The organism is Bradyrhizobium sp. WYCCWR 13022 (assembly GCF_030435535.1).
GTDB lineage: Bacteria > Pseudomonadota > Alphaproteobacteria > Rhizobiales > Xanthobacteraceae > Bradyrhizobium.
The window spans coordinates 287,960-343,634 of the sequence record NZ_JAUIZJ010000025.1; the positions used below are offsets into that span (position 1 = coordinate 287,960).

54 protein-coding genes and 1 tRNA gene (2 of these 55 cut by a window edge) are annotated in these 55,675 nt (G+C 64.9%); 30 read left to right on the forward strand and 25 right to left on the reverse strand.

Annotated elements, in window-relative coordinates; genetic code table 11:
• The 9 genes from ugpB to QY049_RS31250 all read left to right on the forward strand — a co-directional run.
• Positions 1–1,312, forward strand: partial view of a sn-glycerol-3-phosphate ABC transporter substrate-binding protein UgpB gene (gene ugpB / locus QY049_RS31210; RefSeq protein ID WP_194478701.1) — the 3' portion only. Its footprint begins 5 nt before the window's first position; only the last 1,312 of its 1,317 coding nucleotides appear in the window; its start codon lies beyond the left edge, outside the window; the stop codon is at positions 1,310–1,312.
• 66 nt (positions 1,313–1,378) lie between these two features.
• On the forward strand, positions 1,379–2,260 hold the full coding sequence (gene ugpA, locus QY049_RS31215) for a sn-glycerol-3-phosphate ABC transporter permease UgpA (protein ID WP_194478702.1): 882 nt from the start codon (positions 1,379–1,381) through the stop codon (positions 2,258–2,260).
• A gap of 2 nt (positions 2,261–2,262) precedes the next feature.
• The gene (gene ugpE, locus QY049_RS31220) at positions 2,263–3,111 is read left to right on the forward strand and encodes a sn-glycerol-3-phosphate ABC transporter permease UgpE (protein WP_194478703.1); all 849 of its coding nucleotides are present in this window, start codon (positions 2,263–2,265) and stop codon (positions 3,109–3,111) included.
• A 4-nt stretch (positions 3,112–3,115) separates the two neighbouring features.
• Positions 3,116–4,198 carry a sn-glycerol-3-phosphate import ATP-binding protein UgpC gene (locus QY049_RS31225; RefSeq protein ID WP_258764390.1) on the forward strand — a complete coding sequence of 361 codons (1,083 nt, stop codon included), beginning with the start codon at positions 3,116–3,118 and terminating at the stop codon, positions 4,196–4,198.
• A 248-nt stretch (positions 4,199–4,446) separates the two neighbouring features.
• A complete protein-coding gene (locus QY049_RS31230; RefSeq protein WP_008141238.1) occupies positions 4,447–4,872 on the forward strand; it encodes an Hsp20 family protein in 426 nt (141 codons plus the stop codon).
• Positions 4,873–4,923: 51 nt separating this feature from the next.
• Positions 4,924–5,196: a DUF1150 domain-containing protein gene (locus QY049_RS31235; RefSeq protein WP_194465218.1), complete on the forward strand. Its 273-nt coding sequence runs from the start codon at positions 4,924–4,926 to the stop codon at positions 5,194–5,196.
• Between the two features lie 221 nt (positions 5,197–5,417).
• Entirely contained in the window at positions 5,418–6,059 is a 642-nt protein-coding gene (locus QY049_RS31240; RefSeq protein WP_258764391.1) for a TetR/AcrR family transcriptional regulator, read from the forward strand.
• Positions 6,056–8,743, forward strand: a complete 2,688-nt coding sequence (locus QY049_RS31245; protein WP_258764392.1) for a molybdopterin-dependent oxidoreductase — start codon at positions 6,056–6,058, stop codon at positions 8,741–8,743. Before QY049_RS31240 ends, QY049_RS31245 begins: the two co-directional genes overlap by 4 nt.
• A complete protein-coding gene (locus QY049_RS31250) occupies positions 8,740–9,669 on the forward strand; it encodes a xanthine dehydrogenase family protein subunit M (RefSeq protein WP_258764393.1) in 930 nt (309 codons plus the stop codon). Before QY049_RS31245 ends, QY049_RS31250 begins: the two co-directional genes overlap by 4 nt.
• Positions 9,670–9,704: 35 nt before the next feature.
• On the opposite strand, the gene QY049_RS31255 is transcribed toward QY049_RS31250, so the two are convergent.
• The 3 genes from QY049_RS31255 to QY049_RS31265 all read right to left on the reverse strand — a co-directional run bounded on the left by QY049_RS31255 (position 9,705) and on the right by QY049_RS31265 (position 13,410).
• Positions 9,705–11,243 (reverse strand): AMP-binding protein, encoded by a 1,539-nt coding sequence (locus QY049_RS31255; protein WP_258764394.1) that lies wholly within the window; start codon positions 11,241–11,243, stop codon positions 9,705–9,707.
• Positions 11,244–11,438: 195 nt separating this feature from the next.
• Positions 11,439–12,569, reverse strand: coding sequence for a DUF5938 domain-containing protein (locus tag QY049_RS31260; protein ID WP_258764395.1), 1,131 nt, complete (start codon positions 12,567–12,569; stop codon positions 11,439–11,441).
• Positions 12,570–12,606: 37 nt separating this feature from the next.
• Positions 12,607–13,410 (reverse strand): SDR family NAD(P)-dependent oxidoreductase, encoded by an 804-nt coding sequence (locus QY049_RS31265; protein WP_258764396.1) that lies wholly within the window; start codon positions 13,408–13,410, stop codon positions 12,607–12,609.
• Positions 13,411–13,674: 264 nt separating this feature from the next.
• On the opposite strand from QY049_RS31265, the gene QY049_RS31270 reads away from it, so the two are divergent.
• Positions 13,675–14,352, forward strand: coding sequence for a TetR/AcrR family transcriptional regulator (locus tag QY049_RS31270; RefSeq protein ID WP_246755666.1), 678 nt, complete (start codon positions 13,675–13,677; stop codon positions 14,350–14,352).
• Between the two features lie 73 nt (positions 14,353–14,425).
• Here QY049_RS31270 and ptsN read toward each other — a convergent pair whose 3' ends face one another.
• From ptsN to QY049_RS31310, 8 genes are all read right to left on the reverse strand, one after another.
• Complete coding sequence (ptsN, locus tag QY049_RS31275) at positions 14,426–14,887, reverse strand: PTS IIA-like nitrogen regulatory protein PtsN (RefSeq protein WP_063681444.1); 462 nt, start codon at positions 14,885–14,887, stop codon at positions 14,426–14,428.
• Positions 14,888–15,110: 223 nt separating this feature from the next.
• Entirely contained in the window at positions 15,111–15,710 is a 600-nt protein-coding gene (gene raiA / locus QY049_RS31280; protein WP_194478711.1) for a ribosome-associated translation inhibitor RaiA, read from the reverse strand.
• An 83-nt stretch (positions 15,711–15,793) separates the two neighbouring features.
• Positions 15,794–17,434 (reverse strand): RNA polymerase factor sigma-54, encoded by a 1,641-nt coding sequence (gene rpoN, locus QY049_RS31285; protein WP_258764397.1) that lies wholly within the window; start codon positions 17,432–17,434, stop codon positions 15,794–15,796.
• A 90-nt stretch (positions 17,435–17,524) separates the two neighbouring features.
• Entirely contained in the window at positions 17,525–18,538 is a 1,014-nt protein-coding gene (gene lptB / locus QY049_RS31290; protein ID WP_258767095.1) for an LPS export ABC transporter ATP-binding protein, read from the reverse strand.
• A 223-nt stretch (positions 18,539–18,761) separates the two neighbouring features.
• Positions 18,762–19,481, reverse strand: a complete 720-nt coding sequence (locus tag QY049_RS31295) for an LptA/OstA family protein (protein WP_301270381.1) — start codon at positions 19,479–19,481, stop codon at positions 18,762–18,764.
• A gap of 5 nt (positions 19,482–19,486) precedes the next feature.
• Positions 19,487–20,209: an LPS export ABC transporter periplasmic protein LptC gene (gene lptC / locus QY049_RS31300; RefSeq protein WP_194478714.1), complete on the reverse strand. Its 723-nt coding sequence runs from the start codon at positions 20,207–20,209 to the stop codon at positions 19,487–19,489.
• Positions 20,210–20,362: 153 nt separating this feature from the next.
• Positions 20,363–20,977 (reverse strand): ribonuclease D, encoded by a 615-nt coding sequence (locus tag QY049_RS31305; RefSeq protein ID WP_194478715.1) that lies wholly within the window; start codon positions 20,975–20,977, stop codon positions 20,363–20,365.
• A gap of 110 nt (positions 20,978–21,087) precedes the next feature.
• On the reverse strand, positions 21,088–22,413 hold the full coding sequence (locus QY049_RS31310) for a UbiA family prenyltransferase (protein WP_258764398.1): 1,326 nt from the start codon (positions 22,411–22,413) through the stop codon (positions 21,088–21,090).
• Positions 22,414–22,668: 255 nt separating this feature from the next.
• Between QY049_RS31310 and QY049_RS31315 the strand changes: the two genes are divergently transcribed.
• Entirely contained in the window at positions 22,669–23,940 is a 1,272-nt protein-coding gene (locus QY049_RS31315) for an MFS transporter (RefSeq protein WP_258764399.1), read from the forward strand.
• A gap of 107 nt (positions 23,941–24,047) precedes the next feature.
• On the opposite strand, the gene QY049_RS31320 is transcribed toward QY049_RS31315, so the two are convergent.
• Positions 24,048–24,134: transfer RNA gene (locus QY049_RS31320), tRNA-Leu, on the reverse strand.
• A gap of 137 nt (positions 24,135–24,271) precedes the next feature.
• On the opposite strand from QY049_RS31320, the gene QY049_RS31325 reads away from it, so the two are divergent.
• On the forward strand, positions 24,272–25,237 hold the full coding sequence (locus QY049_RS31325; RefSeq protein WP_258764400.1) for a complex I NDUFA9 subunit family protein: 966 nt from the start codon (positions 24,272–24,274) through the stop codon (positions 25,235–25,237).
• A 76-nt stretch (positions 25,238–25,313) separates the two neighbouring features.
• On the opposite strand, the gene QY049_RS31330 is transcribed toward QY049_RS31325, so the two are convergent.
• The 3 genes from QY049_RS31330 to QY049_RS31340 all read right to left on the reverse strand — a co-directional run bounded on the left by QY049_RS31330 (position 25,314) and on the right by QY049_RS31340 (position 28,287).
• Entirely contained in the window at positions 25,314–26,054 is a 741-nt protein-coding gene (locus QY049_RS31330; RefSeq protein ID WP_258764401.1) for an SDR family oxidoreductase, read from the reverse strand.
• Between the two features lie 3 nt (positions 26,055–26,057).
• On the reverse strand, positions 26,058–27,383 hold the full coding sequence (locus QY049_RS31335) for an FAD-binding oxidoreductase (protein WP_258764402.1): 1,326 nt from the start codon (positions 27,381–27,383) through the stop codon (positions 26,058–26,060).
• A gap of 97 nt (positions 27,384–27,480) precedes the next feature.
• Positions 27,481–28,287 carry an undecaprenyl-diphosphate phosphatase gene (locus QY049_RS31340; RefSeq protein ID WP_194478721.1) on the reverse strand — a complete coding sequence of 269 codons (807 nt, stop codon included), beginning with the start codon at positions 28,285–28,287 and terminating at the stop codon, positions 27,481–27,483.
• A 169-nt stretch (positions 28,288–28,456) separates the two neighbouring features.
• On the opposite strand from QY049_RS31340, the gene QY049_RS31345 reads away from it, so the two are divergent.
• The 3 genes from QY049_RS31345 to QY049_RS31355 all read left to right on the forward strand — a co-directional run bounded on the left by QY049_RS31345 (position 28,457) and on the right by QY049_RS31355 (position 31,128).
• On the forward strand, positions 28,457–29,149 hold the full coding sequence (locus QY049_RS31345) for a glutathione S-transferase family protein (protein WP_194478722.1): 693 nt from the start codon (positions 28,457–28,459) through the stop codon (positions 29,147–29,149).
• A complete protein-coding gene (queG, locus tag QY049_RS31350; RefSeq protein WP_258764403.1) occupies positions 29,098–30,273 on the forward strand; it encodes a tRNA epoxyqueuosine(34) reductase QueG in 1,176 nt (391 codons plus the stop codon). The genes QY049_RS31345 and queG overlap by 52 nt, the downstream gene beginning before the upstream one ends.
• 66 nt (positions 30,274–30,339) lie before the next feature.
• Positions 30,340–31,128, forward strand: a complete 789-nt coding sequence (locus QY049_RS31355; RefSeq protein ID WP_258764404.1) for a thioesterase family protein — start codon at positions 30,340–30,342, stop codon at positions 31,126–31,128.
• A gap of 10 nt (positions 31,129–31,138) precedes the next feature.
• Here QY049_RS31355 and QY049_RS31360 read toward each other — a convergent pair whose 3' ends face one another.
• Together QY049_RS31360 and QY049_RS31365 are read right to left on the reverse strand one after the other, a co-directional pair.
• A complete protein-coding gene (locus QY049_RS31360) occupies positions 31,139–31,606 on the reverse strand; it encodes a nuclear transport factor 2 family protein (protein WP_258764405.1) in 468 nt (155 codons plus the stop codon).
• 34 nt (positions 31,607–31,640) lie between these two features.
• A complete protein-coding gene (locus QY049_RS31365; RefSeq protein ID WP_258764406.1) occupies positions 31,641–32,441 on the reverse strand; it encodes a carboxylesterase in 801 nt (266 codons plus the stop codon).
• A 252-nt stretch (positions 32,442–32,693) separates the two neighbouring features.
• Here QY049_RS31365 and infC point away from each other — a divergent pair, with 252 nt between their 5' ends.
• On the forward strand, positions 32,694–33,233 hold the full coding sequence (infC, locus tag QY049_RS31370) for a translation initiation factor IF-3 (RefSeq protein WP_194482547.1): 540 nt from the start codon (positions 32,694–32,696) through the stop codon (positions 33,231–33,233).
• 65 nt (positions 33,234–33,298) lie between these two features.
• Here the strand turns inward: infC and QY049_RS31375 are convergent, their stop codons facing one another.
• Positions 33,299–33,697 (reverse strand): hypothetical protein, encoded by a 399-nt coding sequence (locus QY049_RS31375; protein ID WP_258764407.1) that lies wholly within the window; start codon positions 33,695–33,697, stop codon positions 33,299–33,301.
• On the opposite strand from QY049_RS31375, the gene QY049_RS31380 reads away from it, so the two are divergent.
• The 3 genes from QY049_RS31380 (at position 33,666) to rplT (ending at position 34,623) form a co-directional block, all read left to right on the forward strand.
• Complete coding sequence (locus tag QY049_RS31380) at positions 33,666–33,923, forward strand: hypothetical protein (RefSeq protein WP_258767127.1); 258 nt, start codon at positions 33,666–33,668, stop codon at positions 33,921–33,923. The two genes, QY049_RS31375 and QY049_RS31380, sit on opposite strands and share 32 nt — an antisense overlap.
• A 50-nt stretch (positions 33,924–33,973) precedes the next feature.
• A complete protein-coding gene (gene rpmI, locus QY049_RS31385; protein ID WP_027535561.1) occupies positions 33,974–34,174 on the forward strand; it encodes a 50S ribosomal protein L35 in 201 nt (66 codons plus the stop codon).
• 89 nt (positions 34,175–34,263) lie between these two features.
• Entirely contained in the window at positions 34,264–34,623 is a 360-nt protein-coding gene (rplT, locus tag QY049_RS31390) for a 50S ribosomal protein L20 (protein ID WP_092239381.1), read from the forward strand.
• A 29-nt stretch (positions 34,624–34,652) separates the two neighbouring features.
• Here the strand turns inward: rplT and QY049_RS31395 are convergent, their stop codons facing one another.
• Positions 34,653–35,066 (reverse strand): hypothetical protein, encoded by a 414-nt coding sequence (locus QY049_RS31395; RefSeq protein ID WP_258764408.1) that lies wholly within the window; start codon positions 35,064–35,066, stop codon positions 34,653–34,655.
• A 152-nt stretch (positions 35,067–35,218) separates the two neighbouring features.
• On the opposite strand from QY049_RS31395, the gene pheS reads away from it, so the two are divergent.
• From pheS to QY049_RS31415, 4 genes are all read left to right on the forward strand, one after another.
• Positions 35,219–36,301 carry a phenylalanine--tRNA ligase subunit alpha gene (gene pheS / locus QY049_RS31400; RefSeq protein WP_258764409.1) on the forward strand — a complete coding sequence of 361 codons (1,083 nt, stop codon included), beginning with the start codon at positions 35,219–35,221 and terminating at the stop codon, positions 36,299–36,301.
• Positions 36,302–36,375: 74 nt separating this feature from the next.
• Positions 36,376–36,840: an endonuclease domain-containing protein gene (locus tag QY049_RS31405; RefSeq protein WP_258764410.1), complete on the forward strand. Its 465-nt coding sequence runs from the start codon at positions 36,376–36,378 to the stop codon at positions 36,838–36,840.
• Positions 36,837–39,245, forward strand: coding sequence for a phenylalanine--tRNA ligase subunit beta (gene pheT / locus QY049_RS31410; RefSeq protein WP_258764411.1), 2,409 nt, complete (start codon positions 36,837–36,839; stop codon positions 39,243–39,245). Before QY049_RS31405 ends, pheT begins: the two co-directional genes overlap by 4 nt.
• A gap of 55 nt (positions 39,246–39,300) precedes the next feature.
• Positions 39,301–40,071, forward strand: coding sequence for a sulfite exporter TauE/SafE family protein (locus QY049_RS31415; protein WP_258764412.1), 771 nt, complete (start codon positions 39,301–39,303; stop codon positions 40,069–40,071).
• Positions 40,072–40,077: 6 nt separating this feature from the next.
• Here QY049_RS31415 and QY049_RS31420 read toward each other — a convergent pair whose 3' ends face one another.
• Entirely contained in the window at positions 40,078–41,466 is a 1,389-nt protein-coding gene (locus QY049_RS31420) for an NAD(P)/FAD-dependent oxidoreductase (RefSeq protein ID WP_258764413.1), read from the reverse strand.
• A 186-nt stretch (positions 41,467–41,652) separates the two neighbouring features.
• Between QY049_RS31420 and QY049_RS31425 the strand changes: the two genes are divergently transcribed.
• Positions 41,653–42,600 (forward strand): YiiX/YebB-like N1pC/P60 family cysteine hydrolase, encoded by a 948-nt coding sequence (locus QY049_RS31425; RefSeq protein ID WP_258764414.1) that lies wholly within the window; start codon positions 41,653–41,655, stop codon positions 42,598–42,600.
• A gap of 138 nt (positions 42,601–42,738) precedes the next feature.
• Here the strand turns inward: QY049_RS31425 and QY049_RS31430 are convergent, their stop codons facing one another.
• Positions 42,739–43,014, reverse strand: coding sequence for a metal-sensitive transcriptional regulator (locus QY049_RS31430; protein ID WP_007598521.1), 276 nt, complete (start codon positions 43,012–43,014; stop codon positions 42,739–42,741).
• A gap of 50 nt (positions 43,015–43,064) precedes the next feature.
• Between QY049_RS31430 and QY049_RS31435 the strand changes: the two genes are divergently transcribed.
• Both QY049_RS31435 and nikR read left to right on the forward strand, forming a co-directional pair.
• A complete protein-coding gene (locus QY049_RS31435; protein ID WP_258764415.1) occupies positions 43,065–45,509 on the forward strand; it encodes a heavy metal translocating P-type ATPase in 2,445 nt (814 codons plus the stop codon).
• A gap of 57 nt (positions 45,510–45,566) precedes the next feature.
• A complete protein-coding gene (nikR, locus tag QY049_RS31440) occupies positions 45,567–46,013 on the forward strand; it encodes a nickel-responsive transcriptional regulator NikR (protein WP_194478736.1) in 447 nt (148 codons plus the stop codon).
• Between the two features lie 40 nt (positions 46,014–46,053).
• On the opposite strand, the gene QY049_RS31445 is transcribed toward nikR, so the two are convergent.
• Both QY049_RS31445 and QY049_RS31450 read right to left on the reverse strand, forming a co-directional pair.
• Positions 46,054–47,001 carry a hydroxymethylglutaryl-CoA lyase gene (locus QY049_RS31445; RefSeq protein ID WP_258764416.1) on the reverse strand — a complete coding sequence of 316 codons (948 nt, stop codon included), beginning with the start codon at positions 46,999–47,001 and terminating at the stop codon, positions 46,054–46,056.
• Positions 46,998–48,176 (reverse strand): CoA transferase, encoded by a 1,179-nt coding sequence (locus QY049_RS31450; RefSeq protein ID WP_258764417.1) that lies wholly within the window; start codon positions 48,174–48,176, stop codon positions 46,998–47,000. The genes QY049_RS31445 and QY049_RS31450 overlap by 4 nt, the downstream gene beginning before the upstream one ends.
• A 120-nt stretch (positions 48,177–48,296) precedes the next feature.
• On the opposite strand from QY049_RS31450, the gene QY049_RS31455 reads away from it, so the two are divergent.
• On the forward strand, positions 48,297–49,229 hold the full coding sequence (locus QY049_RS31455; RefSeq protein WP_258764418.1) for a LysR family transcriptional regulator: 933 nt from the start codon (positions 48,297–48,299) through the stop codon (positions 49,227–49,229).
• 170 nt (positions 49,230–49,399) lie between these two features.
• Positions 49,400–50,815: an MFS transporter gene (locus tag QY049_RS31460; protein WP_258764419.1), complete on the forward strand. Its 1,416-nt coding sequence runs from the start codon at positions 49,400–49,402 to the stop codon at positions 50,813–50,815.
• A 48-nt stretch (positions 50,816–50,863) separates the two neighbouring features.
• On the opposite strand, the gene QY049_RS31465 is transcribed toward QY049_RS31460, so the two are convergent.
• Positions 50,864–52,513 carry a protease pro-enzyme activation domain-containing protein gene (locus QY049_RS31465; RefSeq protein ID WP_301270382.1) on the reverse strand — a complete coding sequence of 550 codons (1,650 nt, stop codon included), beginning with the start codon at positions 52,511–52,513 and terminating at the stop codon, positions 50,864–50,866.
• A 289-nt stretch (positions 52,514–52,802) separates the two neighbouring features.
• Here QY049_RS31465 and QY049_RS31470 point away from each other — a divergent pair, with 289 nt between their 5' ends.
• Positions 52,803–53,972: a hypothetical protein gene (locus QY049_RS31470; RefSeq protein WP_194478742.1), complete on the forward strand. Its 1,170-nt coding sequence runs from the start codon at positions 52,803–52,805 to the stop codon at positions 53,970–53,972.
• A 142-nt stretch (positions 53,973–54,114) separates the two neighbouring features.
• On the forward strand, positions 54,115–54,855 hold the full coding sequence (locus tag QY049_RS31475; RefSeq protein WP_258764421.1) for a sulfate transporter family protein: 741 nt from the start codon (positions 54,115–54,117) through the stop codon (positions 54,853–54,855).
• A 42-nt stretch (positions 54,856–54,897) separates the two neighbouring features.
• Here QY049_RS31475 and QY049_RS31480 read toward each other — a convergent pair whose 3' ends face one another.
• Positions 54,898–55,675 carry the final stretch of an MFS transporter gene (locus tag QY049_RS31480; RefSeq protein ID WP_258764422.1) on the reverse strand. Its footprint extends 851 nt past the window's final position, so only the last 778 of its 1,629 coding nucleotides appear in the window; its start codon lies off the right edge, out of view; the stop codon is at positions 54,898–54,900.

Below are 55,675 nucleotides of genomic sequence, written 5' to 3' on the forward strand. Positions count from 1 at the left end.
TCTTCGACATTTTGGAGCGGCGACCGCGTTCGCCGTCACGGTTGGCATGACGGCTTCGCCGGCACTGGCCGCGACTGAGATCCAGTGGTGGCACGCGATGACAGGCCCGAACAACGACGTCGTGGTCAAGCTTGCCAACGATTTCAACGCGTCTCAGAGCGATTACAAGATCGTTCCGACCTTCAAGGGCAGCTATGCCGACACGCTGAACGCGGGCATCGCGGCGTTCCGCGCCGGCAACGCACCGGGCATCATGCAGGTGTTCGAGGTCGGCACCGCGACCATGATGGCCGCCAAGGGCGCCATCAAGCCGGTCTCCGACCTCATGAAGGAGCAGGGCGAGAAGTTCGACCCGCAGTCCTATCTGCCGGCCATCACGGGTTACTACTCGACCGCAAAGGGCGAGATGCTCTCGTTCCCGTTCAACTCGTCGAGCATGGTGATGTGGGCCAATCTCGACGCACTGAAGAAGGCCGGCATCGATGCGCCGCCGAAGACCTGGCCCGAGGTGTTCGCCGACGCCAAGAAGCTGCATGCGACGAGCCCGACTTGCGGCTTCTCCTCGAGCTGGATCACTTGGGGCCTGATCGAGCAGTTCTCGGCCTGGCACAACATTCCGATCGGCACCAAGGCCAACGGCCTCGACGGCTTCGACACCGTGCTGGAATTCAACAACCCGCTCGAGACCAAGTTGCTCGAAAACCTCGTCGAGCTCCAGAAAGACAAGAGCTACGACTATTCCGGCCGCACCAATACCGGCGAAGGCCGCTTCACTTCGGGCGAATGCCCGCTCTACATGACGTCGTCGGCCTTCTATCCGAACGTCAAGGCGAACGCGAAGTTCAACTACACGGCCGTTCCGATGCCGTACTTCCCGGACGCAAAGGATGCGCCCCAGAACTCCATCATCGGCGGCGCCTCGCTCTGGGTGATGGGCGGCAAGTCGAAGGAAGAGTACAAGGGCATCGCGAAGTTCTTCACCTTCCTGTCCGACACCGATCGTCAGGTCTATCTGCACGAGGTCTCCGGCTATCTGCCGATCACCAAGGCGGCCTACGACAAGACCAAGGCCTCGGGCTTCTACGAGAAGAACCCGATCCTGGAAGTGCCGTTGAAGGAGCTCACCAACAAGCCGCCGACCGAGAACTCGCGCGGCCTGCGTTTCGGCGGTATGGTGCAGATGCGCGACGTCTGGTCCGAGGAGATCGAGGCGGCGCTCGCCGGCAAGAAATCGGCCAAGGAAGCGCTCGACGCCGCGGTCTCGCGCGGCAATCAGATGCTGCGTCAGTTCGAGCGGACCGCGACCAAGTAAGATCGCATCAATCGTGGCTGCGGACGGTCCGCAGCCACGACTTTCACAGGGTGAGGCGGGGGCTTCATGGAGAACCGGGCGATATTCTCAGGCAGGCTGCTGGCCTGTCTCCTGGTGTTCCCGCAGCTTGCAATCTCCCTGATCTTCTTCTACTGGCCGGCCGCGCAGGCCCTCTGGCAATCCTTCCTGGTGCAGGATGCCTTCGGGCTCTCGACCGAGTTCGTCTGGTTCGAGAACTACGTCAACCTGCTGAAGACGCCCGAATACTATCACGCGGTCGGCACCACGTTCCTGTTCTCGCTGCTGGTCGTGTTCTTCTCGCTTGCGATCGGCCTCCTGCTCGCCGTGATGGCGAACCGCAACATTGCGGGCGTGCAGATCTATCGCACCTTTCTCATCATTCCCTACGCAGTCGCGCCTGCGGTCGCGAGCGTGCTGTTCATCTTCATGTTCCAGCCCGGGCTCGGCATGATCGCGCGCGCCCTGCAGCGTAACGGCATCGACTGGAATCCGGTGCTCAACGGCACGCATGCCATGATCCTCATCGTCATCGTCGCCGTCTGGAACCAGATCAGCTACAATTTCCTGTTCTTTCTCGCCGGCCTGCAGTCGATCCCCAAGAGCGTGATCGAGGCCGCCGCGATCGACGGCGCGCGGCCGATGCGGCGGTTCTGGACCATCGTGTTCCCGCTGCTGTCGCCGACGACGTTCTTCCTGATCGTCGTCAACATCACCTACGCCTTCTTCAACACGCTCGGCATCATCGATACCGCGACCGAAGGCGGCCCGAACGGCTCCACCTCGACGCTCGTCTACAAGGTTTTCCTGGACGGCAAGGCCGGCTCCGACCTCGGCGGCTCGGCCGCGCAATCCGTGATCCTGATGATCATCGTCATCGCGTTGACCGCGATCCAGTTCCGCTACGTCGAAAAGAAGGTCCATTACTGACAATGGTCGAGCATCGACGATTTGGAAATCTGTTGCCGCACCTGGTGCTGATCGCCGGCGTGATCGTGGTCGCGTTCCCGGTCTATCTCGCGATCATCGCCTCCACCCACGACAACACCGTCATCGCCAACGGCCAGATGCCGCTCTATCCGGGCAGCCACGGGCTGGAGACCTACTGGAACACCATCATGTCCGGCACCGGCAGGACCACGCGCGAGCCGGTCGGCAGCATGCTGGTGTCGAGCTTCATCATGGCGGTCGGTATCGCGGTCGGAAAGATCGCGATCTCGATCATCTCGGCCTATGCCATCGTGTTCTTCAACTTCCCGTTCCGGATGGCGACGTTCTGGACCATCTTCATCACGCTGATGCTGCCGGTCGAGGTTCGTATCTTCCCGACCTACAAGATCACCTCCGACCTGCACATGCTGGATTCCTATTCCGGCCTGATCCTGCCTCTGATCGCATCGGCGACCGCAACGCTGCTGTTCCGGCAGTTCTTCATGACGGTGCCGAAGGAGCTGGTCGAGGCCTCGAAGATGGACGGGGCCGGGCCGATCCGCTTCTTCTTCGATACGCTGCTGCCGCTCTCGGTGACCAACATCGCCGCGCTGTTCGTGATCCTCTTCATCTACGGCTGGAATCAATATCTCTGGCCGCTGCTGATCACGACGCGCGACGACATGCAGACCATCGTGATCGGCATCAAGAAGATCATCGATGTGAAGGACGCACTCACCGAATGGTCGGTCGCGATGGCCACCGCGGTGCTCGCGATGCTGCCGCCGGTGCTGGTCGTCGTGCTGCTGCAACGCCTGTTCGTCAAGGGCCTGATCGAAACGGAGAAATAGGCCCATGGCCAATGTGACACTGCGCGACGTCCGAAAGGCCTATCCCAACGGCTTCGAGGCCATCAAGGGCGTCGACGTCGACGTGGCCGACGGGCAGTTCTGCGTGCTGGTCGGCCCGTCGGGCTGCGGCAAGTCGACCCTGCTCCGGATGGTCGCGGGGCTCGAGACCATCACCTCCGGCGAGATCGACATCGGCGGCCGTGTCGTGAACCAGGTCGAGCCGGCCGACCGCGACATCGCGATGGTGTTCCAGAACTACGCGCTCTATCCGCATATGAGCGTGTTCAACAACATGGCTTACGGCCTGCGCAATCGCGGCATGAAGGAAGCCGAGATCAAGACCCGCGTCGAGGAGGCCGCGCGCATTCTCGAGCTCGGCACGATGCTCACCCGCAAGCCGGGACAACTCTCCGGCGGCCAGCGCCAGCGCGTCGCCATGGGCCGCGCCATCGTGCGCCAGCCGAAGGTGTTCCTGTTCGACGAGCCGCTCTCCAACCTCGACGCCAAGCTGCGCATCGCGATGCGGGTGGAGATCCGCAAATTGCAGCGCCGGCTCAACACGACGTCGATCTACGTCACCCACGACCAGCTCGAGGCAATGACGCTCGCCGACGTTCTGGTCGTGATGAATGGCGGCCAGGTCGAGCAGGTCGGCAATCCTCTCGCGATCTACGAGAAGCCCGCGACGACCTTCGTCGCCTCCTTCATCGGCGCACCGCCGATGAACCTGATGTCGACGCGCGCGGATGAGATCAGGTCGCAGCTCGGTGGCGCTGACGACGCCGGCATCCTCGGCATCCGTCCCGAAGATTTCGTCATCACCGACCAGACGCCAACAGGCGGCGTCGCACTCGCTCTTACCGTGGAAGCAATCGAGCGCGTCGGCGCAGAGACTTTCGTCTACGGCTCGCGCGCCCATGACGAGCAGCGCGTTGCGGCCACCCCGGGCGAGTTGCCGCCCGGCGAGGTCATCGTCCGCATCCCCGGAACCGAGGCGCCCGCCATCGGCCAGAGGATCCGTGTCGCCGCAGTCCGCGCCAAGCTGCATCTGTTCAGCGGTGACGGCCGCAGGCGGATCGAGGCCTGACCGGTTCTGAAAGACCGCGCCGACCCGAAACGAGAAAACAACCCCAAGCACAGTAGACGGGGCACTGTTTTCATTGGGATAAATCGCACGACAAATTCAGCATCGCTGCGCGACGCCGGAAGCAGTGAATCCACAGCCCCCGCTACGTGCTTGAACCCGCACGGGGATATGCCCATATTGCTGACCAAGGGGTGCCTTGATCGGGCCCCGAAACACCAAAGTCGCTTTCCGCGAGGACTTTGTAAACTATGTCTCGTGTTCCCACGCTTTCCAGTCCGTTCCTTCTGGGCTTCGACGAAATCGAGCGCGTGCTCGATCGCGTCGTCAAGGGCGCCGACGGCTATCCTCCCTACAATATCGAGAGATGCGGCCAAGCGGACGGCCAGCCCGAGCGCTTGCGCATCACGCTGGCGGTCGCCGGCTTCACCCGCGACCAACTCGATGTAACCATTGAGGAAAACCAGCTCGTCATTCGCGGGCGGCAGCAGGACGACAAGACCCGGCAATACATCCATCGCGGCATCGCCGCGCGCCACTTCCAGCGCACCTTCGTGCTGGCGGAGGGGATGCTGGTGCTGGGTGCGGATCTGAAGAACGGGTTGTTGTCGATCGACCTGGCCCGGCCAGAACCGGAGAGGATCGTTAAGACAATCGCTATCAATGAGCACGAATAATGGAACGAGTAGCGGACTCGACCGCTTAGTTTCTGTGAAGGAGTCGAGACCATGAGTGAAGGTCACGTTGTATTCGAACACGAAGCCAGGAACGCCTCGCCCGAGACGCTGGCGAACCTCGGCGAAGGCCACATCGCCTATGTGAAGCAGATCCGCTCCGAAGATGTGCCCGGCCTGTTCCCCGAAGCCCCGAAGATCGCGCCCGGCCTCAAGCTGTTCGCGCTCCACGCCGCCGACGGCACGCCGATCATGCTGACCGACAGCCGCGAAGCCGCAGTCGCCAACGCCTGGAGCAACGAGCTGCAAGCGGTGAGCGTGCACTGAGCGCGACGCACGTCGCACGAAGAGAGATTTGGCGGGCATGCCTTCGCAGGAAGGCGTGCCCGTTTTCATTTGTGAGGTGGTTTTTTCGCGTCGCTATCGCGGGCCAACGGGAATTCGGCGATGTCCCTGCCCGCATGCGGGGCGGCCTCGGCCCATGCGCGCACGGGACCGTCATCAATCCGTGATTTGACAGTTCCTTCATATTTGTCAAATCTGACAAAATGCAGGCCAAGGCTCCTCCCCAGGACCGTATCCTCGACGCCGCCATGCGCGTGTTCCGGCGCCACGGCTTCCGCCGCTCCTCGATCGAGCAGGCGGCGGAGGAAGCCGGGCTGACGCGGCAGGCGCTCTATCATCACTTCGCCTCCAAGGAGGCGCTGTTTCGCGCCGTGCTCGAGCGGCTCTACGAGCGGGGGCTCGCTGCCGAAATCGCGGCAGCGAAGGCGGCGGAAGAAGCGGGCCTCGAGCTTGCCGACATCCTGGTCGCCGAGATCGGCGCGCGGATGCAGTCGCTGCTCGCTTCGCTCAAGGACTCGCCCCATACCGAGGAGCTGTTTTCCGAGCACCTCGCGCAGGCGCGCGACCTCTACCAGAGCTATGCCAACCGCTTCGCCGACGAGATCGCAACCACGATCGCGCGGGTGTGCCGCAAGCGAAAGCTCACACTCCAAAGCGGCGTCAGCGTGCGCGAACTCGCGCGCTGCGTCGAGATGGCGGTCCACGGCACCAAATCCGCTTTCCCTTCCATGCAGCCGCTCGACGCGTTCCTGAAACAGCTCGAGACCATGCTGCGCATGTTGATCGCCGGCGCGATGGCGCCCCTCGCGAAGAAGTCCCCACGCAAAACGGGAGTTCGAAAATGACCACCACGACCATCAATGGAAGGCCTTTTGCGCTCCCCGACGATCCGGATGCGCTCTTGATCGACGTGATCCGCGATGGCGGCCTCACTGGCACCAAGCTCGTCTGCGGCTCCGGCGTCTGCGGCGCCTGCACCGTGCTGCTCGACGGCACGCCCGTCGTGAGCTGCCTGCTGCCGGCGCAGGCGGCCGCCGGCAAATCGCTGACGACCATCGAGGGCATAGGAAGCACCGGATTGCATCCGGTGCAGAAGGCGTTCATGGCGCACGACGCCCTGCAATGCGGCTTCTGCACGCCCGGCTTTGTCGTCGAAGCCACCGCCTTCCATGACGGCTGGCGCGCGAGCAAGGGCGCGGCGACACCCTCGCGCGAGGAGATCGCCGCCGCGCTGTCGGGGCATCTCTGCCGCTGCGGTGCCTATGAAGGCATTTTTCGCGCTGTGGCGGAGGCTTGTTCAGGCCGCTTCGACGGCAATGATCCCATCCCGCCGCGGCTGGAAGCCCGCGACAAGGTGACGGGGCTGGCCCGCTACACCGTCGACATCCACCATGACGGCCAGCTCGAAGGCGTCATCCTGCGCGCGCACGTCGCGCATGCGAGGATCACCGGGCTTGATCTGGCGCCGGCGCGCGCCGTTGCCGGTGTTGCCGCGGTGGTTCCGCTGCTCGACGATGACAACATGATCCGCTTCGTCGGCGCACCGATTGCAGCCGTCGCGGCCAAGGATCGCCGCACGGCACTCAAGGCCATCGCCGCGATCACCTTCAGGCCCGAGCCTTTACCCGCGGTGATCGGGCTCGATGCAGCGCGACGCGACGATGCGCCCGTCGTGTTCGAGAAGAAGGACCGCAAGCGTGCCGGCAACGTGTCCGAGGGCGCCGGCGGCGCTCCGGTGTCGTGGAAGGGCAATGTGCGCGGGCCTTCGGCGCCGTTCTCGCAGAAAGCCAAGCAGGCCAGGAGCTGGCTTGACGAGGCGCGGGCGCAACGCAATCCGCTGCTGGTCGAGGAAACCTTCCGCGTCTCGACGCAACAGCACGCAAGCCTCGAACCACATGCCGCCGTGGCCAGGTTCGATGGCGATCAGCTCACCGTGCACATCTCGACCCAGGCCATTCACGAGAGCATGGAGAAGATCGCCAAGCGTTACGGCCTTCCGCACGACAAGGTGCGTGTGATCGCCGATCATGTCGGCGGCGGATTCGGCTCCAAGGGCAGCGTCGGGCTGGAGACCATCGCCGCGATCGAGCTTGCGCGCGCCGCGAAGGCGCCGGTGCGTGTCGCCTTCGATCGGGAGGAGGAGCTTTCCGTCACCGGCTATCGTCCGGCCGCCGAGCTGAAGCTGTCCCTGCTGCCTTCGCCGGAGGGCCGCCTCAAGGCGCTGTCGCTCACCGCGCATGCCGACACCGGCGCCGCCGTGAATTCGCTGATCGCCGGCCTGGCGCGGCTGATCTATCCGGCCGAAGCAAAAGAGCTCGTCGACTTCGACGTGCTCAGCAATTTGCCGCCCGGCGCACCGTTCCGAGGACCCGGCGGTCCGCCGATGTCGTTTGCGCTGGAGCAGGCGGTCGACGAAGCGGCGCTGCGCATGAAGGTCGATCCGATTCAGCTGCGCAAGCTCTGGGACCCGGATCCCAACCGCCAGCGATTGTACGACTGGGCCGCCGGCCTCGACGTCTGGAAGAGCCGCAAGCCGGCCGCCTCGCAAGAAGGCCGCTACCGGCGCGGCGTCGGCGTCGCCACCGGCTACTGGCTCTATCTCTGGCAGACCGGCTCCTCGGTCGAACTCGCGGTCGAGGGCGGCCGCATCGTCGCAAGCTGCGCGGTACAGGATATCGGCACGGGCACGCGCAGCGTGATCGCGAACACCGTCGCGAAGGCGTTCGATCTCGAGCCGCAGGATGTGGAAGTTCGTATCGGCCGCTCCAACCTGCCGCCCGGACCGGGCTCCGGCGGCAGTCGCGTGACCGCCTCGGTGGTGCCGCCGACCTTGCTCGCCATCGACAAGCTGAAAGCGGAAATCAAGCGCACCGCGTCTCGCACACCTGCTCCGGGCTCGAACGCGCCGTGGCGCGAGATGATCGCGGCTTCTCCCAACATTGCCGTGTCGGCGAGACGCCAGGAGGACGGCAAGCCGCCGCCCGGCGTCAGGCCCGCGCTGCACGAGGCGGGCATCATGGGCCGGGTGTTCGGTTGGGTGCTGCGCCTGATGAACCACATGGTGGTCGGCGCCGGCGTGCCGAGCTCGGTGCAGGTGATGGAAGTCGAGGTCGATACCTGGCTCGGCCATGTACGCGTGCTCAACGCCTATACGGGCCTCGCGATCGGCAAGCTCGCCGCGCCGACGCTGGCGCGAAGCCAGGCCGCAGGCGCGGTGATCCAGGGCATCGGCTACGCACTCTATGAAGCGCGGGAGACCGATCCCTTGAGCGGCCACATCCTGAGCGGCAGCATGGAGGATTACCGCATTCCGGGGATTGCCGACATGCCGAAACTGGACGTGCATTTCGACGAGGCCGGTTTCGAGCATGTGCCGGGCGGCAGCGTCGGCATCGGCGAAGTCGCCACCGTGCCTACCTCCCCGGCGATCGCCAACGCCATCCGCGATGCGATCGGCGTGAGGCTGACCGAAATTCCGTTCCGGCCAGATCGTCTGGTGGCCGCGCTGAAAGGGAGGGATGCAGCATGAGTGTCGGCGTCATGACCGCCAACCCGACTGTCGAGCCCACGCCTGAATTCCGCGCCGGGGGCACCGACTTCAGCGAACGCCGCCGCAGCGGCGTGTCGCAGGGAACGCTGATCGACATCTCGGCCACCGGCGACAAGGCGATCACCTGGGACGCCGATGGAGCAGCCCGGATCGGCGCGCTCAACACCATCGCCACGATCGCGACGGACGCGCGCATCGCAGCTGCCTATCCCGGTATTGCGGCGAGTGCGCAAGGCCTCGCCACGCCGCAGGTGCGCCATGTTGCAACGCTCGGCGGCAATCTCGCGCAGCGTTCGCGCTGCTGGTATTTCCGCCGGGCCGACATCGATTGCCTGAAGAAGAGCGGCAGCACCTGCCCTGCCCGATCTGGCAATCACCTCTACGGCGTTGCCTTCGATCTCGGGCCTTGCGTCGCGCCGCATCCCTCGACCATGGCAGCGGCTCTGCTCGCCTATGATGCGACCATCACCACGGATCGGCGCGGATTGACGATCGCCGGCCTGCTCGGCGATGGCTCGGTCTCGCACGCCGATCATACACTCGAAGCAGGCGAGATGATCAGGAGCATTGACCTTCCTGCTCCGCTCGAAGGCGAGCGCGCTTCCTACAAGCGCGCGATCAGCCGGAGCTATGCGGAATGGCCGCTGGTGGAGCTCTGCGCCCGCGTCGTGATCGCCGACGGCAAGTTCCAGCTCGTGCGTCTCGCGGCCGGCGGCGTCGCGCCCGTGCCGCTTCGCCTCACCGCCGCGGAAGTCGCGCTTCATGGCAAGACTGCCAACACGGCATCGATCGCAGAAGCGGCGAAAGCGGCGATCTCGGGCGCCAAACCGTTGCCGATGACGGCCTACAAGCTCGATCTTCTGCAAGGGCTGGTGCGCGACGTGCTGGAGCAGCTTTTGGACTAGCTGGTCGCGCACGTGGCACCCCGTCACGCTCTAGACTAACCGCCTGAGCGGCCCGCCAGCCGCGCACGGATGTCGGGCTTCAGCACCTTGCCGACCTTGGAGCGCGGCAGATCGTCCCAGACCTCGATCTGCTTCGGTGTCTTGACGCTGCCGATCCGCTGCTTGACGAACGCCGCCAGCGCCGCCGCATCGACGCGCTGGCCGGCGCGGGGCTGCACCACGGCGACGATCCGTTCACCCCATTTCTCGTCCGGAAGGCCGATCACGGCGCAATCCTGCACCGCCTCGTGCGCCCGCAGCGCGTTCTCGACCTCGATCGAATAGACGTTGAACCCGCCGGTGATGATCATGTCCTTGGCGCGATCGACGATATAGAGGTAGCCGTCGCCGTCGATGTAGCCGATGTCACCGGTGTGGTGCCAGCCATGCGCGGAAGCCTCCGCCGTCGCCTCCGGGTTCTTGTAATAGCCCTCCATCACCAGCGAGCCGCGGACCACGATCTCGCCGCGTGCGCTTGACGGCAGCAGATTGCCCTCGCCATCCATGATGCCGGCCTGCACCAGCGGGCTGATCCGCCCGGCCGAAGCGAGGCGCTCCATGGCGATGGTGCCATCGGCATTGTAATGCTCGCCAGGTGCCATCATCGAGATCATCATCGGCGCTTCGGTCTGGCCGAACAACTGCGCCATCGGCCCGATGCGCTGGAGCGCCTCCGCAAGCCGCGTCGCCGAGATCGGCGCAGCGCCGTACCAGAAGCATTGCAGCGATTCGAGGTTGGCGGAGTCGAGCCGGGGATGATCGAGCAGCATGTAGATCACGGTCGGCGGCAGGAAAGTGTGCGTGACCTTGTAGCGTTCGATCAGGTCGAGGAACTCGCCGATATCGGGGTGATGCATGATCACGATGCGGCCGCCGAGCGCCATGATCGGGAAACACAAGACACCGGCGGCATGCGTCAGCGGCGCCAGCGCGAGATAGACCGGGCGGCCCCTGAAGGGATAGCCCATCAGCGTCAGTGCGGTCATAGCCTCGATGTTGCGGCCCGACAGCATGACGCCCTTCGGCTTGCCGGTGGTGCCGCCGGTGCCGGGAATCATCGCGAGATCGCCGACCGTCTCGCGTTGATAGGGATCCTCAGCGAGGCCGGTGAGCCAATTGTCGAACGAGGGCGCGAAGGGCAACTCGGCATCGAGGCAAACGAGGACGCGCAGCTTCGGCAGCTCCGCACGCACCGCCTCGACCATCGGCGCGAAGCTTGAATGAAACAGCAGCAGGCTGCAGTCGAACTGATCGAGGATGATGCGGTTTTCGGCCGCCTCGTTACGCGGATTGACCGGGCACCAGACCGCGCCCGCGCGGGAAATGCCGAACACGCAGGCAAACGCGACCGGATCGTTGCCGGAGAGGATCGCAACCTTCTCGCCGGGCGCGATCCCCGATCGCGCGAGCCCGCGCGCGATGCGGTAACTCAAACGCTGCACTTCGCGATAGCTGAGATCGCGCCCGTCCATGGTAAGGCACGGCGCATCGGCGCCGAGCGAGGCACCTTTGTCCAGGTAATCGATGAAGCGCATGGTCGCCCCCGAAGCATCGTGATGTTGGCTGGACACGTTCCGCGGCGAAGGTCCACCTCTCCCTTGGGAGAGGTCGGCGCCCAGCGCCGGGTGAGGGTTTACGGTCTCTCGTTGAGCCGCGGCCCCTCACCCGATTTGCTGCGCAAATCGACCTCTCCCCGATGGGGAGAGGTAAAGAACGATCGCTCGCGTCTCCTAATCGTGCACAGTGAGAATCGGCTTGCTGACCAGGCCAAAACTGCGCAATTGCCCGAGCAGTTCGTGGTGACCGAACGCCTGGCAGCCGGAGGCGAAGCCGACGCGCCTGGGCGGCTGCTGCAGCAGGTGCGCCGCGGCATAGGCCTGCAGCAAGCCGGTTTGCTTGTAGTTGCTGTTGCCGTTGATGACGCAGTGCGCGCGCCCCAACGGGCCGGAGGCGTGCACCGAATCCAGCGACTTGTTGACGCGCGGGTTCTCGCGCGGCGGCATGGTGTTCATGACGCCGGCGGCGGTCTGCGCCAGCGCGGCGTAGCGGTCGTCGGGGTTCATGTCCTTGGTCGCATCAAGCGCGGCGGCAACGATCTGCGGCACGCCCAGCATCAGCGCGCGGTTGAACACGCCGCCAAGCACCTTCACATTGGCCACGCGCGGGTCGCGCTTGAACCACACCGGATGCGAGGTGCCGCCCCAGGGCAGCGCCAGTGCCAACTCGTGCTGGCCGGGGATGGCGAGGTTGTAGAGGCCGGCATCCACCTGATGCTCGACATATTTGTTCTGCTCCAGATAGTAGGCCTTGGCCATCGCGGCGTTGACCAGGATGGTCTGCGTCGATGCGATGGTCGGGCTGCCGCCCCAGAACACGGCGATATCGAGCGTATCGAGGCCTGGAGTCTCCAGGCATAGCTGCGCGGCGATCTCGCCGGTGGTGTACATCTGCGCGATGCCGGGCGCGAGCAGCAGGCCGGCATTGGCGAACTTGGTGCCCCACTCCTGCTCGAGCGTGATCAGCCAGTCCTGCTCGCCTGTCGTGTCGGTGTAGTGGCATCGGGACGCCCAACACGCCTGCACCACCTCGCCACCGAACTTGGCGAAGGGGCCCACGGTGTTGAGCACCACCGAGGCGCCGTTGAACAACTCCGTCAGTGCGCTCACGGTGTGCGGCACTTCCACCACCTGGTAGTCGGCGGTCTCGATGCCGGGCACGTTGGCCTTCATCGCGGCGTTGAGCTTCTCGGCGCTGCGCCCCGCGGCGATGAAGGGGATGTTGTATTCGCGCAGATATTCGCAGACCAGCCGGCCGGTGTAGCCGGACGCGCCGTAGACGATGACGGGCTTCTTCGCGCTCATTGCGTTCCTCCGAAGTGTTCGTGGTTCGGTTCTTTGCTCACATGCCCATGCCGCCATCGACCGGCAGTCCGATGCCGGTGATGAAGCGTGCCTCGTTCGAGCACAGGAACACCGCGGCACTGGCGATGTCGCCGACCTCCGCGAGCTTGCCGAGTGGAGTCTGCTCCACCACCGAGCCGACCGCGGCGTTGACGTCGGGCGCAAGACCGATCTTCACGATGTCGTTGGCGAGCTGCAGGCCCATGTCGGTCGGGATCAGGCCGGGATAGATGCAGTTGACGCGCACGCCGAAACCAAGCTTGCCGGCTTCCATCGCGCCAACCCGCGTCATGCGGTCGACCGCGGATTTGGTGCCGGAATAGACCGCGATGCTCGGAAAGGCGATCGTCGCCGCGACGGAGGCGATGTTGACGACAGCGCCGCCCTTGCCGGCCGGTCCGCCCGGCCGCATCGCACGGAAGGCGTGCTTCATGCCGAGCACGGTGCCGACGATGTTGACGTCGCACATCCGCCGCGCGTCCTCGGCCCTGACCTCCGAGATCAGCGAGGTGATCTCGATGCCGGCATTGTTGATCAGGATGTCGTAGCCGCCGAGGGTGGCGATCGTCGCAGCGGCCGCTTTCTCCCACTGCGCATCGTCGGTGACGTCGAGATGCACGAAGCCGGTCTTCACGCCGAGCCTTGCGATCTGGCCGGCACTGTCCCTGCCGACATCATCGAGGATGTCGCCGATCATGACCGCCGCACCGGACCGCGCCAGTGCCTCCGCGATTGCAGCTCCTATCCCGCGGGCTCCGCCGGTGACCAGGGCTTTGCGGCCATCAAGACTCTTCTCACTCATCGCACGTCCTCCCTTTGCTTGGACTGATCTGTTGGACTGATCTCTTCGCTGATGATCGGTGCGTGCTGCGATCGGCAGCACGGTGCCGGCGCAGTGCGCAACGGCATGCGAGTCCGTTCCGGCGGCGCGGCGCCGGTGGGTGCATTTCCTCCATTGGCTGACGTCTTGACGACTGTCCAAATTCTTGACGCGCACCCTCCTCCCGGAACTTGACAGTTGTCAAGGTAAAAATTTGACAGTTGTCAAAGAGGATGGTCTGTAGAGATGACAGATCGTGGTGACCAAGAGACCGGAGACAGCGCAACGATGGCGCGGCAGGCGACAGGAGCGGCGAAGCGAGAGGCCGTGGCGGAGATCGTGCGGGACGACAAGTTCAACGCGCGACGCATCGAGCTTGCGGAGGCCGCGTTGGAGACGCTCGGAGAGCTCGGCTTCGCCCGCACCAGCCTGCGCGAGATCGCGCAGAACTCGGCGTTCACGCACGGCGTGTTCCACTATTATTTCAGCGACAAGCTCGATCTCATCTGCTGCTGCGTGCGCCACTACAAGGCGAAGTGCGTGACGCGATACGACGAGGTCGTCGCGACGGCTACGAGCCGCGACGAATTGACGGAGGGTTTTCTCGCGAAGCTCGCGGCAACGCTGCAGAACGAAGCCCGCATGCACCGGCTCTGGTACGATTTGCGCTCGCAGGCGATGTTCGAGGCGGCATTTCGCAAGGACGTGCTCGAGATCGACAAGAGCCTGGAAGCGATGATCTGGCGCATCGCCTGCCGCTATGCCGAGCTCGGCGACAGGCGGCCGGCGTCGTCGCCAGCCGCGCTCTATGCGCTGTTCGACGGTCTATTCCAGAGTGCGCTGCTCAAGCACCTCGCGGGTGACAAGACGGCTGTCCCCGAATTGCTCGACGAAGTCCGGCGTCTGCTGCCGACGGTCTGCTGACGCGCGGGAGCGGCGTCCACGAAGGCGTGGCTGAAAACTTCAGTCCGGGAATGGCCGCGGTGAATGCGAGGCTTTACGCCGCGGTCGCCGGCGGCAGGGCCAGCACCGAGTAGATCGCCTGGGCGTCGCGCGAGGCGCGCAGCTTCTTGGCGATGTCCTGGTCGCGCAAGAGACGGGCGATGCGGGCGAGCGCCTTGAGGTGATCGGCGCCGGCGCCTTCGGGGGCAAGCAGCAGGAAGACGAGATCGACCGGCTGGCCGTCCATCGCCTCGAAATCGATCGGACGATCGAGCCGGGCGAACAGGCCGAAGATCTTCTCGAGCTTGGGCAGCTTGCCGTGGGGAATGGCGACACCGTAGCCGACCGCCGTGGTGCCGAGCTTCTCGCGCTGGAGCAGCACCTCGAACACGGCGCGCTCATTCTGGCCGGTCAGCTCGGCGGCCTTGGCCGCGAGTTCCTGGAGCGCCTGCTTCTTGCTGTTGACCTTCAATGCCGGGAGAATCGCCTCGGGTGCGACCAGATCGGTAATCGGCATGGAAGTTTTCCGAGGTGAATTAAACCGTCAGGTTCCGAATTGGCCGGCTCGATCGGATCGAGCCCGGCCGGCGTCAAGAAGGTCAAGCAGAAGGGGGACTTAGCCCCGGTCTTGATGTGGGGCGCTTCTACTCCAACGCAATCCCGGTGCCAACTGCTGCGTGCGGCTTTGCCCCGGCATTGTTAAGACCTGTGGTTGATACGGGGATACCCCTTCCGCCGGCCTAACCGCCTGATTTGTCACCCGGCGGGTCGATCCAGCCGACATTGCCGTCCGCCCGGCGGTAGATGATGTTCACCCGGCCCGACGAGCCATGCTGGAATACCAGGCAGGGTGCCCCGCTGAGGTCGAGTTCCATGACGGCTTCGCTGACCGAGAGCTGCTTGAGCGACGTCGTCGCTTCCGCGATGATCACGGGGCTGTAGCCGGTCACCTCCTCCTCGTCGTCCCCCTCGCCGGGGGCCTCGAGCACGTAAGCCGTGGCGTCCAATGCGGCCAGCGCCGCGGAGGCGACATGGGCCTTGCGGGCCGAGCGATCCTTGAGCCGGCTCTTGTAGCGCTTGAGCCGCTTCTCGATCATGATCAGCGCCTGATCGGCGCTGGCATAGGCATCCTGCGCATTCGAATCGGCCTCCAGCGTGATGCCGGAATCCAGATGCAGCGCACAGTCGGTGCGGAAACCGAAGCCGTCCTTGCTGAGCGTGATGTGGCCGGAATAATTGCCGTCGAAATACTTGCGCAGGACCTCTTCGGTCCGGTCGGTGACGCGGCCGCGGAGGGCCTCGCCGACGCTAACGCTCTTGCCCGAGATCCGAAGAGTCATGTGATGCCTCGCTTGGTTTGCTCGCCCAGCTTGGATCGGTCGCGATGGGGAAGTGAGAGTAGCGCGATTTCGCGCCAGCGCAATCAGGCCGGTTCGGTGTTGCGGGGGCGATCGGACATTGCGGTGGAAAGGACGTTACCAAGAGCGCTCTGCTTGTCACGACGGCGTTGCACCGAGGACGGAATGCGCATGGCTTCGCGATACTTCGCGACCGTGCGGCGGGCAATATCAATGCCCGAGGCGCGCAAGCGTTCCACGATGGTGTCATCCGACAGGATTGCGGACGGTTCTTCCGAATCGATCAGTTGCTTGATGTGGTGCCGCACGGCTTCGGCCGAGTGCGCCTCGCCGCCGTCGGCCGAGGCGATCGACGCCGTGAAGAAATATTTCAACTCGAACGTGCCGCGATTTGTCGCCATGTATTTGTTGGCGGTGACGCGCGACACCGTGGACTCGTGCATCTGGATGGCGTCGGCAACCGCCTTCAGGTTCAGCGGCCGCAGGTGCGCGACACCATGGGTGAAGAAGCCGTCCTGCTGGCGCACGATCTCGGTCGCAACTTTCAGGATGGTGCGGGCGCGCTGGTCGAGCGCGCGCACCAGCCAAGTCGCGTTCTGCAGCGCGTCGGTGAAATAGGATTTGTCGCCGTCCTTGCCGATCTTCTTCGACAGCTCGGAATAGTAGGTCTGGTTCACCAGCACGCGCGGCAAGGTGTCGCTGTTGAGCTCGACGTGCCAGCCGCCGTCGGGACCCGGGCGGACATAGACGTCGGGCACCATGGTCTGAAGCCGCGCCGAGCCGAACTTCATGCCGGGCTTGGGATTGAGCCGGCGGATCTCGCCGATCATGTCGGCGATGTCCTCGTCGTCGACGCCGCAGAGCTTGCGCAAGCTGGCGACGTCGCGCTTGGCGAGGAGATCGAGATGCTCGACGAGGGCCTGCATCGCGGGATCGTAGCGGTCGAGCTCGCGGAGCTGGATCGCCAGGCACTCGCTCAAATTGCGCGCGCAGACGCCGGGCGGATCGAATTTTTGCAGCACGGCAAGGACGTCTTCGACATCCCGTTGCGTTGCGCCGAGACGCTCGGCCGCCTGGCCGAGATCGGGCGGCAGATAACCGGCTTCGTCGACGAGGTCGATCAGGTACTGCCCGATCATGCGCTGCGCCGCGCCGGTGAAGGCGACCGAAAGCTGCTCGGCCAGATGGTCGGAGAGCGTCATCTCCGCCGCGACGAAGGCTTCGAGATTGTAGTCCTCGTCACCGGAGGCGCCGCCGCCCCATTCCGTATAGGTGGTCGGCGCGGCGTCCTGGGCGTTGCGGGCGGCGGCCTCGGCCGGCTCCTCGGAGAAGACGTTGTCCAGGCCCGTGTCCAGGGTCTGCTCGATCTCGGCGCGGGTGCCGAGATCCTTGCTCATCCATTCTTCCTGGCCGGGCTCGAAGGCGTCACCGCTGCCGCCAAAGCCGTCATCGGCGCCATGACCGTCACCCTGGCTGCCTGAATCATCGCCATCGCCGTCGCTGAACTGGGCGGTCTCGGCTGGGGCGTCGCCGCCGGGAGCCTCGTCATTGGCCCGCTCAAGCAGAGGATTACGCTCGAGCTCCTCCTCCACAAAGGTCGTGAGATCGAGATTCGACAGCTGCAGCAGCTTGATCGCCTGCATCAGCTGCGGCGTCATGACCAGCGACTGCGATTGCCGGAACTCTAATCTCTGCGTCAGCGCCATCTAACAAGAACCGTTCCCGAAAATTGGTCCGATTCTTGCTTATCCTAGTCCTGGCGCGATGTACACGCCTTGACGCGGCGGAAAAAAGGGCTAGAGGCGAAATTCCTCGCCAAGGTAAAGGCGGCGAACATCCGGATCCGCGACGATCTCGTCCGGGCTCCCCTCCGTCAGGATCTCACCGGCATAGACGATATAGGCGCGATCGGTGAGGCCGAGCGTCTCGCGCACATTGTGGTCGGTGATCAGGACGCCGATGCCGCGATTGGTGAGGTGGCGGACGAGGTCCTGAATGTCGCCCACCGCGATCGGATCGATGCCCGCGAAGGGCTCGTCGAGCAGCATGTAGTTCGGACGCGTCGCCAGCGCGCGCGCGATCTCGACGCGGCGACGCTCACCACCCGACAGCGCGATCGAAGGCGATTTTCTAAGGCGCGTGATGTTGAATTCGTCGAGCAGCGAGTCGAGTTGCTGCTCGCGCTTCTTGCGCGACGGCTCGACCACTTCGAGCACGGCGCGGATGTTCTGCTCGACGGTGAGGCCGCGGAAGATCGAGGCTTCCTGCGGCAGATAGCCGATGCCGAGCCGCGCGCGCTGATACATCGGGAGTTTCGTGACGTCGTGGCCGTCGAGCTCGATCGCGCCGCGATCGGCCTTGATCAGGCCTGTTATCATGTAGAACACGGTGGTCTTGCCGGCGCCGTTCGGGCCGAGCAAGCCGACCGCTTCGCCCCGGCGCACATAGATGCTGACGCCCCGCACGACCTGACGGCTGCCGAAACTCTTTTCCACGCTATGCACAGCCAGGAAGCCCGGCCGCCGCAACAGCTGCGGTCCGCCCGTGCCGTTCGTCTTCGAACCGGACTTGGCGCCGGGTCTGGCTTGGGGCGGCTGGGGGGCTGCCGGCCGCGCCCGCGGCGGCGCCTCGACGCCATAGGGATCCGGGGCCTGCATGGGCTGGTCACGTGCAATCGGCGGCGCGTCCCTGACAGGACTCGCCACCAGGCCGCCGACGCTGTCACCGAGTGCGGTGATGTCCTGACGGGCAAATCCTGGCCGGCCGCGTTTGGCGGGGCGCCGACGGAACATGCTGAATAGATCGACCATCCCCGCCTTCCAGCGTTTCGCGATCGTCACGCGATCTGCCGCGCCGGCCTTTCGATTCGCCGACGCAGCATGAGTTTAGGGATGTCTCATGCCCAGTGAAACACGCCCGAAAAGCGGCGGACCCCGCTTCGAAAGCCCTGCGCGCTAGATACAGCCTCGCCGCGCAAGCTTCAACCTCGGATCGGCTTAGTGAAAGCCAAACTATTGAAGTTACACCTGGAATTTACTTTTTCTTGGTCGAGCCCGGCAATTGCAAGGGTGAACCCGCGCTCGGGGCCACGGGCGTTCCGCATTTGCCGTCCCCGCCCCCCTGGGACTGGATGAACAGGCCCTGCACCTTGCCGCTGTCGGATTCCACCCGGGAGACGCCGGTGGTCATGTCGACCATCAGGCGGTCGCCACGCAGCACGTTCTGGCACTGGGTCAGGACCACCTGGCCCCCGGCTCCGCCGAGCATGGTGATGAGGTTGGTCTTGGTGTCGAACACGGCGGTCTCGCCTGTCACCACCTGGTCCTTCTGGGTGACGACGACATTGCCGCGCGCTTCCAGCCGCTTGATCGAGGAGGCGCCGCCCGGTCCCGGCGTCGCCGACTGCATCGGCGCCGCCGCCTTCGCGCCCTTGGCAGGAGCCGCCTGCGGCGCGGCCGGCTTGTCGCTCTTGGATTCGTAGAACACCACCAGCGTCTTCGAGGTCATGGTGGTGTCGCCCTGCACGACCTTCACATTGCCCGCGAAGGTCGCTTCCTTCTTCTTGTCGCGCATCTCGAGCGAAGCGGCCTCGATCTGGATCGGCTGATCGCGGTTCTGCGAGAAGCCCTGCATCGCGTTGGGCACGCCTTGCATCGCGGTCTGCGCCACGGCAGCACCACCTGTCACGATCAACGCGGCCGCCGCGACGATGGCGCGACGCTTGACGACGTTGCGGGAAAAAAGACCGATCATGAAAATCACTTTGAGTTCGCAGACTTGTTCTTCTTCGCCGGCGGCGGCGGTGCGGGCTGCTCGACGGGCGCGGGCGTCGCCTCATCCGTGCTGATCTTGTCGAGGTGCATCACCACGTTGCCCTCGAAGCGGACGACGTCGCCGCCTTCGGTAATGCGCAGCTTGTCCGCCGTCAGCGTGCCGTTGGTCAGCTTGACGTCGACACGCTCGTCCGACGAGACGGTGCCCTTGTTCATGTCGACGAAGGCCGAGTTCAGCCGCGCCTCGTAGCCGGTCGAGGTGCGCAGGAAGATGTCCTTCGCAAGGCTGAGCTGCTGCTGCTTGTTGTCGAAGCGGCCGTAGCGGGAATCGAGGAACAGGGTGGACTGATCTTCCATCAGCACTTTCGCGCGCAAATCATTGAGGTCGACATGATCGGCGTCGGTAATGTCCTGCGTCGCGGTCTTGGCCCAGAGCTCGTAGGGGCGCTGATCCGGCGTGTAGCCCGAGAGATGCGGCGTTTCCATCGTGATCTTGGTGCCGGTCACCACGAGGTTTCCGGAGTCGAGCTTGATGGGAATCTTGAAGGGATTGAGGAAGGTCGAGACCGCGACGATCGCGGCCAGGGATGCAGCCACCGTCGCCGGCACCGCGATGCGCAGAATCCGCACTAGGCGGCTGTGGCGCGCCGCGCTGGCAAACTTCGCCGCAAGCGCGGCGTCGTAGGCGGGATTGTGGGCCGAATTCACCGCTGCTCCGGGGTGTCGCTCGCCTTATCCGGTTGAAGGCCGCGCCATTGTACCCGGCAACGCCCGAATATGCAGCCTTGGACATATCGGCCCTGGAGAGGCCGCAGGAAAGTGTCCGAAACGGGGCGTTGCCCGAGCCCAACGGTCGAGGGCTCAGGAATGCGCGAAAATGTCCTCTTCCTCCCAGCCCTGGAGGTCGAGCAAAGCGCGGGTCGGCAGGAAGTCGAAGCAGGCCTTGGCCAGCGCGGTGCGGCCCTCCCGGACCAGCATGGCGTCGAGCCGCTCGCGCAAGCCATGCAGATGCAGCACGTCGGAGGCGGCGTAGGCGAGCTGAGGCTCGGTCAGGCTGTCGGAACCCCAGTCGCTGGATTGCTGCTGCTTGGAAAGGTCGACATTGAGCACCTCGCGCACGAGGTCTTTCAGGCCGTGGCGATCGGTATAGGTGCGGGTCAGGCGCGAGGCGATCTTGGTGCAATAGATCGGCCCGGTCATGACGCCGAAGGTCTGGTACAGCACCGCGACGTCGAACCGGGCGAAATGGAAGATCTTGGTGATGGCGGGGTTGGCGAGCAGGGCCTTCAAATTCGGCGCATCGGTGTGACCCTTGGGGATCTGCACCACGTCGGCGCTGCCGTCGCCCGGCGAGAGCTGGACCACGCAGAGCCGGTCGCGGTGCGGGTTGAGCCCCATGGTCTCGGTGTCGATCGCCACCGCGCCGGTGTAGCGGGAGAGGTCAGGCAGGTCGCCGCGATGCAGGCGTACGGTCATGGCGTTTCAAACCCTTTGGTCAAATCGGTCGCGTCGTCATCATAGGCCAACCGGATGGTCCGCGATGTATCCACTGCGGAGGGGCGGCGCAAGCGCAGATACGGGCCTGATCAGATCGCCGCCAGCATGATGCAGACCATCGCCGCCACCGTGGTGCGGCTCGCACTGTCCCGGAAGGCGTAGATGATGGGGTCGTCGGGCATCTCGCGGCGATGCGCGATCATCAGCGCCCGGCCGAACCAGTAGAGCAGCAGGGGCGCGAGCAGCCAGAGCATCCAGGGGCGGCTGTAGAGCGGCGTCACCGCGGAGGACGAGACGTAGAGCGTAAACACCGTCACCGCATTCATGGCGCTCGCCGCCGCCATCGCGGCGATGATGTGCAGATCGCTGATGCGGTAATCGCGGTTGGAGGGATCGGAAAGGCCCTCGCCCTGGCGCATGCTCAGCTCGCTGAAGCGCTTGATCAGGGCGAGCGAGGTGAACACGAACAGCGAGAAGACCATCAGCCATTCCGACAGCATGACGCCGGCCGCGACCCCGCCGGCGACGATGCGCAAGGAGTAGAGACCGGCGAGCGTGACAACGTCGACCAGCATCTTGCGCTTGAGCACGAGCGAATAGGCGATCGTGGTGGCGAGATAGGCGGCGAGCACGCCGAGGAACAGCGGCGAGACGCAGAGGCTCGCGGCAAGCGCGAATCCCCACAGCGCGGGGATCGCAAGCAGCGCCGACGAGATCCTGAGGTCGCCCGAGGCAAGCGCGCGATGGCGCTTGGTCGGATGCTGGCGATCGGCGGCGAGGTCGAGCAAATCGTTCATCAGATAGGCGCCGGACGCACAGGCCGAGAACGCCAGGAACGCCAGCAGCGTGATGCCGAGTGTGGCGAGAGTCATCTGATGCGCGGTTATCGCTGGCACGAACAGCAGCGTGTTCTTGGCGTATTGATAGAGCCGCAGCGCCTTGGCCCAGGTTTTCAGACCGGCGCCACTTTCGCGAAGTGACTCGATGCGCTCGATCGACACGCGATCGAACGGCAGATTGACACCGTCCGCGAGAGCGGCTGGCGTCACGACACCGTCAAAACCGAGATGCGCGGCGATGCCCGCGGCATGACCGGCGAAGCGGCCCGCGACCAGAAAGATCTTCGCATCCCGCGCCCGCGCCGCCAGCGCCCGGTTCAGCACGTCGGCATCATAGGGCAGGTGAGCGTAGTCGAGTTCGGCACGCGCCAGGATATCCGTGAGCGCCGCCATGCCGGCGCGGCCGCCCGCCCCGAAGCGGGCCAGCATCCGTGCGGGGCTGGAGAACAGCGCTTCCATCAGCAGCTCGGAGCGCAAGAGCGCGCCTTCGAGATCGATCACCAGCGTGCGGCCGGGCACCGGGACAGATTCCGGTGCGGCTTCACTCCGATCATGCTGCCAGGCGGGCTGCTCCATCCGAAAACGCTCTGAATTGAGTGCGAAGGCCGGCCTGCGGGCCGGCCGTTTCGCGGGAAAAGGACCGCCGCGAGCCTAGGCGGCATTGGCTAAGGGCGGCTTAACCAGCTGGAAACGGATCGGGCGCCGGCCTGTTGCGGGGATCCCACAATCCGGCGCCGGCTGGATATACCAGCGGAACTTCGGCCCTCCGCCGGTGGTAATCGGCCACGCCCACCCTATCTGAGGCCAGCTTCCCACCACGCTCCAGGTGCCATGACAGACCAGACGCTCGCCGCGCCGATCGACGATCAGCAGGAACGCCAGCGCGGCTTTTCGCGCTACCAGTCACTCCTGGTGGCGCTGCTCGCGTTCGCCCAGTTCACCATCATTCTCGACTTCATCATCATGTCGCCGCTCGGCGCCATCATGATGCCCTCGCTCAACATCACGGCCGGGCAATTCGGCGTCGCGGTGTCGGCCTACGCGTTCAGTGCCGGACTATCGGGCATCCTGGCCGCCGGCTTTGCCGATCGCTTCGACCGCAAGCGGCTGCTGCTCTTCTTCTATGCGGGCTTCACGCTCGGCACCCTGCTCTGCGCGCTGGCGCAGACTTATCATGTGCTGCTGCTCGGCCGGATCGTGACCGGATTGTTCGGCGGCGTAATCGGCTCGATCGTGCTCGCCATCGTCACCGATCTGTTCGCGCTGCACTTGCGCGGCCGCGTGATGGGCTTCGTCCAGACGGCATTTGCCGCGAGCCAGGTGCTCGGCGTGCCAGCCGGCCTGTTTCTCGCCAATCACTGGGACTGGCATGTCTGCTTCTTTGCGATCGTCGGCCTGTCGATCCTGGCCATCGCCGTGATCGCCTTTGCGATGGAGCCGGTCGACGCGCATCTGAAGCTGAAGCAGGACCGGAACCCGTTCCATCACCTGGTCGCGACCATCTTCGAGCCGCGCTACACGCTGGCCTTCGGCGTCACGACGCTGCTGGCGACGGGCGGCTACATGCTGATGCCGTATTCCAGCGCCTTCACGGTGAACAATGTCGGCATCGACATCACGCATCTGCCGACGATCTACCTGGTCTCCGGCCTGTTCAGCATCGTCACCGGACCGCTGGTAGGCCGCGCCAGCGACACCTTCGGCAAATACCCGACCTTCGTGTTCGGCTGCGCGATGACCGTCTTGATGGTGCTGATCTACACCCATCTCGGCCACGTCTCGCTGGTGACCGCGATCACCGTCAACGTGCTGATGTTCGTCGGCATCTTCTCGCGCATGATCCCGTCGCAGGCGATCATCTCGGCGATCCCCGATCAGAGCCAGCGCGGCTCGTTCAGCGCGGTCAGCGCCTCGCTCCAGCAACTCTCCGGCGGCCTCGGCTCGGTGCTCGCGGCTGCGATCATCGCCCAGCAACCCGACGGCTCGCTGCTGCATTTCGAGCGGATCGGCTACGTCGTCGTCACGACGACGATCATCACGCTGGTCGCGATGTATTTCGTGCAGAAGGCGGTGGCGAAGAGGGCGGGGAGGAGCGTGGTGTGAGGGATTCTGGTCCCATCACGATCCCCGCGGCGAGCGGTGCGAAGGTCGCCGTCCGACCAGCTACGATGATCGAAAGCAGGCCTATTTGGGGACCAAATCCCGCAAAATGGTGCCCAGGAAAGGACTCGAACCTTCACGGCCGTTAAGCCACTGGCACCTGAAGCCAGCGCGTCTACCAATTCCACCACCTGGGCATGCCGTTTGGGGCACGGAGGCGGTTACTACGGTTCGGTGACGCCGTTGTCAATTCATGGTTCTGGATGCCGATTGCGCATTGCACACCGGGCCGATACAAGCCTGATATCTCGCACTTCTTCGCAGGAACGGACCTATGGCATCGAATCTGGAAACGCTCGTGACGGTTTTCGGCGGATCGGGGTTTTTGGGCCGGAACGTCGTCCGCGCGCTGTGCCGGCGGGACTACCGCGTCCGGGTCGCGGTACGGCGGCCGGAACTGGCCGGATACCTCCAGCCCTCGGGCAAGGTCGGCCAGGTCCACACCATCCAGGCCAATCTGCGCTATCCTGGATCGGTCGAGGCGGCGGTGCGCGATTCGCATGTCGTGATCAACCTGGTCGGCATCCTCGCCGAGAGCGGTGCCCAGACCTTCGACGCGGTCCAGGCCAGGGGCGCCGAGACTGTCGCCAAGGCGGCGGCGGCTGCGGGGGCCAGCCTGATCCACGTCTCGGCGATCGGCGCCGACGCTGATTCGCCCTCGCACTATGCCAGGGCCAAGGCCGCCGGCGAGGCCGCGGTGAGCGCGGCGGTGCCGTCGGCCACCATCTTCCGTCCCTCCGTGATGTTCGGCCCCGAGGACCAGTTCACCAACCGCTTCGCGGCGCTGGCGCGGATGTCGCCGGTGCTGCCGCTGATCGGCGGCGAGACCAAGATGCAGCCGGTCTATGTCGGCGACGTCGCCACCGCGATTGCGGACGCCGTCGACGGCAAGGCCAAGGCGGGCGCCACCTACGAGCTCGGCGGACCCGAGGTGCTGACGATGCGCGAGATCATCGAGGCGATCCTCGAGATCACCGACCGCGAGCGCGCGCTGGTGCCGCTGTCGTTCGGCCTCGCCCGCCTCAAGGCCGCCTTCCTGCAGTTCGCCCCGGGCGCGTTCAAGCTGACACCGGACCAGGTGACGCTGCTCCAGCGCGACAATGTCGTGTCCGATGCGGCGAAGGCCGCCGGACTGACGCTGGAAGGCCTCGGCATCACGCCCGATTCGCTGGAAGCGATCGCCCCGCAATATCTCTGGCGCTTCCGCCCGCAGGGCCAGTTCCAGCGCAAGAGCGCATAACCTACGTCAACGGCGGTCCTTCTTAACCTCTCCCGCAAGCCGGGCGAGGGAGCGCACCGTCCGCGCGGCGATAGCCTCAGAACTTCAGCTTCTTGAACACCGCCTCCGGCAGCGTCTTGATGATCAGCATCACGAGGCGCCATTTGCCGCTGACGTAGACGACATCCGTCTTCTTCTCGACCGCGTTCAGGATCGCATCGCCGACGACGGGCGCATCGACGGTGAGCGGGCCGATCAGCTTCATGCCATCAGTCATCCTGGTACGGACGAAGCCGGGCTTGACGGTGACGACATGCACGCCGCCGCGGCTGGCGCGGGCGCGCAGGCCCGAGAGGAATGCGGAGAAACCCGCTTTCGCCGAGCCGTAGACATAGTTCGAGGCGCGGCCGCGATCGCCGGCCACCGACGACACGCCGACGACAGTGCCGCTGCCGCGCGCAAGAAATTTTTCGGCGAACAGGCCGAGGATCAGCGACGGTCCCTCGTAGTTCGAGCGCATGATCGTGGTGGCATGGGCGAGATCGCTCTCCGCATTTTGCTGCACGCCCAGCAGGCCGACGATCGAAATGACGACGTCGGGCAGGGCGGGAAGGCCGGCAACGAAACCCTCGAACAAGGCGGTGTCGAGCACGTCGAATGTCCAGGTGTTCGCTTCGATGCCGTAGCGCGCGCGCAGATCGGCGGCGTCAGGCTCCAGCGCGGCCGCGTCGCGACCTGCGAGGCCGACATCGTATCCGGCCTTGGCAAAGGCGCGCGCCGCGGCGCGGCCGATATCGGAGGAGCCACCGAGCACCAGAACTGACATGCGTGACGTCACGGATTAAACCTCATCGAACAGGCGTTGTGACAATTTCGAGCGGATGTTTCCTGCGGGATCGAGCGATTTGCGGATCGCGTTGAAGCGCGACAGCGCGCCATAGCCGGCCTCGAACGTCGCGCGCGACTGCCGCGCATCCTTGGCGAGATAGAGCCGGCCGCCGGCCGCGACGACGATGCGATCGATCTCGTCGAGGAAATTCAGGATGTCGCCCCTCACCGGGAAATCCAGCGCCAGCGTGTAGCCGGGCAGCGGAAACGACAGCAGGCCGTCGCCGTGGCCGAGCTTCTTCAGCACCGCGAGGAACGAGGCATCGCCGCGCCTGGAGACACGATCGAGGATGTCAGCGAGCACGGCGCGCGCGTCGGCTTGCGGGATCACGCATTGATGCTGCAGGAAGCCGCGCCGTCCATAGATGCGATTCCAGTCTGCGATGCCGTCGAGCGGAAAGAAGTAAGGATAGAGCGAGACCACGTGGTCGCGCCCCGCGCGCCTTGCGCCCATGCGGTAATAGAGCTCGTTGAAGGCCCGGATGCTCCAGCGGTTCAGCGTCATCGACGGCAGGTCGACGGGCACAGCCAGCCCGGGAGTCTTGCCGAGGGGAAATCGATCGGCGCCGTCGGCAAGTTCATCGGCGCGTGCGTGCTCGCCGAGATAGATCAGCGAGCGGCCGAGATCGTTGCCGCGCGCCACGCAATCGATCCAGGCCACCGAGTAGGTCGCGGAATCGCCGGCCTCGAGCGCGCGCATGGCGGCACCGAGATCGGATGCGGAAATCACGTGCTCGCGGATCCAGCCGGTTTCGACGGGGCGCAGCCGCATCGTCGCTTCGAGAACGACACCGGTGAGGCCCATGCCGCCGACGGTTGCGAAGAAGGCATCGGAATTCTGCTCGCGCGAGATCTCGAGGGTCTCGCCCTGCCCGGTGCGCAGCAGGATGCTGTCGACATAGCGGCCAAAACCGCCCTCGCCATGATGGTTCTTGCCGTGGACGTCGGCGGCGATGGCACCACCGACCGAGACGAACCGCGTGCCGGGCACGACGAAGGGCAGGAAGCCGCGCGGCCCAAAGGTATCGATCAGGTCGGACAGCAGCACGCCGGCTTCCAGCCGGATGCGTCCCGTCGCCGGATCGAACGACCTGATGCGGTCGAACCCGGTCATGCCGATGGTCCTGGCAACGCCGATCGCGGCATCGCCATAGGCGCGGCCGTTACCCCGCGCCACGGAGCCGGCGACGACAGCCTCTCCCACCGCCCCGAACGAACGCGGTCGCAGCACTTCGCTATCGACGACCGGGAAGCGTCCCCAGCCGCTGACGAGGGTCATCGTTCAGCTCCGTCCGCGGGCCACCCCCGCTTTCGGACACTGCCTACCGGTCAAAAGCTGATATTGCGTTGAGGCGTATCAGCTGGTTTTCGAGAAGTTAACGGCCCAGCGCCAGCGCGATCAGGCCGAGCGTGCCGACGATGACGCGCCACCAGGCGAACACCACGAAGCCGTGGCGGGTGACATATTCCAGAAACGACTTCACCACGATGATCGCAGTGATGAACGACACGATGAAGCCGATCGCGACGATACCCATGTGGTCCATCGTCATCTCGGCGCGGCTCTTGTAGAAATCGTAGGCGAACGCGCCGATCATGGTCGGAATGGCGAGAAAGAACGAGAACTCCGCCGCCGCCCGCTTGTCCGCGCCCAGGAACATCGCGGCGACGATGCTGGCGCCGGAGCGCGACACGCCGGGAATCATCGCAATGCACTGCGCGATGCCGATATAGAGATACATCAGCAGCGGAAACTTCGTGGCGTCATGCTCGCGCGGCTTGAGGTCGAGCTTGTCGACCCAGAGCAGGATGGCACCGCCGACGATCAGCGTGAAGCAGACGACCCAGGGGTTGAACAGCAGGGTCTTGATGTACTTGCCGGCGATGAGGCCGACGACGACAGCCGGCAGGAACGCGACCAGCACGCCGATCACGAAGCGGCGGGAATAGGAATCGCCCGAGAAGAAGCCGATCACGACGTCCCACAGCTTCTTGAAGTAGAGCCCCACGATCGCGAGGATCGCGCCGAGCTGGATCAGAACCGTAAACGAATCCCAGAAGGCGCCTTCGCCGAGGCCGAAGAATCGCTCCGCAAGCAGGAGGTGGCCGGTCGAGGACACGGGAAGGAACTCGGTCACCCCCTCGATGATGCCGAGGATCACTGCCCGTATTGTATCTGACATATTTACGGTCCATTTCCGCTGGAAAAGCGGGGTTCTTCTCGCCTATTCGCCCCTCGCTCGCAATCGCAAAATGCGCTATCGCGCCCTTGCCTCGCGGTTTTGAAGGACTAGTGTGGCGCCGCACAAACATTGATGGATTCTTAAGCACCATCAAATAGTCAAAGGCTTCATGTTTACGCTGTTTCATCATCCGTTCTGTCCGCATTCGCGATTCATCCGCCTGATCGCGGGCGAATACGGGCTCGAACTGAAGCTGGTCGAGGAGCGCAGCTGGGAACGGCGCGAGGCGTTTCTGCTGCTCAACGCGGCCGGCACCACGCCCGTTCTGGTGGACGACGAACAGCCGCCGATCCCGGGCGGGGCCATCATCGCCGAATATATCGACGAGGCCTACGGCGCCGAGATGGGCCCCAAGCGGCTGATGCCGGAGACGATCGCCGAGCGCGTCGAGGTGCGCCGGCTGATGGCCTGGTTCAACGAAAAGTTCTTCGAGGAAGTCTCCCACCCGCTCGTCACCGAGCGCATCTACAAGCGCTTCATGAGCGAGGGCAATGGCGGCGGCCCGCCCTCGCCCGACGTGATGCGCGCCGCCAAGGCCAACGTGCGCTATCATCTGGCCTATATCGGCTGGCTGGCGCAGACCCGTAACTTCCTCGCCGGCGACCGGCCCACTTACGCGGATCTCGCCGCCGCGGCGCATCTCTCGGCGATCGACTATCTGGGCGACGTGCCATGGAGCGAGGACGACGCAGCAAAGGCGTGGTACGCGCGGGTGAAGTCCCGTCCGTCGTTCCGCCCGCTGCTGAGCGAATGGCTGGCGGGCGTGCCGGCGTCGCGGACCTACGTGGACCTGGATTTCTGAACTCCGATCCGACTGAACTGAAGACGGCGCTGGCGCGCGAGGCGCACGTACTCGGCTTCGACTGCATCGGCATCACGGCGCCCGGCACGATCGACTGTGCCGGACGGCACTTCCTCGAATTCATCGCCTGCGGCGGCCATGGCGACATGGACTGGCTCGCGAGCCAGCCGGAACGCCGCGTCGATCCGCGCGGGCTGTGGCCGGATGTGCGCAGCGTGATCATGCTCGGCGTCAATTACGGCCCCGACTCCGATCCGCTCGCAATCCTCAAGCAGCGCACGCGCGCGGCGATCTCGGTCTATGCGCAGGGCGACGACTATCACGACCTCATCAAGAAGCGGTTGAAGGCGCTGGCCCGCTGGCTGGTCGCGACCGCGCCGAGCGAAGTGAAGGTGTTCGTCGACACCGCGGCGGTGATGGAGAAGCCCCTGGCACAGGCCGCGCATCTCGGCTGGCAGGGCAAGCACACCAATCTGGTTTCGCGCGAGTTCGGATCGTGGCTGTTTCTCGGCGCGATCTACACCACGCTCGACTTGCCGCGCGACGATGCCGAGATCGATCATTGCGGCTCGTGCCAGGCCTGCCTCGACATCTGCCCGACCTCGGCGTTTCCCGCGCCTTACCAGCTCGATGCGCGGCGCTGCATCTCCTATCTCACCATCGAGAACAAGGGACCGATCCCGCAGGAATTTCGCAAGGCCATCGGCAACCGCATCTATGGCTGCGACGATTGCCTCGCGGCGTGCCCCTGGAACAAGTTTGCGCAGGAGGGACGTGAGGCCAAGCTCGCCGCGCGCGACGAATTACGCGCGCCTGGTCTCGCCGAACTTTCACGGCTTGACGACGCAGCGTTTCGCGCGCTGTTCACGAAGTCACCGGTGAAGCGCATCGGGCGTGACCGGTTCTTGCGGAATGTGCTGGTTGCGATTGGTAACTCGGGCGATGCGGCGCTGGCGAAGGACGCGTGCCGCTTGCTTGATGATGCGAGCCCGCTGGTGCGCGGCGCTGCGGTTTGGGCGCTAGGGCAGTTGGTGCCGCAGGACGAGTTTGCGGCGGTGAAGAACGCTGCGATGAGCAACGAGCCCGATGAGAGCGTGCGTGAGGAGTGGCGCACCGCCTCCTAGTTCTCGCTCTCACCACCCTTGATTTCCGCGCACGTTCCCGCAAAGTCGCGCACCATGACAACAAACATGCCTTTCTTCACCCGCGACGGCGATACATTCCATCCGACGGAAGTGGCCAACGGTCCGTGGGACCCGAAATCGCTGCACGGGCGCGTCATCATCGGCCTGATCGGCTTCGCCATCGAGGAGCGCCATTCCGGCCCTGAGTTCGTGCCCGCGCGGCTCACCGTCGACATGTTTCGGCTGCCGACCATCGACAAGCCGATTCACGTGACGACGCGGCTGGTGCGCGACGGAATGCGCATCCGCGTCGTCGAGGCGGAGTTCCTCTCCGGCGGCATCAGCATGGCGCGCGCCTCCTGCCAGCTGCTGCGGCGAACGCAAAACCCCGAGGGCAATGTCTGGTCGCCGCCGAACTGGGACGTGCCGAAGCCATCAGACATTCCAAAGCCGACCGACCCCAGGCTCGGCATGAACGGCAAATGGACGACGCGCCCCATCGTCGGCCACATGGGCTCGCTCGGTCCGCGCCGGCTCTGGATGAGCGAGGTGCGCGAACTCGTTGCCGGCGTGCCGATGACGCCGTTTGTCCATGTCGCCACCGGCGCCGACTTCGCAAGCCCGTTCGCCAATGCCGGCGACAAGGGACTCGGCTACATCAACAGCGACGTCACGATCTATCTGCACCGCCTGCCGGTGTCGAACTGGATCGGTTTCGACGCGGTGAACCACCAGGCCACGGACGGCGTCGCGATCGGCGAATGCTGGCTCTACGACGAGCAGGGCCCGATCGGCACCGCGACGGTGGCCGCGCTGGCGCAGCGCAAGCCGATGGCGAAGCCACCTCCGCCGTAGTTCGACGACGTCACACCAGATGCCGCTTCATCTCCGTTCGCGCCTTCAGCTCGGCGCCCTGCTTGGCGACGATCTTGGCGATCCGCTCCGGCGCGAACTTCAGATCGACGAACGCCGGCGCGGTGTTGGCGACCTCGTGATAGCTCACGATCTTGCCGCCGCGCAGCGTCATGATCGCGACACCCTCGAACATCGCGCGCGCGCCGCTCGCTTCCGGCAGGGTTGATTTGTAGCTGAACGTGTAGCGCGCATACAGCGTGGTGCCGTTGCCGACGGGGTCATGCATGTCCCAGCGGAAATCGGTCGCCGTGCGATAGAACCAGTCGTCGACCATTCCAGCGATTTTGTCGCGCCCTTCGAAAGCGCCGTAGAACACGTCGTGATAGACGCCGTCCTCGGTGAAGAGATCGGCAAAGGCACGACCGTTGCGCTGTTCGACCGCGTCGCAGAAAGCACGCAGCATGGCGGTGGTGGTCATGAATTGCCTCCCGTGTTTCTTGTTGCGGCCTACTTCACCCGATCTCCGCCACCGCGGCAAGAATGCGCGCGATGTCCTGCGGGCGGGACAGGCGGTGATCGCCGTCCTGGATCAGGGTGAGCACGACGTCGTCGGCCGGCAGGCGGTGCGTCAACGAAAACGCGTGCTGCCATGGCACATCAGGATCCTGCGCGCCTTGCAGGATGCGGACGGGACAGCCGAGATCGATGGCGCTGCCGAGCACGAGATGGTTGCGCCCCTCCTCGATCAGCTTGCGCGTGATCGGATAGGGCGTGCCGTCGCCATATTCGGATGGCCTGAGCCAAAAGCCCCTGGTCTCGATCTCCTTCTTCACCTCGGGTGAAAAATTCTTCCACATCAGCTCTTCGGTGAAGTCGGGCGCCGGTGCGATCAGCACCAGGCCCGCCAGCGAGGCTTTGCCGGAACGCTTCCTGATCTCCCGCGCGAGCAGCAGCGCCATCCAGCCGCCCATGGACGAACCGATCAGGATTTGCGGACCGGTGCAGAACCGCTCGAACACCGCGACGCTGTCCTCGAGCCAGCTGCCGATGGTTCCGTCGGCGAAATCGCCGCTGGATTCGCCATGGCCGGAATAGTCGAACCTGACGGCGGCACGGCCGCGCTCGCCGGCCCAGGCGTCGAGCGCCACCGCCTTGCCGCCCTGCATGTCCGACTTGAAGCCGCCGAGCCAGACGACGCCGGGCCCTTGACCAGATCCCTGGCCGGCGCGGTGACGCACCGCGATTTTGCGCGCTGACGGTCCCTCGCCAACATCGATGAAGTCGAGCACGGCATCGGGAATTGCTGGGGTCATGGAACGTTTACTCTTGCTGTGGGGTTTGAGGGCGTGGTCCCCGTTCCGCGAAGCAACCCTATATTGGTATTGTCCCTTTGGGACGCTTGCGGAACAGGGGCAAGGTGTCTATGTCGAGCACCGTGCCGATGGGCGTGACCAAAATGCCTCGCATTTGAGGGTTTTTCGCTTCTCGCACGAGCGACTTGCTTGCCGGCAAACGCATCTTCCTTCAAAATAGCCGCTTCCTTTCACAACTTTGGAGAACCACCCATTCGCCGTCCCAATAGAGCCCCGGCCCCTGCCGCCAAAGACGGGCCGCGCATCAATGATGATATTCGCAATGCGCAGATCCAGCTGATCGACGCTGCCGGTGACAACAAAGGCACCGTCGAGACGATGCTCGCCATCAAGATGGCCCAGGAAGCTGGCATGGATCTCGTCGAGATTTCGCCGAATACCAGCCCTCCCGTCTGCAAGATCATGGACTACGGGAAGTATAAGTATTCCGCCCAGAAGAAAGCCGCCGAAGCCCGCAAGCGGCAGAAGACCGTCGAGATCAAGGAGATCAAGCTCCGCCCGATGATCGACGACCACGATTACGACGTGAAGATGCGCGCGATGCTGCGGTTCTTCGAAGAGGGCGACAAGGTCAAGATCACCCTGCGCTATCGCGGCCGCGAAATGGCGCACCAGGAGATCGGCACCAAGCTGCTGGACAAGATCAAGACCGACGTCGCCGAGCTCGCCAAGGTCGAGCAGGACGCCCGGTTCGAGGGCCGTCAGGTCGTCATGGTACTGGCGCCGCGCTGAGTGCAGCTTCTCGGGACTGAGAATTCAACGGCCCGTCCGGATCGTCCGGCGGGCCGTTTACGTTTTCAGGACCGCGTCGCCTGCCAGGTGCCGCTGCACTGGTCGCCGGAGATGACGCCCCGCCAGGAGCCGGCTCCGGCTGCGCCGCCGAGACGACCACCGCCACTGGCATGGGAGGCGCCGACCGACACCTGGACCGCTACGGCGCCGCCGCGATTGACGGTGCCGGACACCCGGCCGCCACCGGCGGACGAGACCCGGCTGCCAGTCACGGTGAAGGGGACGCTGTAGCCCGAGCTGCAGACGCCGCGGGTGGTGGCGAAGGTGACGTTCCAGACACCGTCATAGCCGGCGATGCGGGCATCGGCAGTCGATGGGACGGCCGCCGCGGCGAGCACGGCCAACAGCGCCAGGTGGCGCGGACGCGTGACAATGGACAAAATCGATCGGGAAAAATGGGCCATTTTGGTCCTGCTCCGGACGGGACGGCGTGAACAAGGGGTGGCAACACCCAATAGTCGGCGGGCAGGTTTCGCCGGTTCATCATCGTTGCCAATTCGCCCGTTCTCTGTCATAAGCCCGACCTTCATCGCCCGGCTGATTAAGGGCTGCCGTGGCGGTGTTTCGTGCGGGTTTCGCGCTTGTTCGCAAAAACCTGAGCACAATCAACGCTCTAACGAGCATTTTTGACGGCCACGCCGCCTTCGCGGGCGGATGTCGTTGGCCATTAGGAGAGCCAAATGCCCAAGCTGAAGACCAAATCGGGCGCTAAAAAGCGCTTCAAGGTGACTGCCACCGGCAAAGTGATGTTCGCCCATCGCGGCAAGCGTCACGGCATGATCAAGCGGACGAAGAAGCAGATCCGTCAGCTTCGCGGCACCAGCGTGCTGTTCAAGACCGACGGCGACAACGTCAAGAAGTACTTCTTGCCGAACGCCTGATCGCGTCCAAGATCGACGAAGATCATTGCCATCTCTGCCGCACCTTTCGCGGCAATCCGAAACAAAGTCATCTCTGAAGGATTTTTGTCATGTCTCGCGTCAAACGCGGTGTGACCGCCCACGCCAAGCACAAGAAAGTCTACAAGGCCGCCAAGGGCTTCTACGGCCGCCGCAAGAACACCATCCGCGCCGCCAAGCCGGCCGTGGAAAAGGCCCAGCAGTACGCCTTCCGTGACCGCAAGCGCAAGAAGCGCACCTTCCGCGCGCTCTGGATCCAGCGTCTCAACGCGGCCGTCCGTCCGTTCGGCCTGACCTACAGCCGATTTATCGACGGTCTCGCCAAGTCGGGCATCACCGTGGACCGCAAGGTGCTGTCGGATCTCGCGATCCACGAGCCCGCGTCGTTCCAGCTGATCGCCGAGAAGGCCAAAGCTGCGCTAGCCGCCTAAAAGGCTGCTCTCGCGGCCTGAGGCTTGCGCTAGCGGCCGGTCTGGCCCGCAGCCTTCAGCGCGCGTTGCGAGTAACACTGGGCGACCTCCGCCCGGCAGAAAGCCGTAAACGAGAGATACATGGTGCCGGACTTGTTCCGGTACTTGACGTCGCATGCGTGCATCTCGCGCTTGTAGGCCTGGCTCTGCGCGGCACTGAGGCCGGACTTGAAGTCCACCTCGCATTTCCTTTCGACAGCGGCGCCGAGCTGAACATCGCCGCTCGCGGTCAGTTCGCAATCCTTGAAGACCTTCATCGCGCTTTCGCAGCCCTTCTGCGCGCTGATGGTGTCCGCGACCTCGTCCAGCGTCATGGATTTGTCCATGCAGACCATGGCGCGCGCAGGCGTCGCGGCAGCCGACAGAACGATGGCCAGGACGGCCAAACAGCATTTCGAAAGCATCGCAAAGGTCTCCTCGTATCCTGTCTTGGTGCCGGGTCCCCGCGCGAGGTTCAACCCAGCCGCTCGAGAAGCGGAAATGACCGGCTTTTTGCTTGACGTTACGCCCTTCGGGCGGCGACAACCCAGCCGAATTTGGCAGCAAGGATTTGACTGTGTCCGACCTCGCAACGCTTGAAACATCCATCCTCGACCAGATCGCCGCCGCCGGCGACGAAGCCGCGCTCGAAGCGGTGCGCGTCGCAGCCCTCGGCAAGAAGGGCTCGATCTCGGCGCTGCTTGCCACGCTCGGCAAGATGTCGCCCGACGAGCGCAAGACGCAGGGCGCGGCGATCAACCAGGCCAAGGACAAGGTCACCGAGGCGCTCGGTGCACGGCGCGACGTGCTGAAGTCGGCAGCGCTCGATGCGCGGCTAGCATCCGAGACCGTCGACGTCACGCTGCCGCTGCGCGATGCACAGGCCGAGGCCGGCCGCATCCATCCGCTGAGCCAGGTTTGGGACGAGCTGACCACGATCTTCGCCGACATGGGTTTCTCGGTCGCCGAAGGTCCAGACATCGAGACCGACGATTACAACTTCACCAAGCTGAATTTCCCTGAAGGCCATCCGGCGCGCGAAATGCACGACACGTTCTTCTTCCATCCGAAGGAGGACGGCTCGCGCATGCTGCTGCGTACCCACACCTCGCCGGTGCAGGTGCGCACGATGCTGAGCCAGAAGCCGCCGATCCGCGTGATCTGCCCGGGCCGCACCTACCGCATCGATTCGGACGCGACCCACACGCCGCAATTCCACCAGGTCGAAGGGCTCGTCATCGACAAGCATTCTCATCTCGGCCACCTCAAATGGATCCTGCACGAGTTCTGCAAGGCGTTCTTCGAGGTCGACCACATCAACATGCGCTTCCGTCCCTCGTTCTTCCCGTTCACGGAGCCGTCGCTGGAAGTCGACATCCAGTGCCGCCGCGACAAGGGCGAGATTCGCTTCGGTGAGGGCGAGGACTGGCTCGAGATTCTCGGCTGCGGCATGGTGCATCCGAATGTGCTGCGTGCCTGCGGCATCGATCCCGACGAGTACCAGGGCTTTGCCTGGGGCATGGGCATCGACCGCATCGCCATGCTGAAATACGGCATCGCCGATCTCCGCCAACTGTTCGACAGCGACGTCCGCTGGCTCAGCCATTACGGCTTCAAGCCGCTCGAAGTGCCGACGCTCGCGGGAGGGCTGAGCTCGTGATGCTCGCCCGCACGAAGATTCTCTCCGTTCCCTCACCCCGTGTGGGGGAGGGTCAGGAAGGGGGGTAGCCGCGGATGCCGCACGCAGTTGTGAGCGAGCGTCAGCGCAGCCGGGCGAAGCAACTTCGCCGGTCGATGACGCGCGCTGAAACGCTGCTGTGGAGCTACCTGAAGGCTAATCGCATCGACGGTTTGGGCATCCGCCGTCAAACGCCAATCGGAAACTACGTCGCCGACTTCGTCTGTTCCTCGTCCAAACTCATCATCGAGCTCGACGGAGAATCGCACGACTTTGAAGAGCGGCAAAAAGCAGATCAACGTCGCGACGCGTTCTTCACCGCAGAGGGTTTTCAGGTTCTTCGCTTCACCAACGAGCTGGTGATGACGAACCTCGAGGGGGTTGTTCAGACGATCGGCCAGGCAGCTTCTGTCGGAGCCCGCGGCTTACCCCCCTCCCTGACCCTCCCCCACAAGGGGGGAGGGAACAATAGCACTGACCAGAGCAATTCAACCGACAAGAGCCGAGGCAAACAGCCATGAAATTCACCCTCTCCTGGCTGAAGGATCATCTCGACACCGATGAGTCGCTGGAAAAGCTTGCCGACAAGCTCACCATGATCGGGCTCGAGGTCGAGAACATCGAGGACAAGGCGAAGGCGCTGAAGCCCTTCACCATTGCGAAGGTGATCTCGGCCGAGCAGCATCCCAACGCCGATCGCCTGCGCGTCTGCTTGGTCGACACCGGTGACGGTGGCGCGCCGGTGCAGGTGGTGTGCGGCGCGCCGAACGCGCGCGCCGGGCTCGTCAGCGTGTTCTCGCCGCCCGGCACCTACATTCCCGGCAAGGACATCACGCTCGGCGTCGGCACCATCCGCGGCGTCGAAAGCCGCGGCATGCTGTGCTCGGCGGCCGAGTTGCAGATCTCCAACGACCATGACGGCATCATGGAATTGCCGGCGGACGCGCCGATCGGTGCCGGTTACGCCGAATGGGCCGCGCTCGGCGATCCCGTGATCGAGATCAATCTGACGCCGAACCGGCAGGACTGCACCGGCGTGCACGGCATCGCGCGCGATCTTGCCGCCGCCGACATGGGCAAGTTCAAGGACCCCACCGTCAAGCCGATCAAAGGCGAGTTCCCCTGCCCCGTGAAGGTCACGGTCGAGGACGCCAGGCTGTGTCCGGGCTTTGCACTGCGCCTCATCCGCGGCGTGAAGAACGGACCGTCACCGGACTGGCTGCAGAAGCGGCTGACTGCGATCGGACTGCGTCCGATCAATGCGCTGGTCGACATCACCAACTTCATGACCTACGACCGCGCGCGCCCGCTGCACGTGTTCGACGCCAGGAAGGTGAAGGGCAATCTCGTGGTGCGGCACGCCCGCGACGGCGAAACGCTGCTCGCGCTCGACGGCCGCACCTACAATCTCGATCCCTCGATCTGCGTCATTGCCGACGAGCACGGCGTCGAATCGCTCGCCGGCATCATGGGCGGCGAGGCCTCGGGCTGCGACGAAAACACCACCGACGTGCTGATCGAATCGGCACTGTGGAACGAGATCAACATCGCCCAGACCGGCCGCAAGCTCGGCATCAACTCCGATGCGCGCTACCGCTTCGAGCGCGGCGTCGATCCGGCCTTCATGGTGCCAGGGCTCGAGCTCGCCACGAAACTCGTGATGGAGATGTGCGGTGGGACGCCATCGGAGAACGTCGTGGTCGGCAAGGCCTTCGGCGATGACCGCATCATCGACTTCCCCGTGACCGAGGTGAAGCGCCTGTCCGGCATCGAGGTGCCGATGCCGGAGATGAAGCGCATCCTGACCCATCTCGGCTTCATGATGGCGGGCCCCGGCCCGGTCGTGAAGGTCGCGGTGCCATCGTGGCGCTCCGACGTGCATGGCAAGGCTGACCTCGTCGAGGAAGTCGTCCGCATCTACGGCGTCGACAAGGTGCCGATGACGCCGTTCGAGCGTGGCGAAGACGCCCGCAAATCCGTGCTGACGCCGCTCCAGCTCCGTACCCGCCGCGCACGGCGCGCGCTCGCGAGCCGCGGTATGACCGAGGCCGTGACGTGGTCGTTCATTACCAAGTCGGCGGCCGAGCTCTTCGGCGGCGGCCAGCGCGAGCTCGAAGTCGCCAACCCGATCGCGGCCGACCTCTCCGACATGCGGCCGAGCCTGTTGCCGGGCCTGGTCGCCGCGGCACAGGCCAATGCCGACCGCGGCTATGGCGACGTCATGCTGTTCGAGGTCGGACAGGTCTTCAAGGGCGATCGTCCGCAGGATCAGTTCATGGCGGCGAGCGGCGTGCGGCGCGGCCTTGCATCGTCGGAAGGATCGGGACGGCACTGGTCGGGCTCGGCGCAGACCAACGTGTTCGACGCCAAGTCCGATGCGCTCGCGGTGCTGGCTGCGGCCGGCGCCCCGATGCAGGCGCTGCAGATCGTCGCCGGCGGTCCCGCCTGGCTGCATCCGGGCCGCTCCGGCACGATCCAGATCGGGCCGCAGAACGTGCTCGGATACTTCGGCGAGATGCATCCGCGCGCGCTGGAGGCGCTCGGCGCCGACGGCCCGCTTGTCGTGTTCGAGGTCACCCTCGACCGCATTCCGGAAGCCAAGAAGAAGCCGACCCGCGCCAAGCCGCTGATCGAGCTGTCGGCATTTCAGCCCGTGTCACGCGACTTCGCCTTCATCGTCGACCGCACCGTGAAGGCCGGCGACATCGTCCGCGCCGCGCAAGGCGTCGACAAGAAGCTGATCACCGGCGTCATCGTGTTCGACGTCTATGAAGGCAAGGGCATCGACGACGGCAAGAAGTCTGTTGGCATCGCGGTGACGATCCAGCCGCGCGAGAAGACGCTGACCGACCAGGAAATCGAGGCCGTCGCCGCGAAGATCGTGGCTGAGGTCACGAAGAAGACGGGCGGCACGTTGAGAGCATGACGCCGAAAAGTGTGAAGCCGCTTTCGGACAACGTCATGCTCGAGAGACATGGAGCATGACGCTTACGGACTTCCTTCCCAGGGACGTCAGTCTCACCATCGCGATGGCGCTCTGCGCCATCGCTTTCGTTTCGGGCACCGCGCGCGGCTTCTCCGGCTTCGGCTCGGCACTGATCTTCATGCCGCTGGCGAGCAGCGTCGCGGCGCCGCGGCTGGTTGCGGCACTACTTCTCGTCATCGATTTCGTCGCGGCCGCGCCGCTGCTGCCCGACGCGTGGCGCAAGGCGGACCGCAAGGCGACCGCGGTGATCGTGCTGGGCGCCCTTGTCGGCGTACCCGTCGGCACCTATTTCCTCAACGTGCTCGAGCCCGTCACCACGCGCTGGATCATCTCCTGCTTCGTCGCCGCGCTGCTTCTGCTGCTGCTGTCGGGCTGGCGCTATCGTGGCAAGGACCACGTGTGGCTCTCGGTCGGTATCGGCGGTCTCTCCGGCTTCTGTAGCGGGCTGGCCCAGACCGGCGGGCCGCCGATCGTCGGCTATTGGCTCGGCCGCCCCATCGCCTCGATCGTCGCCCGCGCCAACATCCTGCTGTTCTTCGGCGCCTCGGACTTCTTCTCGATGGTCAGCTATGCCACGACCGGCCTGATCTCGCGCGAGTCGCTGGTGCTGTCGCTGATCGTCGGGCCGGTCTACGCGATCGGCGTCGCCTTCGGCGCATCGCTGTTCGGTCGCGCCAGCGAGACGATCTTCCGCAGGATCTGCTACGCTCTGATCGCAATCGCGGTCATCACCGGGCTGCCGGTGCTGGACGGGATTTTGCGGTAGCTCTCGTCACCGCCGTGGTGCGCGGCGCTTTTTCGTCGATTGCGTCGGCACGTCGGCCGGCTCGGCCTTCAGCGCACCGATCTTGCGCAGCGCGGCGTCCGCGGCGCGCTCGCCGCTGTCCCAGGCGCCGTCGACCGTGCCCCACAGCGTGTCATGCGTGGCTTCGCCGGCGAGGAACATGTTGCCGATCGGCTCGGTCAAAACTCTTCGCGCGAGTTGTCCGCCGGGCGAGGCCGCCGACATCGCGCCCATGACATAGGGCGAGGCGTTCCAGCGCGTCACCGCGGTCTTCTGCACGGCGGCCGCCGCCTCGCTGCCGAACAGTTTTGTGATCCACTCCTTCGCGAAGGTCGTCATCGCCTTCTCGCCCTGCTCGGCGAGATCGCGGCCGAACGAGCCGCCGACGTCGATCGAGCACAGCGAGGATCCCCCGATATTGGCGTACATCAGTGCGGTGCGCGTCGAAGTGCTCTGCTCGACGAGAACATCGTCGCGCGCGAGGCCCAGCGGGTTGCCCGGCAGCTGCAGCACGATGCGATCGTAGCTGCCGAGGGTGAGCTTCGATACCGCATCGAGCGTGCGCTTGGGAATGTCGGGCGCGAACTTGAGCGCACCCGACGTCAGCACATTGGTCGATACCGTGACGATGGCCGCGCGCGCGGCGATCTTGCCGGATGGCGTCTCCACGCTGACGTCGCGGTTGCTCCAGGCGATGCGGCTGGCCGGCGTCGAGAGCACCGTCGGCACCTGCTCGCCGAGCCTGGCGATCAACGTGCCCAGACCCTGGCGGCAGGCGATCGGGGCATTGCGGTCCTGCGCGCGCGCCTTGTCGATCGCCGACAGCTCCTTCAGATCCTTGCCGGCAAAGCTCGCGCCGAGCACGAATTCGGCGGCCCCCGCCCAGTCGCCGAGATCCTTCGGCAGCACAGACGCGCAGGAGGTATCGAGCTTGCCGCGCGCGGCCTCGTCGATGGCACGGTTGGTGCGCACCAGTGCCGCCAGAAACTCCTCGGTCTCGCCCGCGCGCGCATTGCGGCGGCCGATGCGCATCTTCTGACCCGACGGTGCAGGGGAAACATCGAGCCCGGCACTGCGCGCGAGCCGGATCATCGGATTGGTGTCGGGATTGTGCATCCAGCGTGCGCCGCGATCGAACGGCACGTCGAAGGTGGTCGTATCCGTGATGCAGCGCCCGCCGACTTGCGACGCCGCCTCCACCACCACGACCTTGCGATTGGCTGCCATGACGCGCCGCGCTGCAGCGATGCCGGCCGCTCCCGCACCGATCACGACAATGTCAGCCTCGCGCGGCAAGGGTGCGGCTGTTGCGCGCAGGATCGGCGCTGCGGCAAAGGCTGCCGACGCCGATAGGAAGCTGCGGCGCGTGATTGTCATGTCATGGTTTCCGGGGACTTGCAGCGAACGGGAACAGCCAGCGAACCTTGCCGTATCTGATGTTGCGCAGCAACCATCATGGTGAATCAATCGTGCTCGACCTCACAGACCCATGAACCGAATTGCAACAGGTTTCGACCATGATACAGATGGAAAAAAGATGGCCAGAAAGGCCCGGGGGAGTTCATGGGGACGGTCCTAGATTCAGTCGGCAAATTGATAGCCGCGTACCTCTCGAAGGAGGTGCCGGGCTACGAGCCGTTCACGCCGAGCGACCCCGAGCACCTGCGCGGCGTGATCCAGCCCGGCGACGTCATGCTGGTCGAGGGCAACAACCGCATCTCCGGCATCATCAAATATCTGACGCAGTCGACCTGGTCGCATGCCGCGCTCTATGTCGGCCCGGTCGAAGGCGCGCAGGAGCCTGATGGCGAGCCGCATGTGCTGATCGAGGCCAATATCGGCGAGGGCGTCACGTCCGCCCCGCTGTCGAAATATTTCCCCTATCACACCCGCCTCTGCCGCCCGGTCGGGCTCTCCTACGAGGATCGCACCACCGTGTGCCGCTATGCGATCAACCGCATCGGCTTCGGCTACGACACCAAGAACATCATCGACCTGATGCGCTTCCTGTTCCCGCTGCCGGTGCCGCAGCGCTGGCGGCGGCGCATGATCGCGATAGGCTCGGGCGATCCGACCAAGATCATATGTTCGGCGCTGATCGCGCAGGCCTTCGACGCCGTGCGCTATCCGATCCTGCCGAAGATCACCAAGGCCGGCAGCCGCGCCGCGCGCCGCGAGATCCTGCACATCCGCGACTCCTCGCTCTACATGCCCCGCGACTTCGACATCTCGCCCTACTTCGAAGTCGTCAAACCCACCATCGTGCACGGCTTCGACTACACAGCCTTGCACTGGGCCGACAAGCAAAAGCCGCTCGAGGAGGTAGCGGGCTCATTCGGTGTGTTTCCAGAAACGGTCAGTTCGCCGCCGCTCGTTCCTGAAGCGATTGACGAAGAAGCGCCGGCTGAGGTTTCGGCTGAGCAAATGAGCGCCGCGCATGTCTCGTTCCTGAAGAAGCTGGCGATGTATCGCCCGCGGCGCCGAGGTCGGACGAGAGAGCGGGCGGCATAGCTCTGCCGTCCCCTGGCGAAGGCCAGGACCCATCACTCCAATCGGCAGATTGCGAAGATTCGGCGTGCGGTACGGCTACCGGACGCAATTGATGGATTCCGCGGGATGGTGCTGGCTTGCGCCAGACGACGGAAGAACCTACCGCTCCGCCCTGCCAATCACCGCCATCAGCTCCGCGATCTTCTCGCGCTGATCCGCCTTGTCGCCGCTCGCAATCGCGTGCTCGACGCAGTGCGCGACGTGGTCCTTCAAAACCTCTTCCTCGACCCGGCGCAGTGCGGCGCGCACCGCCGAGATCTGCGTGACGATGTCGATGCAATAGCGGTCTTCCTCTACCATTTTCGACAGGCCACGAACCTGGCCCTCGATCCGGCCGAGACGTTTTCCGACGGAAGCCTTGATGTCCTTGCGCATGGCGTCTATATACCCCTACCGGGTATAGGTTACAAGGCCGGAGTGCAGGAATGAGCGACACGAACCACAGCCATCATCACCGGAACACGCAGTCCGGATGCGGCTGCTCCACCAAGATCGCGGCGACCGCGCCCAAGCCCGCCGTCTCGTCCTGCTGCGGCGGTCACGGCGATCATGCTCAGCATCACGGTCATCACCACAACGCGACAAAGGTGCTCGATCCCGTCTGCGGCATGACGGTCGATCCCGCGACCTCGAAGCATCGCTTCGAGCACCACGGCGAGACTTTCCATTTCTGCTCCGCCGGCTGCCGCGCCAAGTTTGCCGCCGATCCCGCCAAGTACCTCTCAAGGGACAAGGCGTCCGAGCCGGCGATGCCTGAAGGTACGATCTACACCTGCCCGATGCATCCGGAGATCCGCCAGGTCGGACCCGGCAGCTGCCCGATCTGCGGCATGGCGCTGGAGCCGGAAGTCGCGAGCCTGGAGACCGGACCCAATCCGGAACTCGCCGACATGACGCGGCGGTTCTGGATCGGCGGTACGCTGGCGCTGCCAGCCGTCGTACTGGAAATGGGCGGCCATCTCGCGGGGCCGCACAACTGGATCGATCCGACATTGTCGAACTGGATCCAGCTCGTGTTCGCCACGCCCGTCGTGCTGTGGGCCGGCTGGCCGTTCCTGGTGCGCGGCTGGCAGTCGCTGCTGACGCGCAACCTCAACATGTTCACGCTGATCGCGATGGGTACCGGCGTTGCCTATGTCTACAGCCTGATCGGCACCATCGCGCCGCAGATCTTCCCCGCCACCTTCCGCGGCCACGGAGGCGCAGTCGCCGTCTATTTCGAAGCGGCCGCCGTCATCACCGTCCTGGTCCTGCTCGGCCAGGTGCTGGAACTGCGCGCCCGCGATGCGACGTCGGGCGCGATCAAGGCGCTGCTCCAGCTCGCGCCGAAAACCGCGCGGCGCGTCGATGCCGATGGCTCCGAGCACGAGGTCGAGATCGATACGCTTCGCGCGGATGACCGTTTGCGCGTCCGTCCCGGTGAGAAAGTGCCGGTCGATGGCGTGATCCTCGAGGGTCGCTCCTCGCTCGATGAATCGCTCGTCACGGGCGAATCGATGCCCGTCACCAAGGAGGCCGGCGCCAAGGTCATCGCCGGTACGCTCAATCAATCCGGCAGCTTCGTCATGCGCGCCGACAAGGTCGGGCGCGAGACGCTGCTGTCGCAAATCGTGCAGATGGTCGCTGACGCCCAGCGCTCGCGCGCACCGATCCAGCGGCTGGCCGATCAGGTCGCGGGCTGGTTCGTGCCGACCGTCATCGCGGTTGCCGTCATCGCGTTCGCAGCATGGGCCTGGTTCGGACCGGAGCCGCGGCTGGCGTTCGGTCTGGTGGCTGCCGTCAGCGTGCTGATCATCGCCTGCCCCTGCGCGCTGGGCCTCGCGACCCCGATGTCGATCATGGTCGGCGTCGGCCGCGGTGCGCAGGCCGGCGTCCTGATCAAGAATGCCGAAGCGCTGGAGCGGATGGAGAAGATCGACACGCTCGTCGTCGACAAGACCGGCACGCTGACCGAGGGCAAGCCCAAGGTGGTATCGATCGTGCCCGCTACCGGCTTTGCCGAGGACGACATTCTCCGACTCGCGGCCAGCGTCGAGCGCGCCAGCGAGCATCCGCTGGCCGACGCGATCGTGCGCGCGGCCAAGGAGAGGCAGCTTGCGCTCGGCCAGGTCGAAGAGTTCGATTCGCCGACCGGCAAGGGCGCGACCGGCCAGGTCGACGGCAAAACCATCGTGCTCGGCAACGCCAAATACCTGACGTCGATCGGCATCGACACCAGGGCGCTCGATGCCGAGGCCGAACGCTTGCGCGGCGACGGCGCCACCGTGATCAACATGGCGATCGACGGCGCGCTTGCCGGCCTGTTCGCCATCGCCGATCCGGTCAAGGCCTCGACCCCGGAGGCCCTGAAGGCGCTCGCAGCCGAGGGCATCAAGGTGATCATGCTGACCGGCGACAACCGCACCACGGCGGAGGCGGTGGCGCGCCGGCTCGGCATTGCCGATGTCGAAGCCGAGGTGCTGCCCGACCAGAAGAGCGCGGTCGTGACGAAGCTGCAAAAGGCCGGACGCAGCGTCGCGATGGCCGGCGACGGCGTCAACGACGCACCGGCGCTGGCGGCGGCCGAGGTGGGCATCGCCATGGGCACCGGCACCGACGTTGCAATGGAAAGCGCCGGTGTCACCCTGCTGAAGGGCGACCTCACCGGCATCGTGCGTGCGCGAAAGCTGTCGCAGGCGACGATGAGCAATATCAGGCAAAACCTGTTCTTCGCCTTCATCTACAACGCCGCCGGCATTCCGATCGCCGCCGGCATCCTCTATCCCGCCTTCGGCCTACTGCTGTCGCCGATCATCGCGGCCGCGGCGATGGCGCTGTCCTCGGTGAGCGTGGTCGGCAATGCGCTAAGGCTGCGTGCGACGAAGCTGTGATGGCGACGAAATCCGTGTAGAACAAGTCCATTCGGCGGTACCCGCAGAGAGGGCCTGATGCAGCGGATTACGATCACGATCGAGGACGATCTTTTAGCGGAGATCGACGCTGCCGCCGAGGCGCGCGGCTACCAGAACCGCAGCGAGGTCATCCGCGATCTGGCCCGCGCCGGGCTGCAGCAATCGAGCGAGGACACCGCGCAGAGCGGCCCCTGCGTTGCCGGCCTCGTCTATGTCTACGATCACGCCGCGCGCGACCTCTCGAAGCGGCTGGTGCAGGAATTCCACGGCCATCACGACCTCGCGCTCGCCACCCTGCACGTCCATCTCGACGACGACAATTGCATGGAGATGACGGCGCTCCGCGGCGACGCCGCCGAGGTCAGACACTTTGCCGATCACATCATCGCCGAGCGCGGGGTGCGTTATGGCCGCGTGGTGATGATTCCGACGGGGGAAGGCAAGCCTTCCAAGATGCGGAAGCACGGGCATCGGCACGATTGATTCTTCCCCCTCTCCCCGCAGGCGGGGAGAGGCGCACCACTCAAGCCGCCTTCGCTGCAGTCCCGCTCGGCAATCCTGCGCGCGCGAGACCACCATAGAGCTGCTCGTTCGGCATTTCCTCGCGCAGGATCTTGCGCACCATAATCAGCTTCTCGAGATCGATTCCCGTCGCAAAACCCTTGCTCTCGCACAGGAACACGAGGTCCTCGAACACGACATTGCCGGTCGCGCCGGGCGCGAAGGGGCAGCCGCCGAGGCCGCCGAGCGAGCCGTCGAGGATGCGGACGCCTTCGTCGAGGGCGGCAGCGGCGTTGGCGATGCCCATGCCTCGGGTGTCGTGGAGATGGATGCAGATCGGCCTTTTCCCCGCGAGCTTGACCGCGGCGCGCGACAAGTCACCGACCTGCTTCGGCCCGGCATAGCCGACGGTGTCGGCGATCGCGACGAAATCGACGCCGGCCTCGAGGCACTTGTCGACGAGCCGCAGCACTTCCTCGGGATCGACCGCGCCTGTTATCGAGCAGCCGAGCGCCATCGAGATCGCGGCATTCACCAGCGGCTTGTGGGTGCTGGCATCGCGCATCTCGCACAGGCGCTTGATGTTGGCGATTGCGGACTCGCGCGAGCGATGCGCGTTGGCCTGGCTGTGCTCCTCGGTGGCTGAAACCACCGAGGCGATCTCGCCGACCCCTGATTCCAGCGCCTCGTTGACGCCGCGCTCGTTGAGCGCGAGCGCGATGCCGTGGGCACCGGGCAGGCTCGCCACCGTCGCGATGACATCGCGGACATCGGCGAATTGCGGAAAGGTCTTTGCCGGGAGGAACGAGCCGACCTCGAAATGCCTGACGCCCGCGGCGTATTCCTCGCGGACCCAGCGCTGCTTGGCCTCGGTCGACGGAAACTTCTTCACGAGCTGGAGCCCGTCGCGCAAGCCGACTTCGCGCACGCTGACGCGATCCGCGGGATAAATCGTCTCGATCCGGCTCATGCGCGCCTCCCAGCGGCTTTTGACGTGACGTCGTTGTTGTCGTCGATCTCGGCACGGACAGCGGACGTGTCGGCGCCGAGCGGCGCGACCTTCAGGCCTTCGCCGAGATGGTTGCCATTCCACTCGATCGGCAGCGTCGGCACATGGAACGATTTGCCGTCGGCGTTGACATTCGTGACAAGCCCGCCGGGCCGCAGCACATGCGGGTCGGTCAGCAGATCCTCGGGCCGGTTGATCGGCGAGAAGCAGATGTTGAGCGCGTCGAGCTTTCGCGACAGCTCGCCCACGTTCCATTGCCGGATGATCTCGGCGACGCGCGGGAGAATCCGCGGACGCGCCAGGATGCGGTCGGTGGTGGTGCGCAGGGCGGGATCGTCGAGAAACTCGCTCAAGCCGAACTCGCGGCAGAACGCCTGCCAGTGCCCCTCCGTCACGACGCCGATGAAGATGCGGCCATCGCCGGCGGCGTCGAAAATATCGTAGATCGGCCATGCATGCTCGCGCTCGGGCATCGAGCGCGGCTTGTTGCCGGTCATCTCGTACTCGACCATGTGCTGGGCGACCAGGAACAGGCAGTTCTCGAACAGACCGATACGGATGTCGGCGCCGTCACGCTTGCCACCGCGCTTCTGGTAGAGCGCAGCCAGGATGGCGATCACGCCGAACATGCCGCCCATGATGTCGTTGGCGGAGGAACCGACGCGCTGCGGCTTCTCCTTGGTGCCGGTCATGGCAGCGAGCCCCGACATCATCTGCACGACCTCGTCGAGCGCCGGACGATGCTCGTAGGGGCCGGACAGAAAGCCCTTGTGGCCGGCGACGATCAGATGCGGATGACGGCGGCGCAGCTCCTCGACACCCAACCCCTGCTTCTCGAGCAGGCCGTCGCGAAAATTCTCCAGGAACACGTCGGCCGTTTCCAGCAGCCGATGCATGGTGTCGCGATCCTCTGGCTTCTCGAAATCCAGTACCACGCTGCGCTTGCCGCGGTTGAACAGCGGGAAGAACGCCGTGCCCATGCCGCCGAGGGAGCGGGTCTTGTCGCCGGCGAGCGGTTCGACCTTGATCACCTCGGCGCCAAGCTGCGCCAGGATCATGCCGCAGGTCGGGCCCATCACCATGTGGGTCATCTCGACGACCCGCACGCCTTCGAGCGGCAATCCGGTTTCAGCCATCCGTCACTCCATGTCCGTACGGGTTCGAAGACTAGGCCTTCACAAGCCTTCTTAAAAATATAATCTGTCGAAGAGTGCCTTCGCGCTTATAGAACGCTTCACCGCCAATGGCGATCTGACATGGATTCGCGCCAGCTCCGCTATTTCATCGCCGTCTACGAGCAGCGGAACCTGTCGCGCGCCGCCGACCAGGTGAATGTCGCCCAATCCGCGCTCAGCCACCATATCTCGAACCTGGAAGCCGAGTTCGCAACGCCGCTGTTCGAGCGCAAGTCGCGCGGCATGGACCCGACCGCGGCCGGCGAGCGGCTCTACGAGCACGCCCGCATCATCCTGCGTGCGATGGCGGAGGCCGAGACCGAGGTGCGCGAGGGCGCCCGCGTCATTGCCGGCGAGATCTCGATCGGCATGGCGAATTCCGGCGTCAAGGCGATCGGCGTCGAACTGATGCGCACGGTGCTGACCAAGTATCCCAAGCTGAAGCTGTCGCTCACCGAGAGCCTGTCCGGCGCGACGCTGATGCATCTCATGGTCTCCAACGTCGACCTCGCGCTGGTCTACAATCCGCCATCGGAGAAAGAGCTGATCACGGAGGCCGTGCTCGAGGAGGAGATGTTCCTGGTCGGCATTCCCAAGCTCGTCGGCAAGGCCAAAACGCCCATCCGCTTCGAGGAGCTGAGCCGGCTGCCGCTGATCCTGCTGCGCTACGGCCTCGGCCTGTCCTCGCGCGCGCTGCTGGACGATCCCGTGCTGCTCAAGCGGCTGGAGGGCGGCGCGATCCTGCACGCCAATTCGATCACCGGCATGACCGGCGCGCTGGTGGAGGGGCTCGGCTGCACCATCGCGACCAAGCTGTTCGCGCGGGAAGAACTCGCTGCCGGCCGCCTTGTCGCGCGCGAAGTGATCGCCCCGAAACTCACCCGTACGCTCTATCTCTGTCGCCTGCGCAACCGCCCGATGACCTACGCGATGGAAGAGATGCGCCGCCTGATGCTGTCGCTGATTGCCGAGCAGGTGCGCAACGGCGGCTGGCAGGCGACGCTGGTGGAGTAGGGAGACGCGGACTCTCCCGAGTTCGAAAATCTCGAACGCTTCGATCGATATGTTCGTCTGGATTTCTGGCGTCGCCCGGCCAACATGGCGCGGTCCGGCAAGGTTCGCGAAAACCACAGAGATGAGCCGCCGGGAACCGCGCGCGATTGGCGCGCCACGGGGAGGACATCATGAGCGTTGTCGGCATCGACACAGGCTTTGAGCTGGGCGCTGCACCTTCAGGACCGGACGAGATCTCGCGACGACTGGAGGCGATGCCGGCGACGGGCCATGTCTGGCGGCTCGTCATCCTGCTTTCGCTCGGCGGCTGCTTCGAGATCTACGATCTGTTCCTGACCGGCTACATCGCGCCGGGCCTCGGCCGCAGCGGACTGTTGAGCACGACGACGCAGGCCTTCTTCGGCTTCTCCGGCATCGGCGCCTTCGTCGCCGCGACCTTTGCCGGCCTGTTCGTCGGAACCTTCTTCCTCGGCTTCCTCGCCGACCGGTTTGGTCGCCGCGCGATCTTCACCTATGCACTGCTCGGCTATACCGCGGCCTCGGCGATCATGGCCTGCCAGACCTCGTCGGGCGGACTGTTGCTGTGGCGCTTCCTCGCCGGCATCGGAATCGGCATCGAGATCATCACCATCGACGCCTACATCACGGAGCTGGTGCCGAGCCGGATGCGCGGCCGTGCCTTCGCGGTGAACCAGGCGATCATGTTCGTCGCCGTGCCCGTGGTCGCCTTCCTCGCCTGGTGGCTGGTGCCGCTCGCGCCCTACGGCGTCGAAGGCTGGCGCTGGGTGGTGCTGATTGGCGCCGCCGCCAGCATGATCATCTGGGTACTGCGCCTGTTCCTGCCCGAGAGCCCGCTCTGGCTGGCGCGCCACGGCCGCACCGATGAGGCGTTCCGGATTCTCACGACGCTGGAATCCAGAGGCGGCAGCGCAACGGCGAGCCCCTCGGCTTCGCTCGCGCGGCCAACGGCGCAGATCACGGCACGCGTCGGCTTCGCCGATCTGTTCCGGCCGCCCTATCTCTCGCTCGTCGTCCTGTTCATGGTGTTCAACCTCTGCCAGGCCTTCGGCTTCTACGGCTTTGCCAATTGGGTGCCGACGCTGCTGGTGGAGAAGGGCATCACCGTCACCAAGAGCCTGCAATATTCCTTCATCGTCGCCTTCGCCTACCCGATCTCCCCGCTGCTCGCCGCAAGCTTCGCCGACAAGTTCGAACGCCGCTGGATCATCGCCGTCGCCTGCCTTGCCATCATCGTGTTCGGCATGGCGTTCGCGCAGCTGACCGAGCCGGCGCTGCTGATCGTCTGCGGCGTGCTGCTGACCGCCTGCAACACGACGATGTCCTACGCGTATCATGCCTACCAGACCGAGGTGTTCCCGACCCAGATCCGCGCGCAGGCGTCCGGCCTCGTCTATTCGATGAGCCGGCTGAGCGCGACATTCTCGGGCTTCATCGTCGCCTACATGCTGAAGGAGGCCGGCGTCATGGGCGTGTTCGGCCTGATCACCGTGGCCATGCTGATCGTGGTGATCGCGATGACGCTGTTCGGCCCCAACGTGCGCGGCAAGGCGCTGGATACGGTTTGACCCTCCCCCCGTAAGAACGGGGAGAGGGTCGAGGGAGCGTCGATACGCTCACGCGGCGAGCAGATTCTGTAACGCCGCGCCGTTGGGAACGCCGAGGCCGGAGCAGGCATCCCAGCCGGGGCCGGCCTTGTACATGCCGTGCAAGGAACCGGTGATGTCGTTGTTTCCGACGGTGATGTCGCGGAACACGCCATGCGCATGCGAGGCGTAGATCAGCGGATTGATGAAGCCGACCGTCTTGCCGAATTTCCTGGTCGTGGCCTCGTTGATGCGGGCGATCAGTCCGGCCATCAAGGGCGCCACCGCACTGGTGCCGCCGATCGTGGTCATGACGCCGTTGAGGAAGATCTGGTAGCCGGTCGCGGGATCGGCATCGCCAGCAACATCGGGCACGCCGCGCCCGACTGAATGCGACGGCGATTTCGGCACATGCGCGTTGGCCTGGTATTGCGGCCGCGGGAATACGATGCTGACGCCGCCGCCGCCCGCGCCGTCCTGCGGACCGCCGTTCCAGACCGTCTCGGTAATCGCACCGTTCGAGGCCTTCAGATTGGTGCCGCCGCAGGCCAGTGCGAACGGGCTCGAGGCCGGGAAATCGGCATGCGGCTTGCCGTCCCATCCGTCGGCCATGTCAGCCGAGCCGTTGTCGCCGGAGGCGACGCAGACTGTGACGCCCATCGCGGCGCCATCCCGGATCGCCTCATTGAGGCCGTCGACGAATTGCTGCGAGCCGGCCGGATCTTCCGGTCCGCCCCAGCTGATCGAGATCACCGAGGGCTTTCGCACGGTGTCGTGGACGGCGGCCTTCACCGCATCGATGAAGCCGTTGGTGGTGTTGGGTGCAAAGTAGACCACGATCCTGGCGCCGGGTGCGATCGCGCCGGCCACCTCGATGTCGAGCACGACCTCGCCATCCGCTTCGGAATGGCCGGGCTTGTTGGCGCCGCCGTCGACGCTCGCGGGCACGATCTGCGGCATCGGGATGCCCGCCTTCTTGAAGAAGGTTTTCAGGTCCGAGGTCTTGTAGCCGGCGCCCGTGGGATGGCCCTTGGTGTCGATGTCGTTCAGCTCGATGATGGCGATGCACTGGCCCGCGCCGGTCTCGCCGCCCGGGAAGTCGTAAAGCTTTGCGATCTCCTCGACCGAGAAGCTGCCGCCCTGCCCCGCGCGCGCCGTGGCGCCCTTCTTCGCTGTCTTGCCAGTCGTCTTGCCAGCCATCCTGCGCCGGAAATGCGGCTGCGCCACCGGCCGGTTGTCAAGGCCATGCACGCCGACCACGATGCCTTCGAGTTCGGCCGGGATCTGCACGTTGCCCTTGCGCATGCGATAGGTCGCGCCCTCGTGCTTGACCTTGTTGAGCTTGACGCCGAAAGCCGCGCCCATCGCCTTCACTGTGCCGGTCAGCTTCACCGTGCGGGAGGCCAGATGCACGCTCTTGACGTTGAGATCGTGGTGGTGGGCGAAATCGTCGATCTTGGCGACGTCAGCCGTATCGGCGCCCATCTGCTCGGCGAACTCGGTGCGGGAGAGATATTGCCGCTCGCGCGGCGGTTGTGCGCCGAGCGCCATCACCTGTTCGTCGTCGGCGCGCTTGGCGCGTAGGCGGACGCTGATCTCGATTTCCTGCTTGGGATCGGCCGCGCCGACGAGCTTGGCCCCCCGTCGGCAATTTCCGGGCGCTGTTCGCCAGCGTGACACGCTTAGTCGAGCTTGCCATGACTTCCTCCGTTTGTGATTGGAAGGCGGATTGATGCACTTCAACTATAGGTGTAATCTCAAATTCCGATTGGTTCAGATGATTGATCGATTTTTTTCAGAAAAGCACTTGTTTTGCAGAGCAGTTGCTCTGCCGTCTCAAATCGGCACGGAATTGGTCAATAACCCCGACCATTCTGTGAATAGGTTTTCGATCTAAAATTGCAACCGTCGGCTGATCCGGCCGACCCATGAATGACGCTTGTCAAAATCAATTGGCGGAGACCGTCTAATGCCTGCTGACCGCAAATGGGTTGAGAGAAATCTCGGGTTCGATCCGATCACCACGCCGCCGCCGCGCCAGACCTTCGTCGTCAAGCGCATCGCGGATGCCGCCGTGAAGAAGACCGCGAAGGTCGCGCCCGAGGACTTTCAGCGCGAGATCATTGATTTCGATTCCGAATCGATCGAAGGCCGCGCGTTCATGGCCTTCTCGACCGCGACCGGGCTGTCGCGGTTCACCGACATTCCCTGGCCCAAGGGGCTCGCGCCGCAGACCGGGCCGAAGCCGGGCAACGGCAAGGGCCCGCTGCCGCGCGCCGACGTGCTGGTCGTGACCTGGACCGTCGACGAAGGCCACGCAACCAGCCGCGTGCTGACGCCGGGCAAGGATTCGCACAACGACTACGTGCCCTACACGCACAATTACGCGACCATCTCCAAGAAGATGCGCAACGGCTGTCCGGCCAGGGAGCTGAAGCGGCTCGGCGCCTTCTGGACCACGACGATCGGCGGGAAGAAGGTCGTGGTGTTCAAATCCGACTCGCACATGTCGCAGGACGGGCCGCAGCTGCCGAACATCGACGTCTGGCGCCAGATCATCACCGAGGTGCAGCCGACGCTCGTGATCACCACGGGCACGGCCGGCGGCATCGGGAAACGAGTCGAGGTCGGCGACGTCGTGGTCAGCCCGATCGTGCGTTTCGACTGCCTGTCGAAGTTCAAGAAGCAGCCGTTTGCGCAGGCGCATTTCTCCAGCAAGCCGGCCAAGACGACGAAGTTCGCCACGGCGAAGACGCTGTTCAAGGCCAATGCCGGGCAACTGCCGAAGACAAACACCCGGCCGCCGAAGATCTTCGTGGTCAAGCCGAGCGAGCTGTCGTCCTCCGTGGTCACGACCGATTTCTTCGGCTTCGACACCTCGGACAATCACTTCAAGCTCCAGGGGCTCGGCGACGTCTCCGAGATGGGCGATGCCATTCTGGGCCTCGTGGCGCAGGACATGGGTGCAAAGGCGCCGCGCTGGCTCGCCATCCGCAACGTCTCCGACCCGCAGATCAAGGCCGAGGGCACGCTGAAGCAGCAGGAGCAGGTCGCAGCCCAGATCTACAAAGGATTCGGCCGCTGGAGCACGGTCTGCAGCGCCATCGCCTGCTGGGCGAGCATCGTGGCGGAGCCATAGGGCATGATCCGGAAAAGTGTGACGCGGTTTACCGACAAGATCATGCCCAAAATATAAAGCCGCAGAACCTGGCAGGTCAGCCTCCCTTGCCGAAGCGAGCCGGGGTGTCTACCTCTCGCTGGTGATTTCGTGAGAGGTTCCCATGCTGGATGCCGCCGTCAAGGCGCTGTCGCAAATGATGTCGCCGCCGATGCGCTCGATCCTGTGGCGGTCGATCGGGCTGGCGCTCGTACTCATCGTCGTGCTGGCGATCGGGTTGCAGCGATTGCTGAGCTGGTTCGCGACCTATGGCGAGGTCTGGCTGGAGGGCCTGCTCGGGCCCAGCTGGCACTCGTCGCTGGAAGTTCTGTCCTGGATCATCTCGATTGCGGCCGGTTTCGGCGTCGTGTTCGGCAGCGTGTTCCTGATGCCCGCGATCACCTCGCTGGTGGCGAGCTTCTTCGTCGACGATGTCGCCGACATCGTCGAGCGCGAATATTATCCGGCCGAGCGGCCGGGCACGGCACTGCCCTTCAACCAGGCCATCCTCGAAGGCATCAAGACCGCGCTGCTGACCATTTTGGTCTATCTCCTCGCATTGCCGCTGGTGTTCCTGGCGGGCGCCGGTTTCCTGATCTTCTTCCTCGCGGCCGCCTGGCTGCTCGGCCGTGAATATTTCGAGCTCGCGGCGATGCGCTTCCGCTCGCCGGAAGACGCCAAGGCGATGCGGCGCGACAATGCCGCGACGATCTTCACTGCGGGCCTGTTCATCGCGGCCTTCGTCTCGATCCCGATCGTGAACCTGGCGACGCCGATCTTCGGCATGGCCTTCATGGTCCACATGCACAAGCGGTTGTCAGGACCGCGGCCCGAGCTGATCGAGCCGGCGCGGCAGATGCGGTGACGATGCCCTCCCTCTCCCGCTCGCGGGAGAGGTGAACGGGCGCTACGCGACCTTGACTCCGCATTTCCGGAGCACTGTCTTGGCAAAGCCGAATGGCGCCGGCGTGAACGGCCCCGGCGGCGCGCGGGTGATCAGCGCGATGAAGCCGAGCGCTGATATCGCCAGCCAGAAGCATAGCCAGAAGCCGTCGATATAGGCGAGCACATTGGCCTCGCGCGCGACGAAACTCGCCAGCGTCCCGACCGCGCGTGCCGGCGCCGAGCCGGCGCCATGGGCCGCAAAATGCTCGGTGAGCTGCTTCAGCGCGCGCACGACGTTGACGTCGCCAACCTCGAGATTCTGACCGATATAGAAGGAATGGATCTGCTCGCGAACGCGCAGCCACGTTCCCATCAGCGCCACGCCGATCTCGGCGCCGCCGAGCCGCATGATCTGGATATAGGCGGCAAAGGCCGTGGCACGGCTGGGATCGGAATTCGACAACAAGGTGATGATAAGCGGCAGCAGCGTCAGCGACTGTCCGACCGCTTGGAGCAATACGATGCCGATGAAGTCCTCGCGCGCCCAGTCGTGGGTGAGTTGAGTCCCCCAGAGATTGGCCGCAGCAAAGCAGGCAAATCCCACGACCACCACCGTGCGCGTATCGAAATGCCGGAGCAGCCATATCGAAACGGGCACCAGCACGAACATCGGCAACGCGCCGAAGGTGAGCAGCAGCCAGCCGCTCTGCTCGGGCCTGAGCTGCCCGACGGCGCCGAGGAAATTCGGCACCAGCGACGCGTTGGATAGGCTGGTCAGCGTGTAGAGCAGGATCAGGATC

What these genes read in the sequence shown, in the direction of transcription:
- QY049_RS31270 (WP_246755666.1), top strand. Translation starts at nt 13,675, where the DNA reads ATGACAGATCGTGGTGACCAAGAGACCGGAGACAGCGCAACGATGGCG.
- QY049_RS31265 (WP_258764396.1), bottom strand. Translation starts at nt 13,410, where the DNA reads ATGAGTGAGAAGAGTCTTGATGGCCGCAAAGCCCTGGTCACCGGCGGA.
- QY049_RS31345 (WP_194478722.1), top strand. Translation starts at nt 28,457, where the DNA reads ATGTTTACGCTGTTTCATCATCCGTTCTGTCCGCATTCGCGATTCATC.
- QY049_RS31245 (WP_258764392.1), top strand. Translation starts at nt 6,056, where the DNA reads ATGACCACCACGACCATCAATGGAAGGCCTTTTGCGCTCCCCGACGAT.
- QY049_RS31360 (WP_258764405.1), bottom strand. Translation starts at nt 31,606, where the DNA reads ATGACCACCACCGCCATGCTGCGTGCTTTCTGCGACGCGGTCGAACAG.
- QY049_RS31395 (WP_258764408.1), bottom strand. Translation starts at nt 35,066, where the DNA reads ATGCTTTCGAAATGCTGTTTGGCCGTCCTGGCCATCGTTCTGTCGGCT.
- QY049_RS31255 (WP_258764394.1), bottom strand. Translation starts at nt 11,243, where the DNA reads ATGCGCTTCATCGATTACCTGGACAAAGGTGCCTCGCTCGGCGCCGAT.
- QY049_RS31470 (WP_194478742.1), top strand. Translation starts at nt 52,803, where the DNA reads ATGCCTGCTGACCGCAAATGGGTTGAGAGAAATCTCGGGTTCGATCCG.
- QY049_RS31315 (WP_258764399.1), top strand. Translation starts at nt 22,669, where the DNA reads ATGACAGACCAGACGCTCGCCGCGCCGATCGACGATCAGCAGGAACGC.
- QY049_RS31250 (WP_258764393.1), top strand. Translation starts at nt 8,740, where the DNA reads ATGAGTGTCGGCGTCATGACCGCCAACCCGACTGTCGAGCCCACGCCT.
- QY049_RS31295 (WP_301270381.1), bottom strand. Translation starts at nt 19,481, where the DNA reads ATGATCGGTCTTTTTTCCCGCAACGTCGTCAAGCGTCGCGCCATCGTC.
- QY049_RS31225 (WP_258764390.1), top strand. Translation starts at nt 3,116, where the DNA reads ATGGCCAATGTGACACTGCGCGACGTCCGAAAGGCCTATCCCAACGGC.
- QY049_RS31450 (WP_258764417.1), bottom strand. Translation starts at nt 48,176, where the DNA reads ATGGCTGAAACCGGATTGCCGCTCGAAGGCGTGCGGGTCGTCGAGATG.
- QY049_RS31430 (WP_007598521.1), bottom strand. Translation starts at nt 43,014, where the DNA reads ATGCGCAAGGACATCAAGGCTTCCGTCGGAAAACGTCTCGGCCGGATC.
- queG (WP_258764403.1), top strand. Translation starts at nt 29,098, where the DNA reads ATGGCTGGCGGGCGTGCCGGCGTCGCGGACCTACGTGGACCTGGATTT.
- nikR (WP_194478736.1), top strand. Translation starts at nt 45,567, where the DNA reads ATGCAGCGGATTACGATCACGATCGAGGACGATCTTTTAGCGGAGATC.
- pheT (WP_258764411.1), top strand. Translation starts at nt 36,837, where the DNA reads ATGAAATTCACCCTCTCCTGGCTGAAGGATCATCTCGACACCGATGAG.
- QY049_RS31460 (WP_258764419.1), top strand. Translation starts at nt 49,400, where the DNA reads ATGAGCGTTGTCGGCATCGACACAGGCTTTGAGCTGGGCGCTGCACCT.
- QY049_RS31260 (WP_258764395.1), bottom strand. Translation starts at nt 12,569, where the DNA reads ATGAGCGCGAAGAAGCCCGTCATCGTCTACGGCGCGTCCGGCTACACC.
- QY049_RS31340 (WP_194478721.1), bottom strand. Translation starts at nt 28,287, where the DNA reads ATGTCAGATACAATACGGGCAGTGATCCTCGGCATCATCGAGGGGGTG.
- QY049_RS31380 (WP_258767127.1), top strand. Translation starts at nt 33,666, where the DNA reads ATGGACAAAATCGATCGGGAAAAATGGGCCATTTTGGTCCTGCTCCGG.
- QY049_RS31375 (WP_258764407.1), bottom strand. Translation starts at nt 33,697, where the DNA reads ATGGCCCATTTTTCCCGATCGATTTTGTCCATTGTCACGCGTCCGCGC.
- QY049_RS31475 (WP_258764421.1), top strand. Translation starts at nt 54,115, where the DNA reads ATGCTGGATGCCGCCGTCAAGGCGCTGTCGCAAATGATGTCGCCGCCG.
- QY049_RS31355 (WP_258764404.1), top strand. Translation starts at nt 30,340, where the DNA reads ATGCCTTTCTTCACCCGCGACGGCGATACATTCCATCCGACGGAAGTG.
- QY049_RS31425 (WP_258764414.1), top strand. Translation starts at nt 41,653, where the DNA reads ATGGGGACGGTCCTAGATTCAGTCGGCAAATTGATAGCCGCGTACCTC.
- lptB (WP_258767095.1), bottom strand. Translation starts at nt 18,538, where the DNA reads ATGGTCGATCTATTCAGCATGTTCCGTCGGCGCCCCGCCAAACGCGGC.
- QY049_RS31305 (WP_194478715.1), bottom strand. Translation starts at nt 20,977, where the DNA reads ATGACCGTACGCCTGCATCGCGGCGACCTGCCTGACCTCTCCCGCTAC.
- raiA (WP_194478711.1), bottom strand. Translation starts at nt 15,710, where the DNA reads ATGACTCTTCGGATCTCGGGCAAGAGCGTTAGCGTCGGCGAGGCCCTC.
- ptsN (WP_063681444.1), bottom strand. Translation starts at nt 14,887, where the DNA reads ATGCCGATTACCGATCTGGTCGCACCCGAGGCGATTCTCCCGGCATTG.
- QY049_RS31325 (WP_258764400.1), top strand. Translation starts at nt 24,272, where the DNA reads ATGGCATCGAATCTGGAAACGCTCGTGACGGTTTTCGGCGGATCGGGG.
- QY049_RS31435 (WP_258764415.1), top strand. Translation starts at nt 43,065, where the DNA reads ATGAGCGACACGAACCACAGCCATCATCACCGGAACACGCAGTCCGGA.
- rplT (WP_092239381.1), top strand. Translation starts at nt 34,264, where the DNA reads ATGTCTCGCGTCAAACGCGGTGTGACCGCCCACGCCAAGCACAAGAAA.
- QY049_RS31230 (WP_008141238.1), top strand. Translation starts at nt 4,447, where the DNA reads ATGTCTCGTGTTCCCACGCTTTCCAGTCCGTTCCTTCTGGGCTTCGAC.
- QY049_RS31405 (WP_258764410.1), top strand. Translation starts at nt 36,376, where the DNA reads ATGCCGCACGCAGTTGTGAGCGAGCGTCAGCGCAGCCGGGCGAAGCAA.
- QY049_RS31235 (WP_194465218.1), top strand. Translation starts at nt 4,924, where the DNA reads ATGAGTGAAGGTCACGTTGTATTCGAACACGAAGCCAGGAACGCCTCG.
- QY049_RS31365 (WP_258764406.1), bottom strand. Translation starts at nt 32,441, where the DNA reads ATGACCCCAGCAATTCCCGATGCCGTGCTCGACTTCATCGATGTTGGC.
- rpmI (WP_027535561.1), top strand. Translation starts at nt 33,974, where the DNA reads ATGCCCAAGCTGAAGACCAAATCGGGCGCTAAAAAGCGCTTCAAGGTG.
- QY049_RS31335 (WP_258764402.1), bottom strand. Translation starts at nt 27,383, where the DNA reads ATGACCCTCGTCAGCGGCTGGGGACGCTTCCCGGTCGTCGATAGCGAA.
- QY049_RS31415 (WP_258764412.1), top strand. Translation starts at nt 39,301, where the DNA reads ATGACGCTTACGGACTTCCTTCCCAGGGACGTCAGTCTCACCATCGCG.
- QY049_RS31310 (WP_258764398.1), bottom strand. Translation starts at nt 22,413, where the DNA reads ATGGAGCAGCCCGCCTGGCAGCATGATCGGAGTGAAGCCGCACCGGAA.
- ugpA (WP_194478702.1), top strand. Translation starts at nt 1,379, where the DNA reads ATGGAGAACCGGGCGATATTCTCAGGCAGGCTGCTGGCCTGTCTCCTG.
- QY049_RS31455 (WP_258764418.1), top strand. Translation starts at nt 48,297, where the DNA reads ATGGATTCGCGCCAGCTCCGCTATTTCATCGCCGTCTACGAGCAGCGG.
- QY049_RS31240 (WP_258764391.1), top strand. Translation starts at nt 5,418, where the DNA reads ATGCAGGCCAAGGCTCCTCCCCAGGACCGTATCCTCGACGCCGCCATG.
- rpoN (WP_258764397.1), bottom strand. Translation starts at nt 17,434, where the DNA reads ATGGCGCTGACGCAGAGATTAGAGTTCCGGCAATCGCAGTCGCTGGTC.
- ugpE (WP_194478703.1), top strand. Translation starts at nt 2,263, where the DNA reads ATGGTCGAGCATCGACGATTTGGAAATCTGTTGCCGCACCTGGTGCTG.
- QY049_RS31420 (WP_258764413.1), bottom strand. Translation starts at nt 41,466, where the DNA reads ATGACAATCACGCGCCGCAGCTTCCTATCGGCGTCGGCAGCCTTTGCC.
- QY049_RS31445 (WP_258764416.1), bottom strand. Translation starts at nt 47,001, where the DNA reads ATGAGCCGGATCGAGACGATTTATCCCGCGGATCGCGTCAGCGTGCGC.